At 70.9% G+C, this 55,305-nt stretch carries 60 protein-coding genes and 1 tRNA gene (1 of these 61 running past the window's edge); 37 read left to right on the top strand and 24 right to left on the bottom strand.

The window, feature by feature from the left end; genetic code table 11:
- The 4 genes from AB0L59_RS30350 to AB0L59_RS30335 all read left to right on the top strand — a co-directional run.
- Positions 1 to 399 carry the 3' portion of a type II secretion system F family protein gene (locus AB0L59_RS30350; protein ID WP_365589817.1) on the top strand. 381 nt of this gene lie to the left of the window's left edge, so only the last 399 of its 780 coding nucleotides appear in the window; the start codon falls outside the window, past its left edge; the stop codon is at positions 397 to 399.
- A 71-nt stretch (positions 400 to 470) separates the two neighbouring features.
- Positions 471 to 671 (top strand): DUF4244 domain-containing protein, encoded by a 201-nt coding sequence (locus AB0L59_RS30345; RefSeq protein WP_365589815.1) that lies wholly within the window; start codon positions 471 to 473, stop codon positions 669 to 671.
- Positions 672 to 693: 22 nt separating this feature from the next.
- Positions 694 to 1,032, top strand: coding sequence for a TadE family type IV pilus minor pilin (locus AB0L59_RS30340; RefSeq protein WP_365589813.1), 339 nt, complete (start codon positions 694 to 696; stop codon positions 1,030 to 1,032).
- On the top strand, positions 1,029 to 1,487 hold the full coding sequence (locus AB0L59_RS30335) for an Rv3654c family TadE-like protein (protein WP_365589811.1): 459 nt from the start codon (positions 1,029 to 1,031) through the stop codon (positions 1,485 to 1,487). Before AB0L59_RS30340 ends, AB0L59_RS30335 begins: the two co-directional genes overlap by 4 nt.
- Here AB0L59_RS30335 and AB0L59_RS30330 read toward each other — a convergent pair.
- Positions 1,399 to 3,906 carry a DEAD/DEAH box helicase gene (locus AB0L59_RS30330; protein WP_365589809.1) on the bottom strand — a complete coding sequence of 836 codons (2,508 nt, stop codon included), beginning with the start codon at positions 3,904 to 3,906 and terminating at the stop codon, positions 1,399 to 1,401. The two genes, AB0L59_RS30335 and AB0L59_RS30330, sit on opposite strands and share 89 nt — an antisense overlap.
- An 80-nt stretch (positions 3,907 to 3,986) precedes the next feature.
- On the opposite strand from AB0L59_RS30330, the gene bldG reads away from it, so the two are divergent.
- The 11 genes from bldG (at position 3,987) to AB0L59_RS30275 (ending at position 20,666) form a co-directional block, all read left to right on the top strand.
- Positions 3,987 to 4,328, top strand: a complete 342-nt coding sequence (gene bldG, locus AB0L59_RS30325) for an anti-sigma factor antagonist BldG (protein WP_010986038.1) — start codon at positions 3,987 to 3,989, stop codon at positions 4,326 to 4,328.
- A gap of 202 nt (positions 4,329 to 4,530) precedes the next feature.
- Positions 4,531 to 4,962 carry an ATP-binding protein gene (locus AB0L59_RS30320; RefSeq protein WP_365589807.1) on the top strand — a complete coding sequence of 144 codons (432 nt, stop codon included), beginning with the start codon at positions 4,531 to 4,533 and terminating at the stop codon, positions 4,960 to 4,962.
- A gap of 268 nt (positions 4,963 to 5,230) precedes the next feature.
- Entirely contained in the window at positions 5,231 to 7,633 is a 2,403-nt protein-coding gene (locus tag AB0L59_RS30315; protein ID WP_365589805.1) for a sodium-translocating pyrophosphatase, read from the top strand.
- A gap of 225 nt (positions 7,634 to 7,858) precedes the next feature.
- Positions 7,859 to 8,452, top strand: a complete 594-nt coding sequence (locus AB0L59_RS30310; RefSeq protein WP_365589804.1) for a small secreted protein — start codon at positions 7,859 to 7,861, stop codon at positions 8,450 to 8,452.
- 28 nt (positions 8,453 to 8,480) lie between these two features.
- A complete protein-coding gene (locus tag AB0L59_RS30305; RefSeq protein WP_365589802.1) occupies positions 8,481 to 10,001 on the top strand; it encodes a class I SAM-dependent methyltransferase in 1,521 nt (506 codons plus the stop codon).
- Between the two features lie 369 nt (positions 10,002 to 10,370).
- The gene (locus tag AB0L59_RS30300; protein WP_365589801.1) at positions 10,371 to 10,568 is read left to right on the top strand and encodes a hypothetical protein; all 198 of its coding nucleotides are present in this window, start codon (positions 10,371 to 10,373) and stop codon (positions 10,566 to 10,568) included.
- Positions 10,569 to 10,833: 265 nt separating this feature from the next.
- Positions 10,834 to 13,668, top strand: a complete 2,835-nt coding sequence (gene topA, locus AB0L59_RS30295; protein WP_365589799.1) for a type I DNA topoisomerase — start codon at positions 10,834 to 10,836, stop codon at positions 13,666 to 13,668.
- Between the two features lie 287 nt (positions 13,669 to 13,955).
- A complete protein-coding gene (gene tmk, locus AB0L59_RS30290) occupies positions 13,956 to 17,354 on the top strand; it encodes a dTMP kinase (RefSeq protein ID WP_365589797.1) in 3,399 nt (1,132 codons plus the stop codon).
- 184 nt (positions 17,355 to 17,538) lie between these two features.
- Positions 17,539 to 18,744 carry a DNA polymerase III subunit delta' gene (locus AB0L59_RS30285; protein ID WP_365589795.1) on the top strand — a complete coding sequence of 402 codons (1,206 nt, stop codon included), beginning with the start codon at positions 17,539 to 17,541 and terminating at the stop codon, positions 18,742 to 18,744.
- A gap of 132 nt (positions 18,745 to 18,876) precedes the next feature.
- Positions 18,877 to 20,481, top strand: coding sequence for an alpha/beta hydrolase (locus AB0L59_RS30280; RefSeq protein ID WP_365589793.1), 1,605 nt, complete (start codon positions 18,877 to 18,879; stop codon positions 20,479 to 20,481).
- A gap of 108 nt (positions 20,482 to 20,589) precedes the next feature.
- Positions 20,590 to 20,666 (top strand) — tRNA-Thr (locus AB0L59_RS30275).
- A 105-nt stretch (positions 20,667 to 20,771) separates the two neighbouring features.
- Here the strand turns inward: AB0L59_RS30275 and AB0L59_RS30270 are convergent.
- A complete protein-coding gene (locus AB0L59_RS30270) occupies positions 20,772 to 22,052 on the bottom strand; it encodes a site-specific integrase (RefSeq protein ID WP_365589791.1) in 1,281 nt (426 codons plus the stop codon).
- Between the two features lie 29 nt (positions 22,053 to 22,081).
- Positions 22,082 to 22,735: a hypothetical protein gene (locus AB0L59_RS30265; RefSeq protein ID WP_365589789.1), complete on the bottom strand. Its 654-nt coding sequence runs from the start codon at positions 22,733 to 22,735 to the stop codon at positions 22,082 to 22,084.
- A 154-nt stretch (positions 22,736 to 22,889) separates the two neighbouring features.
- Between AB0L59_RS30265 and AB0L59_RS30260 the strand changes: the two genes are divergently transcribed.
- From AB0L59_RS30260 to AB0L59_RS30185, 16 genes are all read left to right on the top strand, one after another.
- Positions 22,890 to 23,084 carry a helix-turn-helix domain-containing protein gene (locus AB0L59_RS30260; protein ID WP_365589787.1) on the top strand — a complete coding sequence of 65 codons (195 nt, stop codon included), beginning with the start codon at positions 22,890 to 22,892 and terminating at the stop codon, positions 23,082 to 23,084.
- A 135-nt stretch (positions 23,085 to 23,219) separates the two neighbouring features.
- Entirely contained in the window at positions 23,220 to 23,471 is a 252-nt protein-coding gene (locus AB0L59_RS30255) for a hypothetical protein (protein WP_365589785.1), read from the top strand.
- A 158-nt stretch (positions 23,472 to 23,629) separates the two neighbouring features.
- Positions 23,630 to 24,115, top strand: a complete 486-nt coding sequence (locus AB0L59_RS30250; protein WP_365589783.1) for a hypothetical protein — start codon at positions 23,630 to 23,632, stop codon at positions 24,113 to 24,115.
- The gene (locus tag AB0L59_RS30245) at positions 24,112 to 25,287 is read left to right on the top strand and encodes an AAA family ATPase (RefSeq protein WP_365589781.1); all 1,176 of its coding nucleotides are present in this window, start codon (positions 24,112 to 24,114) and stop codon (positions 25,285 to 25,287) included. Before AB0L59_RS30250 ends, AB0L59_RS30245 begins: the two co-directional genes overlap by 4 nt.
- A 185-nt stretch (positions 25,288 to 25,472) precedes the next feature.
- Complete coding sequence (locus AB0L59_RS30240; protein WP_365589779.1) at positions 25,473 to 25,739, top strand: DUF6253 family protein; 267 nt, start codon at positions 25,473 to 25,475, stop codon at positions 25,737 to 25,739.
- Entirely contained in the window at positions 25,736 to 26,104 is a 369-nt protein-coding gene (locus AB0L59_RS30235; protein WP_365589777.1) for a hypothetical protein, read from the top strand. The genes AB0L59_RS30240 and AB0L59_RS30235 overlap by 4 nt, the downstream gene beginning before the upstream one ends.
- Positions 26,105 to 26,115: 11 nt before the next feature.
- Positions 26,116 to 26,280 carry a hypothetical protein gene (locus AB0L59_RS30230; protein WP_365589775.1) on the top strand — a complete coding sequence of 55 codons (165 nt, stop codon included), beginning with the start codon at positions 26,116 to 26,118 and terminating at the stop codon, positions 26,278 to 26,280.
- Between the two features lie 100 nt (positions 26,281 to 26,380).
- Positions 26,381 to 26,620 (top strand): hypothetical protein, encoded by a 240-nt coding sequence (locus tag AB0L59_RS30225; protein ID WP_365589773.1) that lies wholly within the window; start codon positions 26,381 to 26,383, stop codon positions 26,618 to 26,620.
- Complete coding sequence (locus AB0L59_RS30220; RefSeq protein WP_365589771.1) at positions 26,617 to 26,796, top strand: hypothetical protein; 180 nt, start codon at positions 26,617 to 26,619, stop codon at positions 26,794 to 26,796. The genes AB0L59_RS30225 and AB0L59_RS30220 overlap by 4 nt, the downstream gene beginning before the upstream one ends.
- Positions 26,793 to 27,086: a WhiB family transcriptional regulator gene (locus tag AB0L59_RS30215; protein ID WP_365589770.1), complete on the top strand. Its 294-nt coding sequence runs from the start codon at positions 26,793 to 26,795 to the stop codon at positions 27,084 to 27,086. The genes AB0L59_RS30220 and AB0L59_RS30215 overlap by 4 nt, the downstream gene beginning before the upstream one ends.
- 80 nt (positions 27,087 to 27,166) lie before the next feature.
- A complete protein-coding gene (locus tag AB0L59_RS30210; protein ID WP_365589768.1) occupies positions 27,167 to 27,865 on the top strand; it encodes a hypothetical protein in 699 nt (232 codons plus the stop codon).
- A gap of 185 nt (positions 27,866 to 28,050) precedes the next feature.
- A complete protein-coding gene (locus tag AB0L59_RS30205; RefSeq protein WP_365589766.1) occupies positions 28,051 to 28,350 on the top strand; it encodes a hypothetical protein in 300 nt (99 codons plus the stop codon).
- Positions 28,347 to 29,417: a tyrosine-type recombinase/integrase gene (locus tag AB0L59_RS30200; protein WP_365589764.1), complete on the top strand. Its 1,071-nt coding sequence runs from the start codon at positions 28,347 to 28,349 to the stop codon at positions 29,415 to 29,417. The genes AB0L59_RS30205 and AB0L59_RS30200 overlap by 4 nt, the downstream gene beginning before the upstream one ends.
- Positions 29,418 to 29,606: 189 nt before the next feature.
- Positions 29,607 to 29,882 carry a hypothetical protein gene (locus tag AB0L59_RS30195; protein WP_365589763.1) on the top strand — a complete coding sequence of 92 codons (276 nt, stop codon included), beginning with the start codon at positions 29,607 to 29,609 and terminating at the stop codon, positions 29,880 to 29,882.
- A gap of 47 nt (positions 29,883 to 29,929) precedes the next feature.
- Positions 29,930 to 30,382, top strand: coding sequence for a hypothetical protein (locus tag AB0L59_RS30190; RefSeq protein WP_365589761.1), 453 nt, complete (start codon positions 29,930 to 29,932; stop codon positions 30,380 to 30,382).
- Positions 30,383 to 30,385: 3 nt separating this feature from the next.
- Complete coding sequence (locus tag AB0L59_RS30185; protein WP_365589759.1) at positions 30,386 to 34,393, top strand: phage tail tape measure protein; 4,008 nt, start codon at positions 30,386 to 30,388, stop codon at positions 34,391 to 34,393.
- Between the two features lie 245 nt (positions 34,394 to 34,638).
- Here AB0L59_RS30185 and AB0L59_RS30180 read toward each other — a convergent pair whose 3' ends face one another.
- The 5 genes from AB0L59_RS30180 to AB0L59_RS30160 form a co-directional block, all read right to left on the bottom strand.
- Positions 34,639 to 34,791, bottom strand: a complete 153-nt coding sequence (locus AB0L59_RS30180) for a hypothetical protein (protein ID WP_365589757.1) — start codon at positions 34,789 to 34,791, stop codon at positions 34,639 to 34,641.
- Positions 34,788 to 35,126 carry a hypothetical protein gene (locus tag AB0L59_RS30175; RefSeq protein ID WP_365589755.1) on the bottom strand — a complete coding sequence of 113 codons (339 nt, stop codon included), beginning with the start codon at positions 35,124 to 35,126 and terminating at the stop codon, positions 34,788 to 34,790. The genes AB0L59_RS30180 and AB0L59_RS30175 overlap by 4 nt, the downstream gene beginning before the upstream one ends.
- Entirely contained in the window at positions 35,123 to 35,587 is a 465-nt protein-coding gene (locus AB0L59_RS30170) for a hypothetical protein (RefSeq protein ID WP_365589753.1), read from the bottom strand. Before AB0L59_RS30170 ends, AB0L59_RS30175 begins: the two co-directional genes overlap by 4 nt.
- 87 nt (positions 35,588 to 35,674) lie before the next feature.
- Complete coding sequence (locus AB0L59_RS30165) at positions 35,675 to 36,514, bottom strand: helix-turn-helix transcriptional regulator (protein ID WP_365589751.1); 840 nt, start codon at positions 36,512 to 36,514, stop codon at positions 35,675 to 35,677.
- Between the two features lie 9 nt (positions 36,515 to 36,523).
- Positions 36,524 to 37,255, bottom strand: coding sequence for a DUF6879 family protein (locus AB0L59_RS30160; RefSeq protein WP_365589749.1), 732 nt, complete (start codon positions 37,253 to 37,255; stop codon positions 36,524 to 36,526).
- 657 nt (positions 37,256 to 37,912) lie between these two features.
- On the opposite strand from AB0L59_RS30160, the gene AB0L59_RS30155 reads away from it, so the two are divergent.
- The 3 genes from AB0L59_RS30155 to AB0L59_RS30145 all read left to right on the top strand — a co-directional run bounded on the left by AB0L59_RS30155 (position 37,913) and on the right by AB0L59_RS30145 (position 39,257).
- Entirely contained in the window at positions 37,913 to 38,251 is a 339-nt protein-coding gene (locus tag AB0L59_RS30155) for a ClpX C4-type zinc finger protein (RefSeq protein WP_365589747.1), read from the top strand.
- Entirely contained in the window at positions 38,248 to 38,742 is a 495-nt protein-coding gene (locus AB0L59_RS30150) for a DUF3883 domain-containing protein (RefSeq protein WP_365589745.1), read from the top strand. The genes AB0L59_RS30155 and AB0L59_RS30150 overlap by 4 nt, the downstream gene beginning before the upstream one ends.
- Before the next feature lie 185 nt (positions 38,743 to 38,927).
- Positions 38,928 to 39,257 (top strand): DNA-binding protein, encoded by a 330-nt coding sequence (locus AB0L59_RS30145; RefSeq protein WP_365589744.1) that lies wholly within the window; start codon positions 38,928 to 38,930, stop codon positions 39,255 to 39,257.
- A 71-nt stretch (positions 39,258 to 39,328) separates the two neighbouring features.
- On the opposite strand, the gene AB0L59_RS30140 is transcribed toward AB0L59_RS30145, so the two are convergent.
- The 13 genes from AB0L59_RS30140 to AB0L59_RS30080 all read right to left on the bottom strand — a co-directional run bounded on the left by AB0L59_RS30140 (position 39,329) and on the right by AB0L59_RS30080 (position 45,695).
- A complete protein-coding gene (locus tag AB0L59_RS30140; protein WP_365589742.1) occupies positions 39,329 to 39,460 on the bottom strand; it encodes a hypothetical protein in 132 nt (43 codons plus the stop codon).
- A gap of 95 nt (positions 39,461 to 39,555) precedes the next feature.
- A complete protein-coding gene (locus AB0L59_RS30135; protein WP_365589740.1) occupies positions 39,556 to 39,780 on the bottom strand; it encodes a hypothetical protein in 225 nt (74 codons plus the stop codon).
- Between the two features lie 149 nt (positions 39,781 to 39,929).
- Entirely contained in the window at positions 39,930 to 42,020 is a 2,091-nt protein-coding gene (locus AB0L59_RS30130; RefSeq protein ID WP_365589738.1) for a cell division protein FtsK, read from the bottom strand.
- Positions 42,021 to 42,114: 94 nt separating this feature from the next.
- Positions 42,115 to 42,300 (bottom strand): hypothetical protein, encoded by a 186-nt coding sequence (locus AB0L59_RS30125; protein ID WP_365589853.1) that lies wholly within the window; start codon positions 42,298 to 42,300, stop codon positions 42,115 to 42,117.
- Positions 42,301 to 42,302: 2 nt separating this feature from the next.
- Positions 42,303 to 42,512, bottom strand: coding sequence for a hypothetical protein (locus AB0L59_RS30120; protein ID WP_365589737.1), 210 nt, complete (start codon positions 42,510 to 42,512; stop codon positions 42,303 to 42,305).
- 1 nt (position 42,513) lies between these two features.
- Positions 42,514 to 42,819: a hypothetical protein gene (locus AB0L59_RS30115; protein WP_365589736.1), complete on the bottom strand. Its 306-nt coding sequence runs from the start codon at positions 42,817 to 42,819 to the stop codon at positions 42,514 to 42,516.
- Entirely contained in the window at positions 42,816 to 42,989 is a 174-nt protein-coding gene (locus tag AB0L59_RS30110) for a hypothetical protein (protein ID WP_365589734.1), read from the bottom strand. The genes AB0L59_RS30115 and AB0L59_RS30110 overlap by 4 nt, the downstream gene beginning before the upstream one ends.
- A gap of 5 nt (positions 42,990 to 42,994) precedes the next feature.
- Positions 42,995 to 43,942: a hypothetical protein gene (locus AB0L59_RS30105; RefSeq protein WP_365589732.1), complete on the bottom strand. Its 948-nt coding sequence runs from the start codon at positions 43,940 to 43,942 to the stop codon at positions 42,995 to 42,997.
- On the bottom strand, positions 43,939 to 44,109 hold the full coding sequence (locus AB0L59_RS30100) for a hypothetical protein (RefSeq protein WP_365589730.1): 171 nt from the start codon (positions 44,107 to 44,109) through the stop codon (positions 43,939 to 43,941). Before AB0L59_RS30100 ends, AB0L59_RS30105 begins: the two co-directional genes overlap by 4 nt.
- The gene (locus AB0L59_RS30095; protein ID WP_365589728.1) at positions 44,106 to 44,303 is read right to left on the bottom strand and encodes a hypothetical protein; all 198 of its coding nucleotides are present in this window, start codon (positions 44,301 to 44,303) and stop codon (positions 44,106 to 44,108) included. The genes AB0L59_RS30100 and AB0L59_RS30095 overlap by 4 nt, the downstream gene beginning before the upstream one ends.
- Positions 44,300 to 44,659, bottom strand: coding sequence for a hypothetical protein (locus tag AB0L59_RS30090; protein WP_365589726.1), 360 nt, complete (start codon positions 44,657 to 44,659; stop codon positions 44,300 to 44,302). Before AB0L59_RS30090 ends, AB0L59_RS30095 begins: the two co-directional genes overlap by 4 nt.
- Positions 44,656 to 45,303, bottom strand: a complete 648-nt coding sequence (locus tag AB0L59_RS30085) for a hypothetical protein (RefSeq protein ID WP_365589724.1) — start codon at positions 45,301 to 45,303, stop codon at positions 44,656 to 44,658. Before AB0L59_RS30085 ends, AB0L59_RS30090 begins: the two co-directional genes overlap by 4 nt.
- Positions 45,300 to 45,695 (bottom strand): hypothetical protein, encoded by a 396-nt coding sequence (locus tag AB0L59_RS30080; protein WP_365589722.1) that lies wholly within the window; start codon positions 45,693 to 45,695, stop codon positions 45,300 to 45,302. The genes AB0L59_RS30085 and AB0L59_RS30080 overlap by 4 nt, the downstream gene beginning before the upstream one ends.
- Positions 45,696 to 46,469: 774 nt before the next feature.
- Here AB0L59_RS30080 and AB0L59_RS30075 point away from each other — a divergent pair.
- Positions 46,470 to 46,745: a hypothetical protein gene (locus AB0L59_RS30075; protein ID WP_365589720.1), complete on the top strand. Its 276-nt coding sequence runs from the start codon at positions 46,470 to 46,472 to the stop codon at positions 46,743 to 46,745.
- Here AB0L59_RS30075 and AB0L59_RS30070 read toward each other — a convergent pair.
- Positions 46,723 to 46,920 (bottom strand): hypothetical protein, encoded by a 198-nt coding sequence (locus AB0L59_RS30070; RefSeq protein ID WP_365589855.1) that lies wholly within the window; start codon positions 46,918 to 46,920, stop codon positions 46,723 to 46,725. The genes AB0L59_RS30075 and AB0L59_RS30070 overlap by 23 nt on opposite strands.
- Positions 46,921 to 47,248: 328 nt before the next feature.
- Between AB0L59_RS30070 and AB0L59_RS30065 the strand changes: the two genes are divergently transcribed.
- Both AB0L59_RS30065 and AB0L59_RS30060 read left to right on the top strand, forming a co-directional pair.
- Positions 47,249 to 48,142, top strand: a complete 894-nt coding sequence (locus AB0L59_RS30065) for a glycosyltransferase (RefSeq protein ID WP_365589718.1) — start codon at positions 47,249 to 47,251, stop codon at positions 48,140 to 48,142.
- Positions 48,143 to 48,779: 637 nt separating this feature from the next.
- A complete protein-coding gene (locus AB0L59_RS30060; protein WP_365589716.1) occupies positions 48,780 to 52,151 on the top strand; it encodes a BTAD domain-containing putative transcriptional regulator in 3,372 nt (1,123 codons plus the stop codon).
- A 40-nt stretch (positions 52,152 to 52,191) separates the two neighbouring features.
- Here the strand turns inward: AB0L59_RS30060 and AB0L59_RS30055 are convergent, their stop codons facing one another.
- A complete protein-coding gene (locus tag AB0L59_RS30055) occupies positions 52,192 to 53,889 on the bottom strand; it encodes a bifunctional 3'-5' exonuclease/DNA polymerase (protein ID WP_365589714.1) in 1,698 nt (565 codons plus the stop codon).
- A gap of 48 nt (positions 53,890 to 53,937) precedes the next feature.
- Entirely contained in the window at positions 53,938 to 54,702 is a 765-nt protein-coding gene (locus AB0L59_RS30050) for a Clp protease N-terminal domain-containing protein (protein ID WP_365589712.1), read from the bottom strand.
- Between the last annotated feature and the right edge of the window lie 603 nt (positions 54,703 to 55,305).

Raw genomic sequence — 55,305 nt, 5'->3', positions numbered from 1 at the left:
TGCGTCGCGGCCGGCGCCGGCCCCGTGATCGCCGCGCAGGCCGTGGGCGAGGCGCTCGGCGGACCGGTCGGGCAGGCGCTGGCGCGGGGCGCGGCGGAGGTGCGGCTCGGCGGAGAACCGGCGGACGCCTGGCGGCTGCTGACCGGGCTGCCCGGCGCCGGAGCCCTGGCACGACTGCTGGAGCGGGCCGACGAGTCCGGGCTTCCGGCGGCCCGTCCGGCCGCCCGCCTCGCCTCCGACGCACGCGCGCAGTGGGCCCGCACCGCTACGGCCCGGGCCCGGCGGGCGGCCGTGCTGATCTCCGCGCCGGTGGGCCTGTGCTTTCTGCCCGCCTTCATCGCGGTCGGGGTGCTGCCCGTCGTGATCGGACTCGCGGGCGGGATGAGGGGAGGCAGGTGAGGCGTACGAGAACGGGCGGGACCACATAGCCGCGAAGAACCACAAAAACCCAGAGACCTACGGGGGTTGAAATGAACAGCAGGATCAACGACGCGGTGCTTCGGCTGCGGGGGATGGGCCGCAGGGACGCCGGAATGGTGACGTCCGAATACGCGATGGGCATCATCGCGGCCGTCGGGTTCGCGTTGCTGCTCTACGAGGTCGTCACCAGCGGCCAGGTCCGTGCGGAGCTGCAGGACATCGTGAAGAAGGCCCTCAGTGCGCGGATGTGAGCGAGGGGCGGACCGGGGGTTCGTGACCGCGGAGGCGGCCGTGGTGCTGTGCGTACTGGTGGCGTTCACGATGGCGCTGGTCTCGGGGCTGCTCGCGGTGGCCGCACAGATCCAGTGCGTGGACGCCGCCCGCATCGGCGCCCGGGCCGCCGCCCGTCAGGACCCGGAGGGCGCCGTGGTGACCGTGACCCGGGAGGCGGCGCCGCGCGGGGCGCGGGTGACGGTCGCGCGCGAGGGCGACCAGGTCCGGGTGACGGTGGTGGCCAGGCCGCCGGTGCTGAGCGGGCTGCCGTTCGAGGTGCGGGAGGACGCCGTCGCCCCGGCCGAGGAGACGACCGGGGCAGGGGAGGCGGGACCATGAAGGGAGGCTGGAGGCGGGCTCGGCCGCACCGCGACCGGGGATCCGCCACCGTGTGGAGCCTGGGGGCGATCGCCGTGCTCTGTGCCGTCTTCGGCGCCGTCCTCGCGTTAGGGCAGGCCGTCGTGGTGCGGCACCGGGCGGCGGGCGGCGCGGACCTGGCGGCGCTCGCGGCGGCGGCCCACTGGACCGAGGGCGGTGCGGCGGCCTGCGGGCGGGCCGAGCGGGTGGCTGCGACCGAGGGCGTACGGCTGGTGCGGTGCGCCGTCGTCGGCGAGATCTCGGACGTGACGGCCGCCGCGGGGAGAGGACCGTTCGCGGCGGAGGCCAGGGCCAGAGCGGGGCCGGCCGGGCCGGTGCCGGACGCCCTCAGGCGCGGGGCGCCTGCTCCGGAGCCGCCCGCTCCGCCGGCCGTTGAGGCAGTTCCTCCTCCGGCGCCCCCCGCAGCAGCACCGTGAGGAGCCGTACCGCGCCCCTCTTGTGCAGCGGGTCGTTGCCGTTGCCGCACTTGGGGGACTGGATGCAGGACGGGCAGCCGGCCTCGCACTCGCAGGAGGCGATGGCCTCGCGGGTGGCGGTGAGCCAGGCGCGGGCGGTGTGGAAGGCGCGTTCGGCGAAGCCCGCACCGCCCGGGTGGCCGTCGTACACGAAGACCGTCGGCAGCAGGGTGTCCGGGTGCAACGGGACCGACACGCCGCCGATGTCCCAGCGGTCGCAGGTCGCGAAGAGGGGCAGCAGGCCGATGGAGGCGTGTTCGGCGGCGTGCAGGGAGCCGCCGAGGATCTCCGGGGTGATCCGGGCCTCCTCCAGCTGGTCGTCGGTGACCGTCCACCACACCGCGCGGGTGCGCAGCGTACGGGGAGGGAGGTCGAGTTTGGTCTCGCCCAGCACTTCGCCGGTGATCAGGCGTCTGCGGAGGTAGGAGACGACCTGGTTGGTGACCTCGACCGAGCCGTAGCAGAGACGGCCGGCGCCCCAGGGGATCTCGGTGTCGGTCTCCAGGACGGAGATGGAGGTGGTGTCGCGGGCGACCGTGGAGTACGGCGGGTCGGCCTGCTCGACCAGGGCGACGGAGTCCTCCAGGTCGAGGGTGCGCACCAGGTAGGTGCGGCCCTGATGGAGGTGGACCGCGCCCTCGTGGACCGTGGAGTGCGCGGCGCCGGCGTCGACCGTGCCGAGCAGCCGGCCGGTGCCGGTCTCGACGACCTGCACCGGGCGCCCGCCCGCGCCGCGGATGTCGGTCAGGTCGGCGGCCCGCTCCCGGCGCGTCCAGTGCCAGGCCTTCGTCCGCCGCCGGAGCAGTTTCGCGGCCTCCAGCTGCGGCAGCACGTCCGCGCAGGTGGGGCCGAAGAGGTCCAGGTCCTCCTCGGTCAGCGGGATCTCGGCGGCGGCGGCGCACAGGTGCGGGGCGAGGACGTAGGGATTGTCGGGGTCGAGGACCGTCGATTCCACCGGTTGGTCGAACAGGGCCTCGGGATGGTGGACCAGGAACGTGTCCAGCGGGTCGTCGCGGGCCACCAGCACGGCGAGCGCGCCCTGGCCGGAGCGGCCCGCGCGGCCCGCCTGCTGCCACAGGGACGCGCGTGTGCCCGGGTAGCCGGAGATGATCACCGCGTCCAGACCGGAGACGTCCACGCCCAGCTCCAGGGCCGTCGTGGCGGCGAGTCCGAGGAGTTCGCCGGAGTGCAGGGCGCGTTCCAGGGCGCGGCGCTCCTCGGGGAGGTAGCCGCCGCGGTACGCCGCGACTCGCCGGACCAGGGAGCGGTCGACCTCGGCGAGTCTCTCCTGGGCGATCACCGAGATCAGCTCGGCGCCGCGCCGGGACCGTACGAAGGCCACCGAGCGCACGCCCTGCACGGTGAGGTCGGTCAGCAGGTCGGCGGTCTCGGCGGTGGCGGTGCGCCGTACCGGCGCGCCCTTCTCGCCGTGCAGTTCGGTGAGCGGCGGTTCCCAGAGGGCGAAGACGAGCTCGCCGCGCGGGGATGCGTCGTCGGCGACCTCGGTGACCGGCAGGCCGGTCAGCCGGCGGGCGGCGGCGGCGGGCTCGGCGGCGGTCGCCGAGGCCAGCAGGAAGACGGGCGAGGCCCCGTAGCGGGCGCACAGCCGGCGCAGCCGGCGCAGCACCTGGGCGACGTGCGAGCCGAAGACGCCGCGGTAGGTGTGGCACTCGTCGATGACGACGAACTCGAGCGACTTCAGGAAGGAGGCCCAGCGCGGGTGGGACGGGAGTATCCCGCGGTGCAGCATGTCGGGGTTGGTCAGGACGTAGTTGGCGTACTGGCGGATCCACTCCCGCTCCTCGAACGGGGTGTCGCCGTCGTACACGGCCGGGCGCACCGCGGTGCCGAGCGGTTGTGAAAGTTCCTTCACCGACCGGCACTGATCCGCCGCGAGCGCCTTGGTGGGCGCGAGGTACAGGGCGGTGGCACCACGGCCGTTCGGAGCCTCGGAACCATCCAGAAGGGTGGACAGCACGGGCACGAGGTACGCGAGGGACTTGCCGGAGGCGGTGCCGGTGGCGACGACCACCGAGTCGCCGTCCAGGGCGTGCTCGGCGGCGAGCGCCTGGTGCGCCCACGGGTGTTCGATGCCGCACGCCTGGACGGCCGCGATCACCTCGGACCGGATTCGGTCAGGCCAGACGGCATGGCGGCCCGCGCGCGGGGGCAAGTGCTCCGTATGAGTGATGCGCGCAGACCGGCTCGGCCCGGAGGCGAGCCGGTCCAGGACCGTGCCCGGAGACGGGCGCGACGCCGGGTCCGCCGGGGATCTGTCGGATCGGTGATTCTTGGCCATTGGCACCGAGTGTGTCACTGGCGTGACGGACAATGGGGCCAAGGCGTCGTGCACGCCTGCCGGTAAGTGATTGAATGCCATCGCGGCTGGCGAAGTCCCGGGGGCCGCAAGCCCAGGTGTCCCGAGGGGCGACCGCTCGATAGCAAGGTGCTGGAGGATCCGTGGACCTGTCCCTGTCGACCCGTACCGTCGGCGATCGTACGGTCGTCGAGGTCGGTGGCGAAATCGATGTATACACCGCGCCCAAGCTGCGCGAGCAGCTGGTCGAGCTGGTGAACGACGGGAATTTCCACCTCGTCGTCGACATGGAGGGCGTGGACTTCCTCGACTCCACCGGGCTCGGCGTGCTGGTCGGCGGCCTGAAGCGGGTGCGTGCCCACGAGGGCTCGCTGCGCCTGGTCTGCAACCAGGAGCGCATTCTCAAGATCTTCCGCATCACCGGCCTCACCAAGGTGTTCCCGATCCACACCTCGGTCGAGGAAGCGGTGGCGGCCACCGACTGACCCTCGACCGGTCAGCGGCGGCCGGGCTCCAGGAGCCCGGCCGCCGGCCGGTCTCGTCCGTCTCGCTGCGTTCGCGGGCGGCGACGGACCGGTTTCCGTCCCGGGCCCTGAAGCGGCCCGGGGCACAGAAGCACAGCAGGGGGTGGGGGCGCTCGGCGCGGCCCCACCCCCGACCGCACGCCCGTAGTCGCGAGGGGGATGCATGGCCACCGTCGAACTCCGCTTCAGCGCGCTGCCCGAGCACGTCCGGACCGCCCGGTTGGTGGCGGCCGCGGTGGCACGCAGGGCCGGAGTGGACGAGGCCGTCCTCGACGAGGTCCGGCTGGCCGTCGGCGAGGCCTGCTCCCGGGCCGTCGGACTGCACCAGAACAGCGGTATCAGCGCGCCGGTGAAGGTGGCGCTGATCGAAGAGGAGAAACAGTTCTCCATCGAGGTCGGCGACGAGGCGCCGCACGCCGTCCCGGGCGACACGCCCGGGACCGCGCAGGACGGCGACGCGGAGGTCGAGGAGGACGAGATGGGCCTCGCGGTCATCAGCGGCCTCGTCGACGACGTCCAGGTGACCACCGGCCACGACGGCGGGCTGATCCGTATGACCTGGCCGACGACACCCCCCGCCGCGACGCTGGTCTGAGCGCCGCACAGCAGTTCACGAGGGCCCTGCCGAGCAGGGCCCTCGGTGTTTTTCCGGCACGATCGGGCAGGTCCCCGAATTCGTGAAGGAATTCACGATCATTGACAATGCCCTGGGGGCATTACTCCATTCGGGTTGTCCAGCAAGATCTCGATCGTTTGCCGAGAGTCGCTGTGGGCCAATTCCGTTTGCCGCGCTCTGTTTAGATCACACTGAGGTACCTAGAATCCCCACATCTTGAGCTCAGCCCAAACGTCAAGGAGGACGAATGGCGGGGCTTTTCATCCCTCAGTCGGGTCATCCCACATCCCTCGCAGCCGCTGTCCTGACCGACAACAACCGGATCATGGTGGCCGTCATCGCCGCGGTCGCCCTGGCCGCACTGGTGGTCGCGGGGATCCTGGTGCGCCAGGTGCTGGCAGCGGGCGAGGGCACCGACAGCATGAAACGGATCGCCGAGGCGGTCCAGGAAGGCGCGAAGGCGTATCTCGCCCGGCAGCTGCGCACGCTCGGCGTATTCGCAGTCGTCGTCTTCTTCCTGCTCATGCTGCTGCCCGCGGACGACTGGAATCAGCGTGCCGGACGATCGGTGTTCTTCCTGATCGGCGCGGCGTTCTCGGCGGCCACCGGCTATATCGGCATGTGGCTGGCGGTGCGCAGCAATGTGCGGGTCGCCGCGGCGGCCCGGGAGGCCACACCGGCACCAGGCGAACCGGAAAAGGATCTCACCACCGTCTCGCACACCGCGATGAAGATCGCATTTCGCACGGGCGGCGTCGTCGGCATGTTCACGGTGGGGCTCGGCCTGCTGGGCGCCTCCTGCGTGGTGCTGGTGTACGCGGCCGACGCGCCGAAGGTGCTGGAGGGCTTCGGCCTCGGTGCCGCCCTGATCGCGATGTTCATGCGGGTGGGCGGCGGCATCTTCACCAAGGCCGCCGACGTCGGCGCCGACCTGGTCGGCAAGGTTGAACAGGGCATTCCGGAGGACGACCCGCGCAATGCCGCGACCATCGCCGACAACGTGGGCGACAACGTCGGCGACTGCGCGGGCATGGCGGCCGACCTCTTCGAGTCGTACGCCGTGACCCTGGTCGCCGCGCTGATCCTCGGCAAGGCCGCCTTCGGCAACTCCGGACTGGCGTTCCCGCTGCTGGTGCCCGCGATCGGTGTCGTCACGGCGATGATCGGCATCTTCGCGGTCGCGCCACGCCGCGCCGACCGCAGCGGTATGACCGCGATCAACCGCGGCTTCTTCATCTCCGCGGTGATCTCGCTCGCGCTGGTCGCGATCGCGGTCTTCGTCTATCTGCCGTCGAAGTACTCGGCTCTCCACGGCGTGACGGACGCGGCGATCAGGGGCAAGGACGGCGACCCGCGGATCCTCGCCCTGGTCGCGGTGGCGATCGGCATCCTGCTCGCCGCCGTCATCCAGCAGCTGACCGGCTACTTCACCGAGACCAGCCGCCGCCCGGTCAGGGACATCGGAAAGACGTCCCTGACGGGCCCGGCCACCGTCGTCCTGTCCGGCATCTCGCTGGGCCTGGAGTCGGCCGTCTACACCGCGCTGCTCATCGGGCTCGGCGTGTACGGCGCGTTCCTGCTCGGCGGTACGTCGATCATGCTGGCGCTGTTCGCGGTCGCGCTGGCCGGCACCGGTCTGCTCACCACGGTCGGCGTGATCGTCGCCATGGACACCTTCGGCCCGGTCTCCGACAACGCCCAGGGCATCGCCGAGATGTCCGGCGAGGTCGAGGGCGCGGGCGCCCAGGTGCTCACCAACCTGGACGCGGTCGGCAACACCACCAAGGCCATCACCAAGGGCATCGCCATCGCCACCGCCGTCCTCGCCGCATCGGCGCTGTTCGGGTCGTACCGCGACGCGATCACCACCAATGTGCAGGACGTCGGGGCGAAGCTCACCGGGCCGGGCGCGCCGCTGAGCCTGTCCCTGGACATCTCGCAGCCCAACAACCTCGTCGGCCTCATCGCGGGCGCGGCTGTCGTCTTCCTCTTCTCCGGACTCGCCATCAACGCCGTGTCGCGCTCGGCCGGTTCGGTGGTCTTCGAGGTGCGGCGGCAGTTCCGGGAGAAGCCGGGGATCATGGACTTCACCGAGAAGCCCGAGTACGGCAAGGTCGTCGACATCTGCACCAAGGACGCCCTCCGGGAGCTGGCCACGCCGGGTCTGCTCGCCGTGATGGCGCCGATCTTCATCGGTTTCACGCTCGGCGTCGGCTCGCTCGGCTCCTACCTCGCCGGCGCGATCGGCGCGGGCACCCTGATGGCGGTCTTCCTCGCCAACTCCGGTGGCGCCTGGGACAACGCCAAAAAGCTGGTGGAGGACGGTCACCACGGCGGCAAGGGCAGCGAGGCCCACGCGGCCACGGTGATCGGCGACACCGTCGGCGACCCCTTCAAGGACACCGCGGGACCGGCGATCAACCCGCTTCTGAAGGTCATGAATCTGGTCTCGCTGCTCATCGCACCCGCGGTGATCAAGTTCTCCTACGGCAACGACAAGAACCTGGGCGTACGGATCGTGATCGCGGTCCTCTCGCTCGCCGTGATCGTCGTCGCCGTGTACGTCTCCAAGCGGCGCGGAATCGCCGTCGGCGACGACGAGAGCGCCGAGCGGGTCCCCAACTCACAGAACACGGCGGTGGTTTCGTAGCCGTATTCCCGGTCTGACGGAGAGGCCCTGCTCAACGGGTGGGCGGGCGGCGCGTGCTGACGCGCCGCCCGCCCGCTGTCGTCTGCGGGCTCGCCCACGTGGTGAGTCTTCTCTCTCATGGTGCAATGAGTCACAAAGGGCGCTTTGGGGGGCGTACGGGGTGCTGGTGGTGTGCGCCCGCCGTGTAGGGTCCGTGGGCCGAGAGCCATGGAAGGGACCAATCCGGTGAACAAGAAGCTCGCGGCCGCACTGTCCGGCGGTGCGGTACTGGTGGTGGCGCTGTCGGGATGCACCAGCAGCGGCGGCGACAAGGGGCCCGACCCCAAGCTCGTGGCCTGGGCCAAGACGGTGTGCGACCCGCTGCCCGCGCAGCAGGCGAAGATCTCGGGCGCCTTCGACGCGCTGGCCAAGGTCGCCAAGGACGGCCCGCCGAAGGACGTCCAGAAGACCGACTCCCAGGCCTTCCAGGACCTGGCCGACGGCTTCAAGGCGCGGGCGACCAGCCTTTCCGACGCGGGAGCGCCTCCCGGCGTGACCGGCGGCGCGGCGACGCAGCAGGACGCCGTGAAGAAGCTCACGGCCCTGTCCGCGGCGTATGCCGATCTGAAGAAGCGCGTGGACGGGCTCGACACCAAGGACCAGACGAAGTTCGCCTCCGGCCTGGGCGACCTCTCGGAGCGGATGAAGGCGGTGTCGGCGCAGTACGACGGCGCGATCACCGCCCTGCAGAACCTCGAGAAGGGTGACGTCAACCAGGCGGTGACCAAGCAGACGGGGTGCACGAAGGTCTCCGCGTCGCCGTCGCCCGCCACCGGCTGAGTCGCCCGCCACGGGCCACAATGGGTGCGTGAGTGACACCACCGCCTCCCGCCTGCCCTCCACCTACCGACTCGATGTCGCCGCCCGGCTGCGGGACGCCCTGCTCGGGGCGTCCTTCACCGCCGACGGGCTGCTCGACCTGCTCGGCGCCCCCGCGTACGCGGCACTGGCGCGCAGCGAGACCGTGCCCGCCCTCCGGGCGACCCGTGGCGACACGCCGCTGGAGACGCTCGTACGGCTGTTCCTGCTCCAGCAACCGGTGCCGCACGCGCGCGTGGCGGCCGTTCTGCCGGTCGAGGGGGCGCTGGAGGCCGGGTGGCTCACGCCCGTCGGCGGCGACGAGGTGGCCGCCACCGTGGACGTACGGCCCTACGGCGGCCCCGGCGGCGAGGACTGGTTCATCGTCTCCGACCTGGGCTGCGCGGTCGGCGGCGCCGGTGGCATCGGGCAGCGCGACGAGGGGGTGGTGCTGGGCGTCGGCGGCGCTTCGACGACCCTCGCCGGCATCACCGTCCGTACGCCGGTCGCGGCCGCCCTGGACCTGGGCACCGGCTCCGGCATCCAGGCGCTGCACGCCGCCCGGCACGCCACGCGCGTGACGGCGACCGACCTCAACCCACGCGCGCTGCACATCACCGCGCTCACGCTCGCGCTGTCCGGCGCACCCGCCGCAGACCTGCGCGAGGGTTCACTGTTCGAACCGGTCCGGGGCGACGAGACGTTCGACCTGATCGTGTCCAACCCGCCCTTCGTCATCTCGCCCGGTGCCCGCCTCACGTACCGGGACGGCGGCATGGGCGGGGACGATCTGTGCCGCTCGCTCGTTCAGCAGGCGGGGGAACGGCTGAACGAGGGCGGGTTCGCGCAGTTCCTCGCCAACTGGCAGCACGTGGCAGGGGAGGACTGGCAGGACAGACTCAGGTCGTGGGTGCCGCGCGGGTGCGATGCCTGGATCGTGCAGCGCGAGGTACAGGACGTCACGCAGTACGCCGAGCTGTGGCTGAGGGACGCCGGTGACCACCGCGGGGATCCGGCGGACTACCAGGCGCGGTACGACGCCTGGCTCGACGAGTTCGAGGCGCGCAAGGTCAAGGCGGTCGGCTTCGGCTGGATCACCCTGCGCAGGACGGCTTCCGCCGAGCCCGTCGTCACCGTGGAGGAGTGGCCGCACCCGGTCGAACAGCCTCTCGGGGACACGATCCGGGCGCACTTCGAGCGGCTCGACTATCTCCGTGGGCACGACGACGCGGCGCTGCTCCACAGCCACTTCAGGCTCGCCGCCGAGGTGGTCCAGGAGCAGGTCGGGCTGCCGGGCGCCGAGGACCCGGAGCACGTCGTGCTGCGCCAGCACCGCGGGATGCGCCGGGCCACGAAGGTGGACACGGTCGGCGCCGGTTTCGCGGGCGTGTGCGACGGCACGCTGAGCGCGGGGCGCATCCTGGACGCCATCGCCCAGCTCATGAACGAGGACCCGGTGGTGCTCCGCGACCGGACCCCCGCGCAGATCCGGCTCCTGGTGGAGCAGGGTTTCCTGGAGCCGGCGAACTGAGCGGGCGGGCCGGGGGCAGGGCTGCGCCGGCCGGTCGGCGTGCGGCCGGCCAGGGCGGCTGGGTCGCCTGAGGTAGGCCGGGTACGCGTGCGGTCGTAGCCGGCTCCGGAGGCCCCGGTGGCCGCGCCCGGCTCACCGCCGTATGCCGGTGGCACGGGCCGGATCGGGGCGGCGGCCGAGGCGGTGACGCGCCGGTGCCGGGAAAACGGCCGGAAAAATACCGAAGCCGTTCTCCTCTCGATGTGATTCGCTGATGTGTTCGATATCACGGAGGCTCTCCGTTCACCCCGCTGTCGCCCGCCCGTCTCCCGTGCGTGCCAGTCTCCCGGCGCGGGAAGGGCCGGGCGGCACGGGAGAGGTGGGCGGGGGATGGAGAGCGGGCCGGCGATCTTCGCGGGAGTGGTGTTCGCCCTGTTCGGAGGCGCCCTGCTGGCCTGGACCGGCACCCGCCTCAGGCGCCGCGAGCCGGTCGCCCACGGTGTGAACCAGGTCGCATCGGCGGCCCTCGCGAGCGCGGCCGGGACGGTCGCACTGGCCCTCGGCGTGTACTGCCTGACCCGCCTCTGACGTCGGCGGGCCGCGGCGGCAAGGGTGCCGCGGGAGTAAGAGGAGCATCACGCTCCGGACATGCCTCGGGTGGGTACCCGGTACTCCGGGCGGCAGGAATGGCGGTAGTCGGGTTACCGTTCGAGTGGCCGTTGTGGGCTTTTCCCGTTTGACACGGGGGCGGGATGTACCGTCACACTCCGCAGCGTCACACGTGCCAGCACGCCGCGACCCCGGGAGGAAGCCCCTGGGGAGGCCCCAGCGTCGACCGGAGAGAAGAGCGAAGTTGTCCCCGACCAGCGAGACCGCACAGGGCGGCCGCCGACTCGTCATCGTCGAGTCGCCTGCCAAGGCGAAGACGATCAAGGGCTACCTCGGCCCCGGCTACGTCGTCGAAGCGAGCGTCGGGCACATCCGCGACCTCCCCAACGGCGCCGCGGAGGTGCCCGAGAAGTACACGGGCGAGGTCCGCCGGCTCGGTGTGGACGTCGACCATGACTTCCAGCCGATCTATGTGATCAACGCCGACAAGAAGGCCCAGGTCAAGAAGCTCAAGGATCTGCTGAAGGACTCCGACGAGCTGTTCCTCGCCACCGATGAGGACCGGGAGGGCGAGGCGATCGCCTGGCACCTCCAGGAGGTCCTCAAGCCGAAGATCCCGGTCAAGCGGATGGTGTTCCACGAGATCACCAAGGACGCGATCCGCGAGGCCGTCGCCAACCCGCGCCAGCTCAACCAGAAGCTGGTCGACGCCCAGGAGACCCGCCGCATCCTCGACCGCCTCTACGGCTACGAGGTCTCGCCGGTCCTGTGGAAGAAGGTCATGCCGCGTCTGTCGGCCGGCCGTGTCCAGTCCGTCGCCACGCGTCTCGTCGTGGAGCGGGAACGCGAGCGCATCGCGTTCCGTTCCGCCGAGTACTGGGACCTGACGGGCACCTTCGCGACCGGCCGAGCGGGAGACCCGTCGGACCCGTCGTCGCTGGTCGCCCGCCTGCAGACCGTCGACGGCAGGCGCGTCGCGCAGGGCCGCGACTTCGACTCCCTGGGACGGATCAAGAGCGAGAACACCCTCCACCTCGACGAGGCGACCGCCCGCGCCCTGGCCGCCGCGCTGGAGGACACCCGCTTCTCCGTGCGCTCCGTCGAGTCCAAGCCGTACCGCCGCTCGCCGTACGCCCCGTTCCGTACGACGACGCTGCAGCAGGAGGCCAGTCGCAAGCTCGGCTTCGGCGCGAAGGCGACCATGCAGGTCGCGCAGAAGCTGTACGAGAACGGCTTCATCACGTACATGCGTACGGACTCCACGACGCTGAGCGACACCGCGATCGCGGCCGCCCGCGCCCAGGTCACACAGTTGTACGGCGCCGACTACCTGCCGCCGCAGCCGCGCACCTACGCCGCCAAGGTCAAGAACGCGCAGGAGGCGCACGAGGCGATCCGTCCCTCGGGTGATCGTTTCCGCACGCCCGCAGAGACCGGCCTGACCGGCGACCAGTTCAAGCTCTACGAGCTGATCTGGAAGCGGACCGTCGCCTCCCAGATGAAGGACGCGACCGGCAACAGCGTGACCGTGCGGATCGGCGGCACCGCTTCCGACGGCCGGGACGTCGAATTCAGCGCCTCCGGCAAGACGATCACCTTCCACGGCTTCCTGAAGGCCTACGTCGAGGGTGCCGACGACCCGAACGCCGAGCTCGACGACCGCGAGCGCCGGCTGCCGCAGGTCGCCGAGGGCGACGCGCTGTCCGCCGAGGAGATCACGGTCGACGGCCACGCCACCAAGCCCCCGGCCCGCTACACCGAGGCCTCCCTGGTCAAGGAGCTGGAAGAGCGCGAGATCGGCCGCCCGTCGACGTACGCGTCGATCATCGGCACGATCCTCGACCGTGGCTACGTGTTCAAGAAGGGCACGGCACTCGTCCCGTCCTTCCTGTCCTTTGCCGTGGTCAACCTCCTGGAGAAGCACTTCGGGCGGCTCGTCGACTACGACTTCACCGCCAAGATGGAGGACGACCTCGACCGCATCGCGGCCGGCGAGGCCAAGGCCGTGCCGTGGCTGAAGCGCTTCTACTTCGGTGAGGGCAACGTCGCCGGCGCCGCGGCCGACGCCGGCAACGGCGACGGGGACCACCTCGGCGGCCTCAAGGAGCTGGTGACCGACCTGGGTGCGATCGACGCGCGTGAGGTGTCGTCGTTCCCGGTGGGCAACGACATCGTTCTCCGTGTCGGTCGTTACGGCCCTTACATCGAGCGGGGCGAAAAGGACACCGAGCAGCACCAGCGCGCCGACATCCCGGACGACCTGGCGCCGGACGAGCTGAGCGTCGAGCTGGCCGAGGAGCTGCTGGCCAAGCCCAGCGGCGACTTCGAGCTGGGCACGGACCCGGCCACCGGCCACGAGATCGTCGCCAAGGCCGGCCGCTACGGCCCGTACGTCACCGAGGTGCTCCCCGAGGGCACCCCGAAGACCGGCAAGAACGCGGTCAAGCCCCGCACGGCGTCGCTGTTCAAGTCGATGTCGCTGGACACGGTGACGCTCGACGACGCGCTGAAGCTGATGTCGCTGCCGCGCATCGTCGGCACCGACGCCGACGGCCAGGAGATCACCGCGCAGAACGGCCGCTACGGCCCGTATCTGAAGAAGGGCACGGACTCGCGTTCGCTGCAGACCGAGGACCAGCTCTTCACGATCACGCTGGAGGAGGCCCAGGCGATCTACGCCCAGCCCAAGCAGCGCGGTCGGGCCGCCGCCAAGCCGCCGCTGAAGGAGCTGGGCGAGGACCCGGTCTCCGGCAAGCCGGTCGTGGTCAAGGACGGCCGCTTCGGGCCGTATGTCACCGACGGCGAGACCAACGCGACCCTGCGCTCCGGCGACAGCGTGGAGGCGATCACCCCGGAGCGCGGCTTCGAGCTGCTCGCCGAGAAGCGCGCGAAGGGCCCCGCCAAGAAGACCGCGAAGAAGGCCGTGGCCAAGAAGACGGCCCCGGCGAAGAAGACGGCTGCCAAGAAGACGGCGGCGAAGAAGACGACGGCCGCCGCCGCGAAGAAGACCACGGCGAAGAAGACGACCGCCAAGAAGGCCGCGGCCGCCAAGGCGACGGCTTCCGGCTCGGAGGACTGACACCTCCGCCGGACGGCTGACCGGGTCCTCGGCCTGGAGGTCCGACAGCACCGGTGGATCGCTGTCAGGGAGCCGCCGTCAGGCGTCCGGTACGGAAGCCGTCCGGCTGCTGTCATGGGCCCCGGCTTCCGGTGCGGGCCCCGGCTTCCGGCACGGAGAGGCCGCGGCGGTGTTCGTCGCTTCCTCGGCTTCGCGATGTGAACGTCCCGGCATCACTTTGGTGTCGGGACGTGCGCATGCCAGGAGAGGCGACGTGTGGTGTCGGTGGCTGCGGATAGGCTGAACGCATGACGCGAGCCGAGCAGCCAACGGCCCCCACCACAGCCCCGGACGACGCCCTGGTCGCGGACTCCCGCGAGCGCGCCGTCCGTTCCCTCCTGCGCCGACCGCAGCTGCGGCGCCTGTGGAGCGCGCAGCTGGTGAGTGGTGTCGGCGACAGCCTCGCACTCCTCGTCCTGGTCGTCCTCGCTCTGCAGGCGGCGATTTCGCAGGGCGCGTTCGGCGGTGGATACCGGGGAGTGGCGTTCGCAGTGGCGGCGGCCTTCGCGGCCCGCGTCCTCGCCACGCTGCTGTTCGGTGCGGTCCTCCTCGGCCCGCTGACCACCCTCACCGCCCAGGACGGCCCGCTCGACCGCCGCTGGACCATGGTCGGCGCCGACGGCGTGCGCGCCGCGCTGCTGATCGTCGCACCCCTGTGGATCGACTGGACCCCGGACAACGCGCTGGCCGTGCTGCTGGTCACCGCCTTCGTCACCGGCGTCGCCGAGCGGCTGTGGACGGTGTGCCGGGAGAGCGCCGCCCCGGCCCTGCTGCCCGGCCCGCCCCCGGAGGGCGCCACCGTACGGCCGCTGCCGGACCACATGGACGCCCTGCGCCGTCTGTCGCTGCGCACGAACTTCCTGGCCGTCCCGCTGGCGGCCGCCGCGCTGGTCGTGGCCGCCCTGCTCAACAACCTGCTGGGTACCGGCGTGGCCTGGTTCGACCAGCACCAGGGGGCCCTCGCCTCCTACGTGGCGGCCGGTCTGTTCGCCGCCTCCCTGTCCCTGCTGACCTTCCTGGAGCTGCCCGAGGTGCGCACCCCGCGCGCCCGGTCCCCGCTGGAGGGGCTGCGCCGCCCGCGCACCGGCAACGGCGTCGACAAGGGCCGCACAGGAGCGATCCCGCTGCTCGTCCCGGCCTGCGCAGCGGTCGCCGGAGCCATCGCCGCGGCCGTCTCGGTGTGCGTGCTGCACGCCACCGACCTGGGCGGCGGCCCGGTCCTGTACGGCCTGCTGGTGCTGGGCCTGACCGGCGGTGTCGCCGTCGGCATCCGTACGGCCCCCTCGCTGCTGCCCTCGCTCTCGCGCCGCCGGCTGCTCGCCCTCGCGATCGCCTTCACCGGTATCGCCCTGCTGGCCGCAGGGCTGGTCCCGGACGTCACCACGGTGCTGCTGATCGTCACGCTGGCCGGCGTCACCGCGGGCGTCGCCGCGAACACCGGGCACGCCCTGCTCGACCAGGAGACCGAGGACTACCGCCGGGCGCGCGTCACCGAGCACCTGCACGCGGTCGTCCGGGTCTTCATAGCGCTCTGCGTGCTGATCGCGCCCGTGGTCGCCGGGCTCATCGGCCGGCACCGGCTGGAGAACGGCAAGTTCGTCTTCGCGCACGGCGGCGCCTCCTTCACGCTGATGCTGGTCGGCGCGCTGCTGCTGCCGGTGGCTGCGCTGGTGCTCGCCAAGGTCGACGACCGCTCCGGCATCCCGCTGCGCCAGGACCTCAGGGACGCGCTGCTGGGCGGCGACGACCCGGTCGAGACGCCCGCGGCAAACGGTTTCTTCATCGCCCTGGAGGGCGGCGACGGGGCCGGCAAGTCCACCCAGGCCGAGGCCCTCGCCGAGTGGATCCGCGCCAAGGGCCACGAGGTCGTGCTCACCCGCGAGCCGGGGGCCACGCCCGTCGGCAAGCGGCTGCGCTCGATCCTGCTGGACGTCTCCTCGGCGGGCCTGTCCCACCGCGCGGAGGCGCTGCTCTACGCCGCCGACCGGGCGGAGCACGTCGACACCGTCGTACGCCCCGCCCTGGAGCGCGGCGCGGTGGTCATCTCCGACCGCTACATCGACTCGTCCGTCGCCTACCAAGGCGCCGGCCGCGATCTGTCCCCGACCGAGATCGCCCGCATCAACCGCTGGGCGACCAACGGGCTCGTGCCGCACCTGACCGTCCTGCTGGACGTCTCCCCGGAGACCGCCCGCGAGAGGTTCACCGAGGCACCGGACCGGCTGGAGTCGGAACCCGCGGAGTTCCACGCGCGCGTGCGGTCCGGTTTCCTCACGCTGGCCGCCGCCGACCCCGGCCGCTACCTGGTCGTGGACGCGGGCCAGGAGTCCGAGGCCGTCACCGCCGTCATCCGGCACCGGCTCGACACCGTGCTGCCGCTCTCCGACGCCGAGATCAAGGCCCAGGCGGAGGCGCGGAAGAAGGCGGAGGAGGAGGCCCGCCGCAGGGCCGAGGAAGAAGCCGCGCGCAAGGCCGAGGAAGAGCGCCTGGAGCGTGAGCGCCAGGAGGAGCTGGCCCGGTTGCGCGCCGAGGAAGAGGAGCGCAAGCGCCGCGAGCTGGAGGAGGCGCAGCGCCGCGAGGCCGAACGGCAGGCCGAGGAGGCCCGGCAGCGGGCGGCGGAATCGGCCCGGCGTGCGGAGGAGGAGCGGCAGCGCCTCCTCGCGGAGGAGAAGGCACGCGCCGAGGAGGAGGCCCGCCGCAGGGCCGAGGAGGAGCGGCGCCGCAAGCAGGCCGAGGAGGAGGCCCGGCTGCGCGCCGAGGAAGAGGCCCGGCAGGCCCGGTTGCGAGCCGAGCAGGACGCTCGGCGCCTGGAGAAGCAGCGCAAGGCCGAGGAGGCGTTGCTGCGCGCCGAGGAGGCCCGGAGGCAGGCGGCCGAGGCGGCCGCGGCGGCCGACACGGCGGCGCGGCGTCCCGGCACGCCCCTGCCGACCGCGCCGGGCGTGGTTGCGGACGCGGCGACGGTTCCCACTCCGGTGGTGTCGCCGGACGCACGCGGTACCGAGGAGACGGTCCCGACGCCGGTCGTCCCGCCCGGAGCGGGCGAGCCGGGCACGCGCGGGGCGGGCACGGACGAGACGACGGTGCTGCGTCCTGTGCGCGACGAGGCCGGGGCGGCGGGGGCGAAGGCCGCGCGGGACGACCGTGCCGCGCGGACGGCCCGGCCCGACACGGACGCCGAGGTGACGGCCGAGCTGCCACAGCCGCCGGCTCCGGGCGCTGCGGCCGATGAGACCGCGGTGCTGCCCCGGGTTCCGGGTGCGGCGGATGAGACGGCGGTACTGCCGCCGGTGGCTCCGGGTGCGGCGGATGAGACCGCGGTGCTGCCCCGGGTTCCGGGTGCGGCGGATGAGACCGCCGTACTGCCGCCCGTGCAGGGTGACGCCCCGGCGGACCGGGTGCCGCCCGGTTTCTTCCGGGACGAGCGGCCCGCCGCCGGTCCCGACGGCTCCGAGGACCGCACGCGTGAGATGCCCCAGGTCGACGCCGACGGCACGCCTCGGCGCCGGCCGCGGCCCGACTGGGCCGAGGAGACCCCGCTCGACGACCTGCCGTCCCTGGCGGACGAGCTGCTGGGGTCGTACGACGAGCGGGAGTACGGCGACCGCGACGAGGAGCAGGGCCGCAGGGGCCGGGGCCGGCGCGGCTGACGCTCCCCGTGGACCAGGCGCCGGGCGGCGCCGATCGGAGCATGGTCGGCGCCGCCCTCGCCTTTCCGTACCGTCGCCGAGGTCCGGCCGGGAGCGGCGAAACGCCGGCCGGACCCCGTTGTCAGTGCCCGCCCGCACAATGGATGCAAGCAACGCGGAGTGTGACGGAAGGGCGGCGTGACCCATGACCGTGTGGGACGACCTCGTCGGGCAGGAGAAGCTGAGCGCGGTGCTCGACGCGGCCGCGCGGGACGCCGACGCCCTCGTCACGGCCGCCGCGGCCGACGAGCCGCTGCCCGAGGCCTCGAAGATGACGCACGCCTGGCTGTTCACGGGCCCGCCCGGCGCGGGCCGGAACCAGGCGGCCAGGGCCTTCGCCGCGGCCCTGCAGTGCGTGAGCCCCGACCGTGCCCTGGGCGGGTCCCCCGGCTGCGGCTTCTGCGACGGCTGCCACACCGCGCTGCTCGGTACGCACGCGGACGTCACCTCGGTGGCGGCCGTGGGCTCCGAGATCCTGGTGAGGGACATGCGGGACACGGTCCGCAAGTCGTTCACCTCCCCGGCGAACGGCCGCTGGCAGATCATCCTGGTCGAGGACGCCGAGCGGTTGAACGAGAAGTCGGCCAACGCGGTCCTCAAGGCCGTCGAGGAGCCGGCCCCCCGCACGGTCTGGCTGCTGTGCGCGCCCTCCGTCGAGGACGTCCTGCCGACGATCCGCTCCCGCTGCCGCCACCTGAACCTGCGCACACCGTCCGTGGACGCGGTCGCCGACATGCTCGTCCGGCGCGACGGCATCGCACCCGAGGTCGCGGTGGCCGCCGCGCGCGCCACCCAGGGGCACGTCGACCGGGCACGGCGCCTGGCCACCGATCCGGCGGCCCGGGAGCGGCGCGCGGCCGTGCTCAAGCTCCCGCTGCGGCTGGACGAGGTCGGCGCCTGCCTCAAGGCCGCCCAGGAACTGGTCGACGCGGCGGCCGAGGACTCCAGACAGCTCGCCGAGGAGATGGACGGCAAGGAGGCCGAGGAGCTGAAGGCGGCGCTGGGCGCGGCCCAGGGCGGCCGGCTGCCGCGCGGCACGGCGGGCGTGATGAAGGACCTCGAGGACATGCAGAAGCGCCGCAGAACCCGAACGCAGCGTGACAGCTTGGACATCGCTCTGGGCGACCTCACCGCTTTCTACCGCGACGTCCTCGCCCTCCAGCTCGGCTCCCGCGTGGCGATCGCCAACGCCGATGCCGAGGACGCCCTGGAGCGGCTGGCGCGTGGCAGCACCCCGGAATCCACGCTCCGCCGCATCGAGGCGATCGCCGGGTGCCGCGAGGCCCTCGACCGCAACGTGGCTCCGCTGCTGGCGGTGGAGGCGATGACGATGGCGCTGCGGGCGGGCTGACTCTCACCCCGAGGGCCGCCGCCTGTCCCCCCGACTGTCCTCCAGCACTCCTCGGAGGCACATATGTCCCTCGTACGAGCCATAATCCACACCCTCCGCGCCGGAGTCATCGCACAGCGTTACGCTCGCTGGATGCACACCAGGCCATCCCTCCGCCGGAACCAGAACGCCCGCACCCGGACGACGGCGCGCCTCACGGCCGCCCTTGTCGCGGCCGCCGCTCTGCTCGTGTCCGCCTGCTCCCCGGGGAGCTCGAGCACATCGGCGGGCGGTGCGGCGGACGCGGTGCTGGCCGCGCTGCCGCGAGCGACGCCGTCGGCGCTGTCGTCGTACTACACGCAGGAGCTGCACTGGCGCAGCTGCGGTGTGGCCGGTTTCCAGTGCGCGACGATCAAGGTTCCACTGGACTACGCCAAGCCGGGCTCGGGCGACGTCCGGCTCGCCGTCGCCCGCAAGAAGGCCACCGGCAAGGGCAGGCCGCTCGGTTCGCTGCTGGTCAACCCGGGCGGCCCCGGAGGCTCGGCGGTGGCCTACCTCCAGCAGTACGCGGGCGTCGGCTACCCGGCCGAGGTCCGCGCCCGCTACGACATGGTCGCGGTGGATCCGCGGGGCGTGGGCCGCAGTGAGCCCATCGAGTGCCTGGACGGCCGCGAGATGGACGCGTTCACGGAGACGGACCTGACGCCGGACAACCAGAGGGAGCGGGACGCGCTGGCCGCGGCGGACCGGAAGTTCGACGAGAGCTGCGGGGCGCACTCGGCGCGGCTGCTGCGGCACGTCTCCACCGTCGAGGCTGCGCGGGACATGGACATCGTGCGGGCGGTGCTGGGTGATCCGAAACTGAACTACCTGGGGGCCTCGTACGGCACGTTTCTGGGGGCGACGTACGCCGGCCTGTTTCCCGACCGGGTCGGCCGAATGGTCCTGGACGGCGCGATGGACCCCTCCCTGGACTCCCTGAAGTTGAACCTGGGCCAGACGGCCGGCTTCGAGACGGCGTTCCAGGCGTTCGCGAAGGACTGTGTACAGCACTCCGACTGCCCGCTCGGCGGCAGGGGCACGACACCGGCGCAGGTCGGCGACCACCTCCAGGCGTTTTTCCGGAAGCTGGACGCGCACTCCATCCCGACGGGCGACGCGGACGGCCGCAAGCTCGGTGAGTCGCTGGCCACGACCGGGGTGATCGCGGCGATGTACGACCAGAGCACGTGGGAGCAGCTGCGCGAGGCGCTGACCTCGGCGATGAAGAAGAACGACGGCGCGGGTCTGCTCGCACTGTCCGACACCTACTACGAGCGGGACGCGAACGGCCACTACAGCAACCTGATGATGGCCAACGCCGCCGTGAACTGCCTGGACCTGCCCTCGGCCTTCACCGGCCCCGACCAGGTGGAGAAGGAGCTGCCCGCCTTCGAGAAGGCTTCCCCGGTGTTCGGTGCGGTGCTGGCCTGGTCCTCGCTGAACTGCGCGTACTGGCCGGTGAAGGCCACGGGTAAGCCGCACCGCATCCAGGCCGAGGGTGCGGCGCCGATCGTGGTGGTCGGCACCACACGTGACCCGGCGACCCCCTACCGCTGGGCGCAGTCCCTGGCCCACCAGCTCTCCTCGGGGCACCTGCTGACGTACGTTGGCGACGGCCACACCGCCTACGGCCGCGGCAGCACCTGCATCGACACGGCGATCAACGACTACCTGCTCCGCGGCACCCCGCCGAGCGAGGGAAAGCGCTGCTCATAGCCCCTGCCGGCCGCCCCGGAGCCCTCGCTTCCGGGGCATGGTCTGAGCACTCCCCGAAACTGTGTAGACTTACCGACGTTGCCGATCGCACCATAGTGCGGACGGCGCGCCGCCTTAGCTCAGATGGCCAGAGCAACGCACTCGTAATGCGTAGGTCTCGGGTTCGAATCCCGAAGGCGGCTCCATCTCTGACCAGCGGTTTCCCTTGGGAAGCCGCTGTTCTGTTTCTGGCCTAGTTGCAACGCAAGTTGCGGTTACCGATCCGTGTCGTACATGCGATCGAATCCCGATCACCCCCACAGCGCATCCCCCATCCGCTTCGCCGCATCGTTCGCGAGGACCGAGGCCACGTGCGTGTACCGGGTCATCATCCGCATGGAGCTGTGCCCGAGGATCTCCATCACGACGCGAGGGGAGACGCCCGCCTCGATCAGCAGCGTCCCCGCGGTGTGCCGGTTGTCGTGCACCCGCGCGTCTCGCAGGCCCGCGGCTTCGAGGATGTCCTTGAACTCCTCCCAGTCCATGCGCGGGTCAATCGGCTTTCCGTTGGGCTGGCAGAACACGAGGTCGTTCTCCTCCCAGAGCTCGCCAGCCGCCAGACGCTCGCGCAACTGCTCCTTGCGGTGCGCCTTCAGGAGTGGGACCAGCGGCGGCGGAATGGGGGCTAGCCGCTTGTTCTTGCCCTTCGGTTCCCGGAAGACCAGGCCGCCGCCCGTGCGCTGCGGGCATGCCTTCGCGTGGTCCCTGCAGCCCTTCGGGCACGGCTTCGGGCACCCGCGCTTGTAGTGCTTGTGAGTGGTGCAGTTCTTCCGGCACGCCTTTCGGTGGTGGGCTGCACCGCAGGCGTGCGGATCCTCGCAGCCGTGCTGCCACGTCAGCCGCTGTAGCTGCCACCAGATCTTCGCGACCCCGTTCTCAAGGTCGATGTACTTCCAGCGCAGCCCCAACGCCTCACCCTGCCGCAGTCCGAGCGCGAGGGCAACGGACCAACGGGCGCCGTTGCGGCGCTCGGCAGCCTCGGCGAGGAGGGCGCGGGCCTCCGCCTGATTGAAGGGCTCGATCTCCTCTTCGGCGGCCTGCGGCGGTTCGACGAGGGTAGCGACGTTCCGCGCCACGATGTCCCGCTGCATGGCCACCTTCAGCGCGCGAGCGATGATCCGGTGCGTCTTCAGCACAGTGCCGGACGACAACCCCTGCTTGATCATGCGGAGGTACAGAGCGTCGAGGTGCTCGGCGGCGAGCTTGTCGACGCGGTGCTTCCCAATCCCGGGGAACAAGTACAGCCGGCACTTCGAGCGGTAGTCGTCGAGGGTCCGCGGGCTCATGGTCCCGTCGGCCACCTTGCGGGCGCAGGCCGTGTCCATCCAGGTGGTCAGCCACTGCTCGACGGTCGGCGGGCGACCAGCCTTCTTCGTTCTGCCCGCGTCCCGTTCGCGCTCCAGCTGGCGCACCTTTGCGCGTACTACATCCTCATCCGAACCCATCCGGTGCCGGCGGTCTGGGGCACCGTTCGGCTTCACGCCGACCGTTACCCAGCCGTGCCACTTACCGTCAGCCTCGGAGAAGTACACGGAGGACTCGCCGTTGGCCCGACGGCCGCTCACCCGGCGCGCCCCGGCCGCGCAGGCGGAAGGATGCCCCGCTTACGGGCCTCGTAGATCCACCGGTGAACCGTTCGCACCGGCGCCCCGGAGAGCTCGGCAATCGCTGGCGCAGGCGGCTTGCTCATGTCAGTGAGTTTGCGGTAGGCGTCTGCGACGTCCTGAAGGAACTCATCGCTGATTCGTCCCTGTGGCGGCTTGATCTCCGGCAGTCGCCCCTCATCAGTGACCAGCATCCCGCTGCTTTGCGGACTCATGTGGATCGGCGTCAGCTCAGCGGTGGCGTCGAAGAAGTCCTCCAACGTGTCGAGGGAGGGCGGCGCGGCTTCTGGGGTACCGCCGAAGAACACGGTGCGGGCCTGCTGGAAGCTGCGTTGCATCGACTCGGGCAGGCCTGCCTGAGGGCTGAGGAGGCTGAAGGTCAGGAAACGCTCGACCTCGGAGAAGGGGATGCGACGCCATACGCGTCCGCTGAGTGCTTCGTTCTCGCCCGAGCGCATCACTACGGCTTGTAGGTCGAGACGCTCCTGCCCTTCTTGGCCTGCGCTTTCGTAGTGCAGGTAGACCGTCGGCCCCTCGCCCGAAGACTCGCGAAGTCGTAGCCAACCCCACGGGGCCACGTCGATGGCCCATTGGTCGATGTGGAAGTCCATGCGCGGAGCATGGCACCTCCGCCACGCGGTGAGCAAGTGGAGCCACGCGCGTGAGTAGGTGGCTACGCGTACTTGCGCGACCGTCAGCGACTCTCTACTGTGTGAGTGAGCAAGCGGCGACAAGTACTCGCCGCCACCTACTCGGGAGTCTTGCATGACCCGGATCCTGTACCCCACTGACGAGGTCGCCGAGCAGCTCGGCGTGGGTCTCACCACGGCCAAGGCGCTCATCAAGAGCGGCGAGCTGCGCAGCGTGAAGATCGGCCGCGCTCGACGAGTTCCCGCGGACGCCCTGCGCGAGTACGTGCAGCGGCTCGACCGCGAGCAGAACGGCGAGAGCGCCGCATGAAAGCGGCCCTCACGTAGGCGCCGGTGTTACGAGCACCGACGAAGCGTGAGGGCCAGACGCCCCACACGACGAAGCCCCCGGCTCACCTCCTACAGCGACCGAGGGCTCCTCACTCACAACGAAGGAGAGGACGTCATGTCCAAGGTTACGCACACCCCGGCCCTCGACACCACACCGACCCGTCGCGCGCTGCCGTACATCCCCGAGCAGCCCGGCCCGGTCGACACCTTCGACGCCGGGGAGATCATCGCCGTCCTGCCTGGCGCGGTCGACGAGGCCATGCGGAAGACGCTGCCCGGCTATTACACGCCGGAGAAGGCCGCGCAGATCGCCGCCGGCGCCATCGCGTGGGTGCGCGCGGAGTTCAGCTACCCGGCCCGCGCGTGACCCACTGCTCCGGTCCCCGTCGACTCTGCTCGGCCTCTGTGGTCGGGCGGGGTCCGGGCCCGTGAGCCTCGGGCGGTTCCGCCACCCACCGCCCCGCAGCAGCTTCCCCCAGTCCACAGGCCGTCCGCCCAACGGCCGCCCCTCGGCAAGGACACGAAGTGAACGAACCCCGCCCCGCCCCCTCGCGTGGCGAAACCCTGGACGCGGTGGCGCTATGGGCCTCCGCCCGCGTCACGGAACTGCTCGGTGAGGACGAGACCCCCACGCCGGCATACGGCTCGCCGAAGTGGCAGCAACTGCCCGGGGCTGACCCGCACAAGGCGGCGGCGATGATCACGGCCGCTGAACTGTGGCGCCGCCACGGTCACGACGACATGTCGGTGATCGAGGCGGCCGACTTGTGGCGCAAGTACTGCAGCGACGAGCTGCTGACCTGGTTCAGGGAGGCATCAGCTACTCACGCGCCGCTCGCGAGCAGGAAGACGATCGCCGAGTTGGACGCCCTGGCCAAGCCGAAACCGGCGCACCCGGTACAGGCGACCGCAGGGTGGCCGCCGGTCGCGATCCCGGGCCGGCCGGGCTGGTACCGCCACCTCGTCAACGGCCGCCAGGTCGACGTTCAGCGGGCGGAGGCGGCGGCGTGACCGAGACCTTCGAGCTGATGGCGCACCTCACGGGCGACCGGCCTCGCTGCGAAAGGCACGCTCAGTTCATGCCGTGCCAGCACGTTGAGTGTCAGCCGGGTGCTGGCCAGCCCTCGTGGGCTGCGGACGTGCGGGCTGTCTCGGACGCGCACGCGGTAGCGGAGAACGCGCCGGAGCAGGATGCGCTGCCGAAGGCCTTCAAGCCTGGGGGTTCGTTCTTCCTGCAGGCTCTGGAAACGCCCCCCGCGGTCTGGGGCAATGGCTCCGAGGTGCTGTGGGCCGAGGGTGAGGCGCTGGTCCTCGCGGGCCCGCAGGGCGTGGGGAAGACCACGATCGCATCGCAGCTCGTCCGGGCTCGACTTGGCCTACAGGACACGGTTCTCGGCCTTCCAGTACAGCCGGGGAAGAAGTGCCTGATCCTCGCCATGGACCGGCCCGCCCAGTTCCGCCGGGCTGGCCGACGCATCTTCGGCGCCGACGACGAGGAGTACCTCAACGAACACCTCGTCGTGTGGGAAGGCCCGCCCCCATACGACTTGGCGAAGCGAACCGACATTCTCGCAGCCATGTGCGACAAGGCAGGGGCCGACACCGTCCTCGTCGACTCCATCAAAGACGGCGCCCTCGGTATCTCCGACGACCAGGTGGGCGCCGGCTACAACCGCGCACGGCAGAAGGCGCTCTCCGAAGGCATTCAGGTGCTGGAGAACCACCACGTGAAGAAGGCCGGCGCGAACGGCGGCGAGCCCAACACCATCAACGACGTCTACGGATCCGTCTGGATCACTGCGGGCGCCGGGTCCGTCGTCCTGCTGTGGGGCGAGCCTGGTGATCCAGTCGTCTCGTTCCGGCACTTGAAGCAGCCGATGGATGAGGTCGGCCCCCTGCAACTCATCCATGACCACCAGAGCGGCGTCACCACCGTGCGGCACAGCGCCGACCTGGTGGAGATGGCGCGCATCGGTGGCGTGCACGGGCTTACCGCGGCTGCCGCTGCCGAAGCCCTGTTCGAGACGAAGAAGCCGACCCCGGCTCAGCGGGAGAAGGCCCGACGGAAGCTGGACAAGCTCGTCTCTCAGAAGCTGCTCGTCAAGGTCAACTCGACCACCCCGAACGATCCGGCGCGCTGGTATCCGGCAGCAGCTGAGGGGTCTCGCGGAGCCTCACGGTGACCCTCACGCACCCCCCTCAGGAGCAGACCCTCACGCACCCCTCACGGACCCTCACGCAGAAACCAAACCCGCAGGTCACAGCTTCACGCCGTACCTCACAGACCCTCACGGCCAGGGCCCCTCACGTTCCCCCCTCCTCTTAGAGGAGGGGAACCGTGAGGCCCGAGAGCAACAGGAGGACCCAAATGCCCGATCTCATCTCCGCTGCCGGCCACGTTGCCGTGTTCACCGGAATCGCCGAGGACGGCACCACCCGATTCCACGCACGGCCGCTGCTCGCTTGGACCGTGGGCGACGACGGCCGCCTCGTCGGCCACTACATCAACGCCAACGGGCAGACCGCCGTCGCCAGCGGCGTTCCGAACTTCTACCGGTACATGACTGACAACGAGTGGGAGCCCTTCTTCCTCCGTCAGCTCTCTCTTGCCAGCCCTCGCAAGGCGGCGCCGTGAACGTCGAGGACGTCATACGCGAGCGCATTGCCGCAGCTGCGGCTCGCGACGCTGCGAACAAGCGGCGCCGGCAGGAGCTCGCCGAGGCCCGGCAGCACGGCCTCGCCGCCCGGCATGCGCAGCGCCTCGCCAACCAGGCCCGGCACCCACTCACCGACGAGGAGAAGGCGGGCCCGGTCGGCTACATCGCGGCCTGCCTCGCCGTCCTCCGCACCGGCCGCACCCTCGACGGCGCCAGCGTCGTACTCGCCGCGGTGCGCCCCTCCCCGGACGACATCGCCGAGGCACGCCGCATAACCGAGGGCCTCGCCGCCCTCACCCCCGAAACACCGGCCGTCGACCGGCGGCCGGCCAACCCGAGCTAGGAGCAACCCCGATGAACCTTCACCTCGCGCAGCTGGCACTGCAGGGCGCATCGGCCGCGGCATGGCTGGCCTACCTCATCCAGGGCCGCCCGAACCGGTACGCGGCGCGCCGGCGGCAGCGGGTTGCCCGGCGGCCCCGGTACGCGGCGGGGGCGGTGGACACTGGAGCGGCGTGAGTCAGTTGGGCTTTCAAACGGTCTCTGGTGTGGCGGGTTGTGTTGATGGGGCGGTGCGTTGGTCAGGCGGTGCGCTGGTGAGTTCGGAAGGAAGGGTTCGATGAACGGTTACGGGTTGGTGGCGGTGGTCGTCGCGTCGGTCGCTGTCGTGGCGGTCGCCGTGCTCTGGGCGGTCGTGAAGCTGGCTCAGCACCAGCAGTCGGCGGCGGGCGGGGCTGGCATGGAGCTGGTGGACGGCGAGGCGTTGACGGCATCGCAGGCCGGGCGTGGCGGGTCGGATGTGCGGAGACGGGTCGCGGAGGCGGCGGAGCGTTCCCGGCGTGGGCAGGACTGCGAGTGACGCGCGGGCGGCAGCTGCTGCGGTTGGTGGGTGGGGTGCGGTCGCACCTGTTCGACGCTGCGGGCCTGGGGTTGCTGGCTGTGTCGGCGTTCACCTGGTGCTCGACGGCCGGCTTCGCGGCGGCGGGTGTGGCGGTGCTGGTGCTGAACTTCCGCGTGAATGAGGGCGGCGAGTGAGCGGGCAGCAGCGCGTGTTCTCGGGCCCGTTGGTGGCGCTCGGCATCCCGGAGTTCGTGTGGGACGCGCGCGAGCGGCTGCAGTGCCGGGATGACCCGGAGGCGTTCTTCGCGGAAGGGCTGCGGCCGAGGCAGGCGCGGGTGTTGTGCGCGGGCTGCGTGTATGTGGACCCGTGTGCGCTGTTCGCGCTCGAGCGGCCTGAGTTGGTGGGCGTCTGGGGTGGGACGACGACGCGGGAGCGGCAGTCTCTGCGGCGTCGGTCGGGGGAGGGGTTGGCGGCGGCCTCGTAGGCGCGGCCTCGAGGAGCGATTGACCTGGGTGGACGTCTGTCCATTCGGTTACCGGTAGAGCGGATCAAGGAGTAACGGTCATGGTAGAGATCACGGCGGAGATGGTGGCGGCGGCTGAGGCCGAGGTGACCGAGGCGCAGCGCGGCCGGACTGAGGCGGAGGCGGCGCTGATGGAGTCGCCGACCAGCACGGTGAAGGCGACGGAGCTGACGGCGGCGCTGCGGCGGGTGGCGCAGACTCGGGCGAACGCGGCTGAGCTCCGGCAGGCGCATGCGGAGCAGGTCGCGGCGGAGCGTGCGGCGGCCTCGCGAGAGGAGCTGGAGAAGGTGGCCGGGAAGGACATCGCGGCGGCCGGGAAAGAGCTGAAGGCGGCGCGTGTCCAGCTGGAGGCGGCAGCGGAGGCGGCGCAGCGGGCGCTCGTCGACCTCATGCGGCAGGCGGAGGCGTATGACGTGCTGGTGGAGCGGCACGCGGACGTGTTGGTCGGGCGGGGGCTGGACCTGAACGGCGAGTCGGGTGGCGGGCAGTCGTTCTCAGGGGCGGCGGTGAAGGTGCGCGGGCAGCTGTTCCAGTCGGCTGGGTCTGGTGCGGTGCTGGCGTGCCTGGCGCATCGGGTGGCGGAGGCGCGACTGCCGCAGCCGAACTACATGGTGGGGGTGCTGGAGTACAACTGCGGCCGTGTGGTGCCGGAGGACCGGGAGGACGGGCTGCTGTCGGGGCTGCCGACCGTCGAGCGGGTGGAGTTCCCGGCGCTGCCTCCGTTGAGGTCTGCGGTGTAGCGGTGTGCTGGTTGCGAGGGCGCCCGGTTCTTCCTGCGGGGAGGGCTGGGCGTCTCGCGTTTCGGTGCTGTGTTGGGTGCACGCGCCGCGGGCGGGGTGGCGTGCCGAGTTGTTGCAGCGATGAACTGACAGACACGGCAGCCATATTGGATAATCTCGGTTATCCACTACTTTGGGGGTTGAGTATGACCGAGCCGACTCCGGCCGAAGACACTGCCACCGTTGAGCGACTCCTCGACTACTGGCTCGAAGACCTCGGCGAGCGCGAAGGCCGTCCGGCCACTCGCACGAACGCCATCGAGGCGCGCTGGAAGGGCGGCGTGCGGAAGCTGACCGCCGACGAGGCGAACGACTTCGACGAGTGGGTGCGCACGCGCGCCAACGTCATCCTTCTCAACCCCGATTCGCCGGAAGGTGTCCGCTACAAGGCGCGGCAGGATCAGCAGGCCGTGGCCCGCTGGCTGAAGGCGGAGGGCTACCGGTGACCGAACTGCAGGTACAGCCCCCGGCGAGTGACGTCGTTCCCTTCCGGCACGACCCCCGCGACGACTGGCCCGACGAGGCCCGAGCCTTCCGTGACGAGTTGGCCGGCATCTACGGCGACGACCCGTTGCCCGACCTGGCGGGGGCGTGGGTTGCTCGGCAGCGGTCCGCGAACACTCGGAGGGCGTATGTCCGCCGGTTCCGCGGCTGGGAGGCGTACGCCCGATCTGCTGGTGTCCACCCCCTCAAGGCGACGCTGCCGCTCGCTGACGCCTACTCCCGGCACCTCGAGACCGCGCCAACCTTGGTGCGGGTAAAGGGCGGCCGGCGCGGCGAGACCGCGCCGGTGGGCAAGCCGCTGTCTCCCTCGGGCAGGGCTCAGGCTCTCTCGGCCGCTGGGAGCTTCTACACGTACGCCGCACGTCTCGGTGCCGTGCCTGCCGACCCATTCGCGGCCGTGGCCCGCCCGGACATCGACCCGGACCACTCCAGCACTCAGGGGCTCACCCCGGACGAGACGGCCCGGCTGCTCGAGGCCGCGCGTGAACACGCCCCCCGCTCGTATGCGTTGGTCGCGCTGCTGTATCTCCTCGGGCCACGCGTCGACGAGGTGCTCGCCCTGGACGTCGAACAGCTCGGCTACGACCGCGGACACAGAACACTGCCGCTGCGCCGCAAGGGCGGCCGGGTGCAGGCGGTTCCCGTGCCTCCGCTCGCCCTGGACGCGCTGCTCACCTACCTCGACGGCCGGACCAAGGGACCGCTGTTCGTCACCAGCAGCGGGCGTCGCTGGTCAGAGCCGGAGGTATGGAAGCATTTGCGGGTGCTGGCGCGCCGGGCGGATCTGCCGCAGGCGGACAGCATCAAACCGCACGCTCTGCGGCACGGGTTCATCACTGACGCCTTGGACAACGGTGTGCCGCTGCACGAGGTGCAGGACGCTGCCGGGCACCGGGATCCGAGGACGACGCAGCGCTACAACCGGCGTCGTGGGCGTCTGGACGGGCATCCGGCGTACAAGGTGGCGGCGGCGATGGCTGAGCGTCTGGCGGACCGCACCGACGCGTGAGGTGCCGCGTTCCTGATCGGCGGGCAAGGGCCCCTGGCTTCGGCTGGGGGCCTTGTTGTATTCCCACAGGTGGCGAGTCATGCGTGCATTTCCGGCGCTACCCCACCAGTGCGTGCACTTCGTCCGGCGTGCACGACCTTCGACAGGAGGAATCACGGTCAGAGTTGCGTTGACCAGTAAAATCTGTATATGGGAAACGTGAACGCGCACGCTGATGCGCCGCTTGTTCTGCCTCTGTCCCCGAAGGTGTCGCGCAAAGAGCGGGCCGCGGTCCTGCTCGCACTTGGTAGCTCTTCCACAATCGCGGGCCGTGCCCTGGACGTCGACCCGTCCACGGTGCGCCGCTGGCGCCAGACTCCCGGGTTCAAGGCCACGGTCAGCGACCTGCGGCTGCGGCTGATAGGTCACGACTCCGTGGGCGTTCTCGCCGCTGTGACGGCCTCGGAGAACGGCGACGCCCGGTGAGGCGCCGCGTGGGCCGTCTGCGGCCTGGGAGGGCGTCAGCGGCCCGCATGGATGCCAGGCGTCGCCTGGTCGACAGCTTCGCCCGTACCGCCCCTGACGGCGTGAAGGCTCTAGTCGTCACCGACTACACCGCCGGCGACTCGCCATGGGTCGATGGTCTGGCCGAGCGGCTGGCGACTGGCGACGTGACCCGCTGCAAGCACCTCGTACACGGGTCCGGCAGCGGCTTTTTGTACGCCTCCGAGGGCTATGGCCGCTGCCTGGACTGCCACGTGACCGATGCTGCGGGCGAGATCGCGCAGGGGCGGGCAGCGGGCGGCATGGGGGCGGCTTGCCAGCGTTGCCGGGCGGCTGTCGAGCCGACGCTGCTGCGGCCGGTGGCGGTCGAGCTGGCGCCGTGGGTGGTCCTGTCGGCTCTGTGCCCGCTCTGTGCGGCGGTTCTGCTCCATGAAGGGCAGCGGGGCCAGGGGCTGGCGGCTGTGGCCGGCGGGGTGGGGTGAGCCGTGTCCGCGAACGTCGTTGAAATCCTCGTCTCCGCGAAGGATCTCGCATCACCCACGATGGCGCGCCTGAATGCGCAGGTGGAAGGCTCCAGCAAGGCAATGGCGGCCTTCCACAAGACGGCGATGATCGGCGCAGCCGGGCTGGTGGCCATCGGTGCCGAGAGCGTGAAGATGGCGTCGAAGTTCGACGCGAGCATGGCCCTGCTGCACACGCAGGCAGGCGTGTCACAGGACAAGATCGCCGGGTTGAAGAAGGGCGTCCTGGCCCTCGCCGGGAAAGTCGGCCAGGCCCCCGACAGCCTCGCCGAGTCGCTGTACCACGTGGAGTCCAACTTCGAGTCGACGGGTATCTCCGGGGCGAAGGCTTTGAAGCTGGTGGAGACCGCGGCGAAGGGCGCCACCGTCGGTCACGCCGACCTCGTCGACGTCACCAACGCGTTGACGGCCGCCGTCGCGTCCGGAATTCCCGGCGTCGAAAATATGGACAAGGCGATGGGCGCGCTCAACGCCACCGTCGGCTCCGGTGATATGAAGATGCAGGACCTTGCCGACGCGTTCGGCACGGGCATGCTGGCCACTGTGAAGGGCTTCGGCCTCAGCATCACCGACGTCGGCGCAGCCCTCGCGGTGTTCGGTGACAACAACATCCGCGGCGCGAAGGCGGGCACCGAGCTCCGGATGATGGTGCAAGGCCTCGCCCACCCGGTGGCCACGGCCAAAGATGAGCTGTCCAAGCTCGGGCTCGCTCAGGACGACCTCGCGCAGGACATGCAGAAGGGCGGCTTGAACGCTGCTCTGAAGGATTTGGTGGGCCGGATGAGGGCCGCCGGTGTGACGAGCAAGGAAGAGGGACAGGTCATCACTGACCTGTTCGGTAAGAAGGCTGGCCAGGGCATCAACATGCTGGTCAGCGAGTTCGAGAAGGTGGAGTCGAAGTATCCCGCCGTGATCCGCGGCGCGAAGAACGCCGGCCAAGCGTTCGCGGATACGCAGAAGACGTTCGCAGCCAAGATGAAAGATCTGCAGTCCAGCTTCGACGCCCTGATGATCAGCATGGGTGAGAAGTTGATCCCGCCCCTGCAAAGCTTCGTGTCCCTGCTCCTCGCCCACAAGAGCGCTGCCGTGGCCGCGGCGGCTGGCCTGGCTGGGCTGCTCGCCGCGACGGTCGCGGTGTCCGCCGCGATGAAGGTTGCTGCCGCCGCGACGCTCGTATGGAACGGCGCAGTCAAGGGCGTCGCCGCCATTCAGGGTGTGTTCGAGACGGTCGCACTACGCGCAATGCTCATGAAGGACGCGTTCCTTGCGGCCGGTAAGGGCGTGGCTGGCCTCAGAGCGGCGTTTGCGGAGATGGGCGCGGTCGGCAAAGCCAGCGTGATCGTGACGGGGCTCGCGCTGCTCGCTCTCGGCGTTTACAAGCTGTCCAGCAGCAGTAAAGAGGCGAGGGTCAGCATCGACGACCTGGCGCGGTCGATCGAGACGGGCCTCGACAAGGGCCGCGTCAACAGTTCTGTCATCGATGACCTGCGGAAGGCGCAGCAGGGCCTCGTCAAGGACACTGACGACACGGCGTCGGCGTGGGACAAGTTCAAGTACACGTTCTCGCACCCTGGTGCGACGTGGTCCTCGTCGGCGTCGTCGGCGAAGGCTGCGGCGAACGACTACCGGGATCTTGGGAAGGCGATCGGGCAGATCGCGCAGTCCAAGGGCGTGGACACCGCGACGCAGGCGTTGGCGATGCTGGCGAAGCAGGGCGTCCACATCCCGACGAAGTACCTGAAGGACTTCACCAACGCGTCGAAGGACAGCGCGGTCGAGTCGAAGCTGACCGCGGCCAGCATGGGCCTGTTCGGTGACGCCGCCGTGTCGACGCAGAAGGCGCTCAATGGGGAGGCGCAGTCCGCGAAGGGCCTCGAACAGTCCATCATGGCGCTCAACCAGGTCCATCGGGCGGCGTATGACGCCGACACGGCGTTCTACCAGGCCATGTCTGACGCGTCGAAGGCCGTGAAGGAGAACGGGAAGACCCTCGACATCACCACCGATGCAGGCCGGAAAAACCGGTCGGTGCTGTCTGATCTCGCAGCGAAGACCGAAGACTACGTCGACAAGATGAGCAAGCAGCACTTTGCTGCGGACCAGATCGACAAGGTCTATCAGCAGGGTCGGAAGAGCCTCATCGACAACGCCCGAGCCATGGGCGACAACGCGACTCAGGCGAAGAAGCTTGCTGATCAGCTGCTGAACTTCCCGGCTGCGAAGAAGTTGCAGCTACAGATCAGCGACCAGCAAGCCGTGAAGGATCTGGACTCGTTCAACGCGGCGGTGAAGCGGAGTCCGAAGGCCAAGTCGGTGACGCTGACGACGCTGTCGAAGTCCGCCGAGACCGTGCTGGAGAACTTCGGGTTCAAGGTCACGCATTTGAAGAACGGCAGCGTGAAGGTCACGGCTGTCACCGGGGCTGCCCTGTCGGCGATCAGAAACGTCCAGGGCGCCGTCGACGCACTGCATGACAAGACCATCGGTATCGGTGTCTACACGACCCACTACTACAAGACGGTGCAGCAGGGCGGAGCCCATTCCGGACCGCAGCTCCCCGGCATGCCGGGTGCTGCGCACGGTGGTCTCATGCCTCGCTACGCCGACGGTGGAGACGTTCAGTACGCCCCGAACGGTCTTGTCCGCGGGCCGGGTACGGGCACGTCGGACGACATCTTGGCGTTCTTCGAGTCCGGCGCCCGAGGCATGATCAGCGACACGGAGTTCGTGGTCAACGCGCGGTCGACCCGGAAGTACCTGCCGCTGCTACAGCTGATCAACAAGGACAAGCTGGGTCACTTTGCACGGGGCGGCCTGACGCAGGCCGAGAAAGACGCCCGCAACCAGCTGAACAGCGACTTCGGCATCAGTTCCTTCGGTCATATCGCCGGGTACAAGAGGACCCCGTTCGAGCGCAATCTTGGCGCGCCGGACGACATCAACGCGCTGGTCTCCAGCCTGAACGACGCGGCGGGCAAGATCCGGGCCGCTTTCTCCGGGAAGACCGAGTCGAGCCTGCTGAAGCACCTCAACAGCGTCGGCAAGTCCCTGATCAACTACGAGAAGCAGCTGACCAAGGTCACCGCATCACTGTCCTCAGCGAAGGACAAACTCAACAGCCTGAAGGACGCCGCGTCGCAGCTGTCCGACAACGTGAAGTCCAGCCTCATCAGCTCGGCGAACATCACCAAGGCCGCGGGCGGCACCGACGGCGGCACGCTCACGCTGAACGCGGTCAAGACCCAGATGACGATGAGCCGCGACAAGGTGATCGCGTTCGCCAACGCATTGAAGCAGCTCAAGGCGAAGGGGTTCTCCGCCAGCATCATCCAGCAGGTCGCCGAAGCCGGCATCGACGGCGGCGGCTTGGAGACTGCGGGCGCGCTGCTGCAAGCCAGTTCGTCCGAGGTGTCCACGATCAACGCGACGCAGTCGCAGATCGAGTCCGCTGCCGGATCGGCAGGCAAGACCACGGCGTCCGCGGTGTACGACAAGGCGATCCAGGCGCAGGAGCGGTACGTCAAGACGCTCACCGACCAGCAGAAAAAGCTCGAAACCGCCATGGCCAACCTGGCCAAGAGCATGGAGAAGCTGCTTCAGCGGGCCCTCGGCCACAAGGCCACGGGCGGCATCGTCGGCATGGCCGCGGCGGGTGGCCTCCGCTCCTCACTCACGTGGGTCGGCGAGCAAGGCCCCGAACTCCTGGACCTGCCCGCCGGGTCGCGGGTGTGGAGCAACCCCGACAGTCAGCGGATGGTACAGACGCCGTGGGCGTCGATGCTCACCACCCAGCGAACCGCCCACACCGCCGCCGCGGCGAGCCCGCCGGCGCAGCAGAAGCAGGTACTCGTTCTGGAGATCAGGGCGGGTGACAGCAGCGAGTACACCCAGTTCCTTGTTGCTCAGCTGCGAAAGGCGGTCCGGGCTACCGGATCTGTTGAGGCAACGTTCGCGCCGCCACGCGGAAGGTAGGCGCAGCCTGAAGGCCCCCGCGGTGACAGGACGCCGCGGGGGCCTTGCTACACCCGCGGCGTCCTCTCGTCCCGGGGGACGGGGGTGCTGAGGACGGACGGGCGTTCATGGTGCGGGATCGCCCCTGACAGGGGCGCAGGGACGATCCCGCGTCTCCAGCGCCCTGACCCTCGTCTTCGCCGTCAGATAGGTCCCGCTGGAGTCTGGCCCGCACCCGGCACGTCGGCATGCCAGGCACGGGAGTATCAGCGGCGCGTCGGCGCCGTCTGCTGGAGAGCGCGCTGGCACGCGTAGGCGTGGACGACGATGACGGCACCGCCCGCGGTCGCGCCGTCAATGTAGATCTCTCGGCGCGTCTCGCCGGGCCGGAACGGCACGTTGCACCGGGCGCAGTTCATCGGCGGAGCTCCAACACGAGGGCGTGCAAGGCGCGGCGGGTCTCGCAGAGGGTGGCGTCGTCCGCGCACTGCTCGCACCGGCCGGGGTGGTCGTTGCGCGCGGCCAGGACGGCACGCCGTGTGCAGGGCCGGCAGGCCCGGGGGAACCAGTGGCCCCCGTCGGTCTCGCGCTCGCCGAGGTCAATGGCCGTCGCGGTGGACAACGGTTCGCCGCCCCACACGCACTCGGCGCCGCGCGCCCTGGCGTCCGGCAGGACTTCCAGGGGTGGCAGGGGGATGAGCGGCAGGAGTTCGGTGGGGATGTCGACTAGGGCGCGGGTCTCGGCGGTCGTCATGCGAGGGCCTCCGCTTCGGTGCGGTAGGTGCCGGGGCCGAAGGCGGCGGCGATGAGTGCGGGGTCGTTGAGGTGGCCCGTACCGTCGGGGCGCCACAGCCAGAACCGGCCTTCCACCTGCCAGCCCGTCGGCGGGCACAGCAGCAGCCAGCCCTCGGGATGCACAGTCAGGTGCCGGACGTCGGCGAGTTCCTCGGCCGCGTTCGGCGCGATCAGCCAGTGCATCCGGTTGGCGTCGGGGTCGGCGAGTACGGGGCCGTGTGGTGAGTTCCGGATCCTCGAGGCCGCCGGCCAACCTCGCGTAAGGCTGGACTCGGCGACAAGCCAGTGAGCGCCGGAGGCGATGGGGGCGAGTGTCTCCTGATCCCATGCTGTGTGGACGGCGAGGGGGGCGTCGCTGCACTCAGCAAGCCAGGTGTCCCCGGCCTCGTACTGTGCAGCGAAGCGCGTCGGGTGGGCCATGACCAGGACGTTAGGGACAGCCGCGAATCACGGCACGGTGTGATTCGCGAATATTCGCCTAGTGGCTGGCGTGATTCGCCGTGATGCTCACGCGAGGTCGGAGGCCTGGGCGCGGGCCCGCGCGAGCAGCCGGCGCGCCTGCGTCCCGTACACGGCCGCCGCGGCGAGCGCGTCCCACACACGGCGGTACAGGCTGACGGTGTCGGCGTCGTCTAGCCACAGTTCGGCGTGCCAGTCCTCGACGATGGCGAGGCGGTCGTCGTACAGCCAGAACCCGTTGGCCGGCGGGATGGCGAGCTGCGCACCAAAGGGCACGATGCCGAGCTGCACGGTGTCCAGGCCGATGACGGAGGCGAGTCGGTCCATCTGCCCGGCGAGGACGTCCCGAGGCGCCACAGCGGCGTACAGGGCCGCTTCCCACAGCAGGACGTGGAAGACCCGGCCCGGCTCGTACAGCAGCGCCTGGCGGCCGATGCGGGCCCGCACGGCGTCCTCTACGTCGCGGGGCGACTGTTGCAGTTCGGCGTAGCGCGTGAAGACGTGCCGGGCGTAGTCCGCGGTCTGCAGCATGCCGACCACCATTGCTCCCTCCCATGCCCGTAGCCGGGTGGAGCGTTCGTATTCGACGGTGAGGACGTCCTGCACGGGCCGGTGCCCGGCGCGCAGTTGGCGGCGCCACGACCGTGTGTGAGTCTCCAGGCCCTGCAGACGGGCGGCGAGCTCCTCGGCCGCGGCTGGGTGGCCGGTGGCCGTAGCCCAGGCGCTCAGGTCTTCCGCGGTGGCGGTTTGCCGGCCGGTCTCCAGCTTGGACACCTTGGCCTGCGGCCAGCCGAGCAGGCCCGCCAGGTCACGCTGGGTGCGCTGGCCGCGCAGCTCGCGGAGCCGGCGGCCGAGCGCCTCGCGGGCCTGCTGGAAGTCCGTGCTCACACCGGCAAGTTACCCGCGGTGGTGGTCGTAGGGCACGGCACGGTGCCATGCAGCCTCGCGGGCCTGGGCGTAGCGGAGCACCTCGACCGGGTTCGTGATGAGCTCCACGCCGGTCATCTCGTCGGCGTCGTCGAAGTGGAGCAGGGCGACCACGCGCGCGTCGAACAGCCAGAAGTCCGCGTTCGGCAGTTGCAGCTCGGCGGCCTTGCTTCGGGTGAGGACGCGGATGGTCTCGCCGGCGGCCGTGTTCCGTCGGGCGTTGTCGAGTAGGTACCGCTGGCCTTCGGTGGGCGGCTCGTCGAGGATCCGCACCCGATCGAACCGCTTGCCGAGGGCGGTCTGCTCGCGGCGTTCGAGGCACCACGGGTCGTCGAGGTCCCAGCCGACGCGGCCGGCGGCGAGGAACTGCCGGTAGGTGTCCTGCTGCTCGTCCCAGGCGTAGCGGCGGCGCGTCTCCAGCCGCCACGCTGAGTGGCGGAGCGTGGTGAACATGCCGTCGAACTCTTCGAAGCTGATCATCTGAGGCACGTGGACAGCCTCGCGGGGACCGAAGTTCGCGAGCAACTCCCGCGGGACGACGACCGCCCCCTCATGCGTGGTCAGGTTCTCGAGCTGGCCGAGTTCCTCGGGGTCGATGACGCGGTCGCCCTGAACGACGTAGTCACCGGACGGCGTGGTGTACAGCGTGGGGCAACCGTTGTTGCCGCTGTTGGTGCCGACTTTCCACAGCCTGCGGGTCATGCGATCCCCCTTGGGATAGACGGTGGCCGCACGGTAGTCCGGGCAAGCAGTGAGGGAACAGTGGGCCGTCGGGCGGTGCAGTGAAGGCGGGGTAACCCCTCGGGACTGATGGGACGGGGTTACAGTCCGGCAACAGGCACCCCCCGACTGCCATCAACCGCCACTGTTGGTGCAGGTTCGCACAGCTGAGAAAGAGGGGGCCTCGTGCGCCGCTTCCTGCCCATCGCCGCCATCCTGCTGACCGCTGCCTGCAGCAGCGGATCACCGAACGCCGCACCGACGCCGGCGCACGCCACATCCCGGACGCCGGCAGCAGGTGCTCATGCTGCGGCTGCGCCCACCCGCAGCGCGGCTAAGCCGAAGCCCTCGGCCTCTGCGAAGGGCTGCCCGACTGTGGGGGACGTCATCTTGTGGATGAGAGTGGCCGGTGTTCCCGACCAGGCTCAGAGGTTGGGTGGTAACGGCTACCCGAACTGCGAGTCCACTTTTGACATGGTGCGGAAGACTTCGCCGACCGTCCCTGGGGCGTGCACAGAAGCAGCGTGGGCGAGCGATAACCCCGGCTATGACGCTGATGCCACCCCGGCAAAGCGTCTCAAGAAGGTACAGGTGTCGGTCGGCCCTGCCTGCTGAGATCGAAGGTGTAGGAACCGGGTTATGACGACTGAGGTACTGCCGTTCTGTGGCTGCCGCCACTCCGTGACTGGTCAGACGATCTGGCCAGAAACAAAACGGTGCACCCGTCAACGCACGAACGGGGTGCAGTGCAAAGCGAAGAGGACGATCTGGCCTACTGCCCACGTCGAGGCGCCCGATCCTGAGTCTTGCTGGAAGCACATGAGCCAGGAGGAGCAGCGGGAGTGCAACCGCGGCCGTGCGCGGTGCCTTGAGACAGAACCGCAATGCGCCGTCTGCCACAAGGGCTGGGAGCAGGTGGCACGGCTGATCGCGGCGAACGGTGGCATTTTCATCTGCGATGACTGCCTTAAACCGTGAACCCGATTGAGCGGACGGCCGTTGAGTTGGCGGTCGGCTACGAGCGATCACAAGGCCGCACCGTGACCTACGTTGGCAATGGTTGGCCTGTGGGACTCCGCGGGGAGGTTCGAGAGTGGGCCCAAAAGCGACATCCTGGCGCCCGAAGCCTCACATGCGACTTGGTGTCGCGTGAACGGGATGGCAGCTTCGCCCGCTTGATCGAGGTGAAGGGCAAGGGCGGACGCGGTTCCTCGGTTCCGATCATTGACCGGCAGCGTGAGGCGATGCTCGAACTTGGACCAGATTGGTGGCTGTACGTCGTGCTGGACTGCAAGACGGCTCCGGTCCTGGTCGTCGTCGAGGACCCGAGTCGGCTGCCCTGGCAGCTGATCACTCCCGCTCGGGTGCTCCCAGAAGGCCAATACCGACGAGTGGGCGACGAAGGCCGATGGCACACTGCGCCTACGGACGTCCTCGCCGGTGGAGAGCAGGTCGATGTCAGCTTGTGACTCCGCGGTTGCCCTTCAACCGCGTCAGGATGCGGTGCGCTGGAGGTGACCTGAGCGGACAGCTAAGGTCGCCCACCGTTGCCTTGCCGCCGGGCAGCGTGCTGACGGACACGATGATTCATCCAAAGATTTGGTTTGTGCCATAGGTCCGCTTCGTCCAGCAGGACGCTGGAGAGCATTCCGGTGTGAGTGAAGATCACGCCTGCGTCAAGCGCTACCACCACCCCGTGGCACCCGAGTACCCGGACCAGGAGTACATGACTGTCCAGGAGACGGCGCACGTTCTGCGCTGCTCGGTCTCCTGGCTCCGCCGCTTTTTAAAAGCGCATCGCCACCTTCACGGCTACAGCGGCCGCCGCATCATCACCAACCGCGAAGACCGCGCCGCCATCTACGAGGCGCTCCGCGCCGGCGACCCCCGCAAGGGCCGCACGATCCCCCGTCGGCGCCGCCACTCAGCCAGCTGGGTAGGCCCAGTGCCCCGGGAAGCCGAGCGGGCGGCGGCCGGCTGGTAGACGCACGACGACCCCCGTCCTCGGCGAACGAGGCGGGGGCCGAAGTGCTCGCGCGGAGCGGCGGTGACGGGTTAGCGGTCGAGCGGGCAGGGCGCCGGCTGGTGGTCGGCGTTGCGGTGCTCGCGCTGGGGCTCAGCACCGGGGCGCGTAGGGGTGACGATGATCGTGCCGCCGCAGGGGCACGCCTCGTAGGTCTGGCTCACGGATACCTCCATACGGGTGAGTTGTTTCGTGCCTTAGGTTCCGGCACTGGCCTGGGACAGCGAGGACTCCAACATTCCTCGGTGTGTCGCGCTCCTCAGTGCGTGCCAGCCTGGTGGGTGCGGCGCCAGTAGTTGTGCAGGCGGCGGCCGACGCGCAGCCGGAGCAGCTGGCCGTGGCAGCGCGGGCACATCCGGAGCTTGCCGAGCCGCTCGATCTGGCCGAGGCCGCGGCACTTCCGGCATGGGGCGAACGGCTTCGCCCAGCACAACACGGCGTAACCACCGGCCCATAGCAGCGTCGCGGCCATCGCAGTCAGCATGAGGTCTGTCCCCCTTCAATCCGGGCCTTTCCCGGGGTTTCAGTGATGCCCCCGCTAGGCGCTAGTTGCCAGCTCAGGGGCCTGATTCGGTGCTAGCGGGGCTGCTAGGCCTAGCAGGGGTGTCTGCTAGGCCTAGCAGCGTTTCGAGGTCAGCCGGCGAGCCTGTCGGCCTCACGGCGGGTGACGGCGGCGACCACGTCGGCGCGGCGGAAGCCGCGGCGGGTGGCCTTCTCTCCGTCGTCGGTCTCGCCCCACACGTCGCGGATGGTGACGCCCCATGGCTTCAGCGCGGTCGTCACGTTGGCGGCCGTCCAGCCGTCGTACACGTCGGGGCGGAGCTCGGCGAGGCGGCTGGCGACGCGCTCGTTCCACACCTGCTCTTCGCGGGCGGCGACCACCTTCAGGACGTCGCCGAGGACGTCCATGCCGACCGTGGCGGCCGGGCCCTCGCCGAGGGCGTGGCCGGTGATGTTGCCGTACTCCTCGCGCATCTTCCGGGCGCGGGCGACGACCAGCTCGGCCTTGGGCGCGTCGACGAACGCCGAGGCGACGATGCGCGGGTCGTCTCCCTCGCCGGACATCCAGCAGATGCCGAGGTCGCGGCGGCTGAACATGGTCGCCCGGATGCCCGACTTGTACATGCCGGTGCCCAACACCATGTCGTTGGCCTGGTGGTTCATCACCTTCAGGCAGAACCGCAGGACAGCGTTGGCGGAGATACCCGGCGGCAGGGACTTGGCGTCCGGGCGCTGCGTGGCGAACATGCCGATGATGCCCAGCGCCGGGCCGCGCTTGGTGATGTCCGTGCAGATGGACTCGATCTCAGCGCCGCACTTCTCGTGCTCGAAGACGACCTGGCACTCGTCGATGCCGATGGCGATGGGGTGCAGGCCGAGGCTCTTGTCGCTGGCCAGCTCGGGCGTCACCTTCGATTCCGGGCAGCGGGACCGCGGCAGACTCTTGATGACCTTCGCCCGGCGCCGCAACTCCTCCTTGATCTCCCGCAGCGCGTGCAGGATGTACTCGACATCCTCGTCTTCCTCGCCGGCCCGGTAGCGGTGGCAGATGGACTCCAGGGCGCCGAGGTCGCCGGTGCCCTTCAGGTCGAAGGCGAACAGCCAGGCTCGCGGGTCCAGGGCGCAGATGAGCAGCAGCAGGCGGAGCAGGAACGTCTTGCCCATGCGGGGCACGGAGCCGATGACGATGGCGGCGAACATCAGGGTGACCTCGACCCAGCGCATCCGCTGGTCGTTGCCGAACACGATCGGCTTGAACAGGTCGACGCGGCCGTCCTTCAGCAGCGGCCACGCGGGCTTCGTCGTCTCGTTCATGGGCCGGTCGCCGACCCACAGCACCAGGCGGCCCTCATGTTCGTCGGGGTCGCCGGACGGCCAGACGCAGCCGACCTTTCGGCGCAGGCCGGAGGCGAGGGCCTCGCGCTTTTCCATGATGTCGTCGGGCGTGACGCCGTAGGGCAGGTCGAGGTCGGCGCGGTAGCCGGGCCCGTCGCGGACGATTTCGCTGGTGAAGCGCATACCGTCCATATCCCCGCCCTTCTTGATGGCGGCGGAGATACGCGGGTTGCCAATGCTGTCGAGGCCGCGCAGCACGATCGTGCCGGTGAGCTTCTGCAGCTCGGTACGCATCACGGCCGGGCCGATGACCGGGGCGTCGGGCTGCTGGCCGAAGTAGCCGAGGGTCAGCACCCCGCCGGCCGCGAACACCCACAGGTACGCCGGGGCCATGACGTACAGCCACAGGGCGAAGCCGATGCCGAACACACAGGCCACGACCGTGATCAGGCCGCGCAGGCGGACGCGGTTGCCGCGGAGCCGGGCCAGGTGCATGTACTCCTCGGCGTCCTCGGTGCGTACCGCGTGGTCGCGGAGCGGGGCGGCCTCGCGGTCCCACACCCACCGGTTGGTCGAGGTGATGAACCGGCAGGCGCCGCGCGGGGACATCATCGCCAGTTGCAGGCCGTACCAGGGCAGGCGGACGCCGTGGTACATCGACGCGTACCCGAGCCGGCTGGCCGTGTGCCTGGCGGCCGTGCAGAACTCGGTGCTGTCCTTCAGCCAGGCTGGCAGGATCGGCTTCCGCTTCTCGTCCGTGACGCCGGGAGCGGGCAGCTTCGGGTTGTCGACGGGTACGCGCGCGTCTGGCTGCTCGGGGGCGAACTTCAGCAGGGACACTTCAGGCTTGACGTGCCCGTTTACCTGCTCCGGGACGGTGTCGGTCATGATGACCTCTCCGATTTCGTTTCGTATTGCGTTACGGGATTGGGCCCGGGGGCGGCCCCTGCTTGGTCGTGGTGCGGCCACCCCCGGGGCGTAGCTACTTCTTGCGGCCCTTGCCGCGCTGGTCCTCGCGCTCCTGCGCCTTTTCCCGGATCCGGTCGACGCGCTTCTCCAGGGCCTTCGTCGGCTGGCCCTTCTCCTGCCGGCGGGTGATGCGGTAGCCGAGGACGACGGTCGCGGCCAGCTCGCGCAGGTTGTGCGGGTCCTTGTCGGTGAGCGCCATGGTCACGCCTCCGGCTTCTCGTCGACGGCCAGCTCGGCGGCAATGCCGATGTACGCCTGCGCGGCGTCCGACCAGGCGCGGCTGGCCGTGGCGTACAGCGCAGTCCTGGCAGTGCTCTCACGCCCGTAGGCGGCGTCCTTGGCCTTGCCCGCAAGGGCCCTGGCCTCGTTGGCGGCATCAACGGCCCGACTCAGGGCCTGTTCACGGGTCATGTCACTTCCCCTTCTGATAGTCGCGGTACAGGGAACGGAGGATCAGCAGGCAGGCCGTCGCGCAGGTCGCGCCGATCGCGATGGCCACGGCGAACAAAGCGGCGACCATGCCGACGGAGACAACCACGCCCCCGATGACCAGCCACTTCTTCGCGTCGAACGGCTGAGCCGGTGCGGCCGGCGCCTGCGGCTGCTGCTGGTTGAGGAGCTGCTGCGCGGCGAGGATCGCCGCGATCTGCCGGGTCAGCTCCGTGTTGTCGGCGGCCTCGACCGCGTCACGGGCGGCCTTCTCGATGGCGTCGCTCACCGCGCCCACCCCCTCAACCGAGGCAGGTACGGACGGGCGGCCAGGCCGAGGACGAACGCAACCGTGACCGGCTGAACCACCACCGGGACGACGGCGGTCACGGGGGCCGCCGGCAGCCCGAAGATGGCCCACAGAATGCCGAGCAGAGCGCCGAACAGGAGCGGACGCATCCCCATCACTCCCCACCCTCGGCAGGGCTGGCAAGCGCCTTCTCCCGGTCGTACAGAGCGTCGATGGTGTCCCACGACCCGGTGAGACCGCGGGCGTTCATCGCCGCGCGCATCGCCGTCCGGAACTTGCGCTTCGAGGGCGGCGGAGCGGCGGCGTACAGCTGCGCGGCGAGCAGCGCGACGGCCTTCTCGTTGGCTGCCTTGGCCTCGTCCAGAGAGGGCGTTCCGGGGGGCGTGCCGGGCTCGGTGCTGGAGGAGCCGAAACCCCCCGTGCCAAGTGCGGGAACGCCGTCCGGCACACCCCCGGACAGAAGGGCGTCCAAGTCGGTGTCAGAGATGAGCCCCGGAAGCTCCCCGATCGGCTCCGGCAGGGGGTGCCGGTCGATGACGTTTGCGTACTGCTCGTAGGCGTCGTGGGTGACCGTGACGGCGTCCGCCTCGGCCTCGCGGGTTGCCTTCAGGATGTCCGCCGCGGCCTTCGTTTCGTCCGCGCGGGCGGCGGCCACGGCACGGGACACGGCGATGCGGTCACGGGTTGCGGCACGGGTCCGGTCGATGGCGGCCTGGGCGCGGGCACTAATCCGGGTGCGGTCCCGGTCGATGGCCATGACCAGAGTCATCTTCGCGAGGACGGGGATCAGTGCGCCGACCGCAGCGGCGAGGACGTCGCCGGCCATCAGGCCGCGCGCGGCGAGAATCGCCACAGTGAGCGGCAGGAAGGTCCAGCCGATCGCCTCGGGCAGCCTCGCACTGGACCCCTGCCGACGGTGCGCGGTCTCCTGCGCGAGGGCGTACAGCCAGACGGCGTCATAGAGGACGGCGACGCTGTACGCGAACGGGGCCGCAGCCTGGTGGGCGAGGATGCCGCCGATCGCGTCGATGGCCCACGCCACAGCGATGGTGGTGAGGATGGCAGGCAGCACCCAGGGTGTCGCCTTCTTGAGGTTGCTCACGACGTCTCCTTCACGTGCAGCTGGGCGCAGCGGTCGCGCCAGTTCAGGTGTTCGGGGCAGGTGCGCCGCTCGGCGAACGGCACGTTCCAGACGGCCTCGGCGTGCAGCTTCCGCAGCAGCTCGTCCGAGGCGTCCGCGGGGATACGGGGCAGGGTCGCGGTGCTCATTCGCCCAACTCCTTCGGGGCAGCAGCGCGCACCACACGGTGCGACGCGAGACAGACGCCCTCGCGGTCCTGGCGGTCGACGGCGTCGACCAGGGCGGCCATCAGGGCAGGAACGGACGGAAGGGGCCGGGTGGACCGGCACACCGCACGGAGGGCGGCGTGCTCGGTCGGCCGACGGATGTAGCTGCTCTTCACTGGTCGCTCCCGTCCTGCAGGGCTTCCAGGTCGCGGGCGAGGCGGCGCAGGTAGCCGGCGTGCGCCTGCTCGGCGTCCGCCAGCTCGCGCAGCCCGGCCGGGTCGAGGGTGGCGGTGTAGCCGGTCTGCTCGACGTAGACGCTGGGGAGCGGCGAGGGGGAATACGGGGCCTGCGCGAGCATCGCCGTCCACAGATGCTCGCCGCGGAAGTGCAGCCGCAGCTCCGGGCCGTAGTGGGTGAGGTCGGCGCGGTCGACGTCCTGCTCGTGCCGGCCGGTGCACCAGGCGGGTTCGGGCACCGTCACGTTCCCGTGGTCGAGGGTGTGCACGGTGACGGTGCGGGGTTCGGTGCTCACCGGCCTTCACCCCTCGCGTGGTTCTCGGCGTCGCTGAGCTGCTCGAAGCGGGTACGCGGCGCGTCGGTCAGCCACGGGAAGGGGCGGGTACGGCCAGCGGTGCGGAAGACCTGTAGGGCGATCCCGTCGGGGGCGTCCGGCTTGGCCACCGGCTGGCCTCCGGTGAGGGAGGCCAGCAGCCGGACGGCGTGGTGCGCGCAGCCGTCCGCGCCCGCGTTCTCCCGGTCGAGGACGGTGACGACGACGGGGCCGACGCACGGCGTCGGGTCCTCGGAGTGCGCGGCCGGGCAGCGGGGTTCGGGCTCGATGGGCAGGGTGACGGCCTCGGACCAGGACTTGCCTTCGGCCATCGCCGCGTGCGCCTGTTCGGTGGTGACGTAGCCCTGCACCGGGTGCTGGGCCAGCTTCTCCCGCAGGTAGTTGGCGTCCCAGTCCAGGCCGAGCGAGTTGCCGTCGAGGACGCTGCGCAGCGCCAGTTTGGCGTGCATGACCCGCTCGTTGAGGATCCGGTCGTGTGCCTCCTGCCATCCCATGCTCGCGGGGTAGGGGAGGTCGATGGCTTCGAGGACGGCAGTGAGCAGGTTGGTGGCGGCCGGGGGCAGGGCGCCCACCCGGATGGTGGGCGCCGTGGTGACGTCGGTCATCGGGCACCGCCGGCGAAGGCGGCGATCAGAGCGACGGCGGCGATGTACTCGGCCTTGCGCGGCCGGTACGCAGCGGTGAGGCGGGCGACCTGGCCGAGGGTGTAGCGGCCAACACGGTGGGTGCGGTGGGCGCGGCCACCGGCGACGGTGCGGCGGGTCCGGGCGGTGGCGGCCGGGGTGACGCCGAGGCGCTTGGCCACGGTGCGGAGGCTGTTCGCGCAGCCGGTCGCGGTGGTCTTCTCGACGCCGGCGGCGATGGCGACGGTGGCGAGGGAGCGGGGGCGGCGGTGGCAGCTGGAGGCGAGGCGGTTGTGGGTGGTGCGGCGGCGGAGCTCGGCGCGGAGAGAGCGGCGATTGGCGCGGCGCTCTCGGCGGATGGAAGGATGCGTCACAGCGGACTCCTGGTGATGTCAGGTGTTTCCGTGAGGCCCCCGCTCGGTGTTGGCGCACCGGCGGGGGCCGCTTGCGTAAGCGGCGTCGCTTACTCGTAGATTAGTGGGTCGCTGACGGTCGCGCAAGTACGTGGACCCACCTGCTCAGGACGTGGCGGGTCGGCTGCCGCTCACGTGGTGCGCGTGGAGCCGCTGCAGTTGCATTGCTAGTTGCGGTTCGCCCGCGGTCGGAGTTGGTCGCGGACGCAGAAAAGCCGCTCTGACCAGCGATTACGACCGACGGCGCATTGCGGCGACCGGTCATCACGGAAACTCGTAATGCGTAGGTCTCGGGTTCGAATCCCGAAGGCGGCTCCACTGGAACCCCAGGACGGATCGCCTCCGACCTGGGGTTTTGTCGTTCAGCGGATACAGCGACGGCGGCGGCGCGCGCTCCGCTCGGCTGCCCAGGGTCTCAGTTCTGGTCTCAGTCGCCGACTCCAGACGGGGCGTGAAGTGATCGCCCACTCGGCGCATCGCGTCTTTCGACAGGTGTGAGCACTCGCCGGATGGTGCTCGCTCGGGTCATGCTGAGGCCTCCGGTTCGATGTGAGCGTGCCGGGTGACAAGGGCGGCCCCAGTTCTCTGGCGAGACGCGGGGGCCGCCCTTGGCGTAGCTCGGACCGTCCGGCAGATCGGGAGAGTCGTGAGCTACGAAGTGCGTGGACGAGGCGTGCGGCGGCTGTCATGATCTCGGCGGCGTCGGTGTGGGGCCGAGGCGTAGGGGGAGGGGCCATGGAGCTCTATTTCGCAGTACCTCTCGTTCTGGTGGCGTTGCTCGTAGCGGCGTCGGGCATAGCCGCGATCGCCAGTGGCTGGGTGCTCCCCATGCGCTGGAACCGGCATCAGATTCGCCGCGTTCGCCTCCACGGTTACGGCCAGCTGACGGTTGCCTTCGCTCTGTGCTGGCAGGTGGTGGTCTCCTCGACGGCGCTGAGCGACTCCGGGTGGGCAGACGATGTCAGCCTCGCATCTGTGCTGACCGGCATCATCCTGATGGCGGTGAGCTAGCACCCAGGTCGTAAACGGCAGGGCAGTCCTCACCGTGCAAGTGGTTGCGCTTGAAGACGGCTTTGCGAATGTTGACCGTGGTTCCGCCGCTGTGGCGGTTGGTGCTGAACACCTGCACGGCGCGATCCATCCGCTGAAGATGACGGCGGCTCTCACCGCTGCCGCTGTCGCTCATGGCGTCGTCCGTGCCCCCTGTGTCCCCTCCGTCGGTTCGCCGACCTGGCGACGTTAATGTGATCAAGGCCGGCGCGGTAGCGGGCACCCGGACGGGGGCTACCGGACGGGGCTAGACCCGGTCGAGGGTGCCGGAGCGGGTGGTCCGGCACGGGGTGGCCGGGGCGGCGCGGAGGGCGAGAGGGAATTCGCCGACAAAAGCGGAGCGAAGGGGCCGCAAAGTGAATCGGGGTCGGGTGAACCCGCGGACCTGAGGCAACATCTTGGTGAACGGCGGGCACCGCGCGGTCAGGGCGTGGTGCCGCCGTCGGCCGGATGGGGTGAGGGACGTGGTGGAGCCGAGGATCGCCGTCGCCGTGGTGACCATGGGCAACCGGCCCGCCGAGGTCGACGCCCTGCTGGAGTCCGTGGCCAAGCAGGACCTGGCCCCCGCCCGCATCGTGATCGTCGGCAACGGCTGCCGGCTGCCCGAGTTCGCCCGCCGGCTCTCCCTGCCCGGCGAGGTCACCACGATCGACGTGGAGGAGAACCTCGGCTGCCCGGGCGGCCGGAACGTCGCCCTCGCTCGGCTGCGGGAGTACGACGACGTCGACGTGGTCGTGGAGCTGGACGACGACGGGCTGCTCGTCGACGCCGACGTACTGCGGCGCGTACGGGACCTGTACGCCGCCGACCCGCGCCTCGGCATCGTCGGCTTCCGCATCGCCGACGAGCACGGCGAGACCCAGCAGCGGCACGTGCCCCGCGTGGGCAAGTCGGATCCGCTGCGCGGGGGTTACGTCACCGGCTTCCTCGGTGGCGCGCACGCCCTGCGCATGGCGATGCTGGCCGAGACGGGGGACTGGCCCGCCGAGTTCTTCTTCGCGCACGAGGAGACCGACCTCGCCTGGCGCGCCGCCGACGCCGGCTGGAAGATCCTGTACGCCCCCGAACTGCTGCTCCAGCACCCCAAGACCTCCCCGGCCCGGCACGCCATCTACTACCGCGTCAACGCCCGCAACCGTGTCTGGCTCGTCCGGCGTCGGCTGCCGCTTCCGCTCGTCCCGGTGCACCTCGGGGTGTGGACGCTGCTCACCCTCGCCCGCACCCGCTCCCCGGCTGGGCTGAAGGCGTGGCTCGGCGGGTTCGTGGAGGGGCTGCGGAAACCGGCCGGCGACCGCCGCCCCATGCGCTGGCGAACGGTGTGGCGCCTCACCCGGCTGGGGCGTCCGCCGGTGATCTGAGGGGCGAGGTCTCGTCGGTGAGGCGGGGACCGGAGGGGCGTCGGTGACCTGAAGGCTGGTGGTTCTACGGTGATATGGGGCTCGGCCCCACCGTCGGAAGACCGTGGCCCCTGTGCCGGTGCCGGTGCCGGTGCCGGCTGCCGACGTCGGCGCGGGGCATCCCGATGTCGATTCGGTGGCCGGGCCGCGATGGCCGGGGACTTCACCGGTGTGCTGAGCCCTGTACCGACGACGGCGGGTGGAGAAGAGAACGGGACGGGGCCCCGGGCGTTCACCTCCGCCGACCGGGGCCCCTTGCGTCCCCGGACCCAGCCGGCGGCGACACTCCCCCGAGTTACGCGACATACGCGCGCACCGTCGGGCCGGATCCGATGGAAATGATCACATCAGGATGCGCCAACGGATCGCTAACATGTGGCCAACGGTTCGTCGGCAGGTCGCGGAGCCGTTGGCCGGAACACGCCGACGGTTTTCCGAAGCAGTCCGTCCAACAGGCCGATCCGGGGCCGGACCGGTCGGCGGAAGGTGGCGGGAAACCGTTGTGGACAGGGCGGAATTCCGCCAGGGAACGGCGGGCACACGCTCGCCGCGGAGCACGGTCGGCCCCGACCGGGCGGGAAGGCAGTGGAGCGGCGTGATGCGCCGGTGCGAGTTGCGGTTCGGACTGCTGGGGCCACCGGTCCTGTACGACCGACCGCCATCCGGGATCTCGTACGAGCCCCTCGGCACTCTTCCCGGCACCCCCGACGCCGACGGCATCCACCGCGAAACGTCGGCCGCGACCGACTCCCGTCCCCCCAAGTCCGCCTCCGGCGACCCCGTTTACCGCGATCCCACCCACAGGCCCACCCGCGACGGCACCCCCGACAACGGCGTTCGGGCCATCGGCAGTCCCAAGGTGCGCGCCCTGCTCGCCGCGCTGCTGCTGGAACCGGGCCGGGTCGTGTCGGTGGAGTCGCTGAAGGACGCCCTGTGGGGCGGGGCGCCGCCGGTCTCCGCGCAGGCATCGCTGCACAACCACGTCACCCGGCTGCGCCGGCTCCTGGACGACCCCGAGCGGCTCAGGGCCGTACCCCCGGGATACGTACTGCGTGTCGATCACGGCGAGTTGGACGTGCACGTCTTCGACGCCCGGGTCGCCGAGGCGCGTGCCGCGCACGCCTGGCGGGACTGGCCGGCTGTCCTACGGGCCTGCACGGCCGGACTCGCGCTCTGGCGCGGCACGCCACTCAGCGGACTGCCCGCCGACCTCGGCGGATACGCGCTGGTGCAGCGTCTGGAGGAGGCCCGGCTGCTCCTGCTGGAATGGCGTTACGACGCCGAACTCGCCCTGGGCGGCGGACGGCTGTCCGCAATCGTCCCGGAGCTCGCGGCGCTGGTCGCCGAGTATCCGCTGCGCGAGGCGTACCACCGCCAGCTCATGCTCGCCCTGCACCGCACCGGCCGTCAGGCCGAGGCCCTCGCCGTCCACCGTGATCTGCGCGCCCGCCTGGTCGAGGAACTCGGCATCGAACCCGGTCCGGCGGTCCGCGAGGCGCATGTCGAGGTGCTGCGGGGGAGCGACGAGGAGCGGTGGCCGGACGGGGAGCGCGGTGGCCGGCGCCGGGCCGCCGAGGAGGCCGCCCGCCAACGGCCGCGGGACCCCGGTCACTTGCCGGACACCGCCAAGGAGGAGGGTGCTGCGCCGGTCCCGCACGAGGGCACCATCGCACCCGACGGCCGGCAGGCCCCGCGACCGGCACAACTCCCGCCGCCACCGGCCCATTTCACCGGGCGCGCGGACGTGCGTCGCGCGCTGTGGCACGCGCTCACCGAGCCGCCCGCCCCGGCCCCCGCCATCGCCGTGATCAGCGGCATGGCGGGTGTCGGGAAGAGCGCGCTCGCCCTGGATGTGGCGCACGAACTGCGGGAACGATTCGTCGATGGCCAGCTGTACGTCGACCTGCACGGCGCCACGCCCGGCATGACCCCGCTCACCTCCGCCCAGGCACTCGCCGCGCTGCTCCGGGACCTGGGCACCGAGCCTTGCAGCATTCCCGAACACCCGGACGCGGCGGCCGCGTTGCTCCGCTCGCTGCTCGCACCGGCCCGCATCCTCCTGGTACTGGACGACGCGGCGAACGCCGCACAGGTGCGGCCCCTGCTGCCGGCCGGGCCCGGCTGCGCGGTGATCGTCACCAGCCGCTCGCCGCTGACCGCCCTCGACGGAGCCCGGCGCTTCCCACTCGCCCCGCTCACCGGCGAGGACAGCGCGGCACTGCTGCGCGCGGTGAGTGGACGCGAGGGACTGGACGCCGGGCACGCGCTGGTCGAGCTGACCGGCCGGCTCCCGCTCGCGCTGCGGGTCGTGGCCGCCCGGCTCGCCGCCCGCCACGCCCTCACCCCCGACGTGCTGGCCCGTCAACTCGCCGAGACCGGTGGCCGATTGCGCCACCTGGAATACGACGACCTGAGCGTCCGGCGCTCCCTGGCCGTCGCCCACGACGCGCTCGACGCCGCCGATCGCGAGGCTGACCGGGACGCGGCCCGCGCGCTGCGCCGCATCGGCGCGCTCGACCTGCCGACCTACGGCGCCCCGCTGATCGCCCGCCTCACCGGCACCGACGAGCGCCGCGCCGAGGCCGCCCTCGACCGCCTCGTCGACGTCGCCCTGCTGGGGGAGACCACCTACGGCCGTTACGCCCCGCACGACCTGGTCCGCGACTTCGCCCGCGAACTGGCGGACACGGAGCGGACCACGGACGGCGGGGAGCCGAGCGGCCGGGGAGCCGGTGCCGGGGCTCGGGGCGCCCGCTCGGACACCGGGGCGGGGGCCGGCGCGAAGCCCTCGGCCTTCCGTCAGGCGGACTCCGCCGGCACCCCGCACCCCGATCTGACCGCCCTCCGCTGGTATGCCGCCGTCGCCGAGCGGGTGTTGGGGGCGATCGTGGAGCCCGGGATCGACCAGGACGACCGACGCCGCCCGACCTCCGCGCAGCCGCCGGAGCACGCGGCGGACGTGGCCCGGCTGTCGTCCTTCGAGTCCGCCGAAGAGGCCTTCGCCTGGGGCGAGATGGAGCTGGAGAACGTCGTCGCCCTGGTGTCACGCAATGCCGGCACGTCCGACCCGCGCCGGGCCGCCTCTCTCTCGGCGCTCGTGCGGCTGCTCTTCCCCTATGTCCAGCGCGGTGGACACGTCGCCGAGATGGAGGTGCTGGGGCGGGCCGCGCTCGGGGCGGCGCGGCGGCTCGAGGACGCGGCGGCCGAGGCGTACGCGCTCGGCGACCTCGCGGGCCTGCACTTCCTGACCGGCCGGCACAAGGACGCCCTCGCCCTCACCGACCAGGCCCTGGAGATCTGGCGTCGGCTCGGCGTCGCGTCCCGGATCCGGCGCTGCCTGAACAACCGCGGGCTGCTGCTGGAGGGGCTCGGGAGGTTCACGGAGTCCGGGGAGGCGCTGCGGCAGAGCCTCGCCTACTCGCGGCAGCTGAACGACCCCTACGGGGAAGCCGTCACCCACAGCCACCTCGGCAACCTCTACGAGCACACCGACCCGCGTGCCGCCATCGAGCAGCACCGGCGCTCGCTGGCGATCGGCGACGCGATCGGCGCGGTCATCGTGCAGCACTCGGCGCACTGCAACATCGGTTACGCCCATCTCGCCCTGCGCGAACCGGCCGCCGCCGCCGGGCACTTCGAGGAGAGCCTGCGCATCCTCGGTGGCCACGGTGACTGGCACGGCGAGTCCCAGACCCGGCTCGGTCTGGTCCGCGCCCTGCGGCAACTGGGGGAGACCGAGCGGGCGGCCCAGGAGTGCGCCGAGCTGCTCAGCCGGGCCGACACCCGCGCCGACCGCTACATGGGCGGACTGGCCCGGCACCAGCACGGGCTGCTGCTGCGCGCGCGGGGGCGGCGGGGGGAGGCGTACGGCGTCTGGCGCGCGGCGCTCGCGGCGCTCGACGGAACCGACGAGCGGGCGGTCGTGGCGGAGCTGCGGGAGCTTCTCGCGGAGTGCGCGACGGGCCCGTGAACGGCCCACGGAGAGGAACCGCAGGGCGCCTGGACGGCCCTCACTTGGCGTCGGCATAGCACTCCACCACCGCCGTCGTGAACGGGAACCGCACCGGTGTCTCGCCGAAGGTCAGCCGGCCGGCGAGGTCGGCGGAGGTGCGGATGGCCCCGACGACCGTGTCGGCCTCCTCGGCGGGGCAGTGCACGATCACCTCGTCGTGCTGGAAGAAGACCAGCTCGGCCTTGAGGTCCGCGCAGGCCCGGCGGAGCCCGGCGAGCATCAGCAGGGCCCAGTCGGCGGCGCTGCCCTGGACGACGAAGTTGCGCGCGAAGCGGCCGCGCGCCCGGGAGTTGGTGGAGGCGTACCCCGGCACCCAGGCGGCCTGGCCGTCGGCCTGCGTCTCGGTGTCGTCCGCGCCGACGGGGATGCCGGCCTCCTCCGCCGCGTCGCCGGACCCGGCGGCCGGCGGGCAGGTCCGGCCGAGCCAGGTACGCACCAGCCGGCCCTCCTCGCCCGCGCGGGCGGCCTCGTCGACGTATGCGACGGCCTTCGGGAAGCGGCGGCGCAGCGCGGCCAGGTTCTTCAGACCGTCGCCGGAGGTCTGGCCGTAGACGGCGCCGAGTACGGCGAGCTTCGCCTGGTCGCGATCGCCGGAGAAGGCGCGGTCGGACACGGACTGGTACAGGTCGCTCTCGCGGCCGGCGACCTCCATCAGACCGGGGTCGCGGGAGATCGCGGCGAGCACGCGCGGTTCCATCTGGTCGGCGTCGGCGACCACCAGCCGCCAGCCCGGGTCGGCGACCACGGCCCGGCGGATCACCTTGGGGATCTGCAGTGCGCCTCCGCCGTTGGTCACCCAGCGTCCGGTGACGGTGCCGCCGGCGTGGAACTCGGGGCGGAAGCGGCCGTCGCGGACCCAGTCCTGCAGCCAGGACCAGCCGTGTGCCACCCAGATGCGGTACAGCTTCTTGTACTCCAGGAGGGGGGCGACGGCCGGGTGGTCGACGGACTGGATCTCCCAGCGGCGGGTCGAGCGCACCTTGATCCCGGCCTGGGAGAAGGCCTTGACCACATCGGCGGGCAGGTCGGGCCGGACGCGGCGGCCGAAGGCGGCCGACACCTCGTCGGCCAGCTCGGCGAGGCGACGCGGCTCGCCGCCGCCCGCGTACCGCTCGCCCAGCAGGTCGTGCAGCAGGCCGCGGTGGACCTCGGCGCTCCACGGCAGGCCCGCGTGGTTCATCTCGGCGGCCACCAGCATTCCGGCCGACTCGGCGGCCGTCAGCAGCCGCATCCGGTCGGGGTGGGCGGTCCGCTCGTGCCGCCGCAGCTGGTCGGTGTAGACCGCGAGGAGGTCGGTCAGGCTCAGGCGGGTGCCGGTGGGCTCGAACAGCGGTGACTGGGCGCCCGGTTCGGCCGAGCGCTGGGGTGGATCCGGCGGTACGGGGCCGCCCCGGAGGCGGGCCAGGGCGGCGGCGGCCGAGCGTGGCTCGCCGTACCGGCCCTCGTGGCCCAGCAGGAGTGTTTCGGCGTCCTCGATGTCGTAACACCGTTCCACTCGCACCCCCGTGGCGAGCAGACGTGGGTAGACCTCGGGGGTGGACCGCCACACCCAGCGCGTCACCTCCGGGCGGCTCCGCACCGCCCCGGCGAGATCGCTCTCCCGCCGCACCGGCCCCGCGGGCAGCCCGTCCCGGCCGAGGGGGGCGACGTCCACGCCTCCGTCCTCGGCCGGTGCGAGTGCCCACCGGTCGGTCATGACAGCGAGTGTGGCAGGCGGGTCTGACAATCGCTCTGACCTGCGGTTTCAGTCCTCCGATGCGGTTGATTCGTCCGCGCCGGCGGCCAGCGGGTTCTTCTGCTCCGCCAGCAGCGACAGCACCTTGGCGAGGTACGCCTCGGTCGCGGCCTTGGTGATGCCGAGGCCGCTGAGGACTCCCTGGCCGTTCTCCTGTTCCAGCAGCGCCAGCAGGATGTGCTCGGTGCCGATGTAGTTGTGGCCGAGCCGGAGGGCCTCGCGGAAGGTGAGTTCCAGGGCCTTTTTGGCATCGGGGCCGTAGGGGATGAGGTCCGGGACGTTCTCGGCGGCGGCCGGGAGCGCGGCGGTCGCCGCCTGTCGTACGGAATCCAGCAGGACGCCCTGCTCGGTGATGGCCTTCGCGCCGATGCCCTCGGGCTCGGTCAGCAGCCCGAGGACCAGGTGCTCGGGACGGCCCTCGGGGTTGCGGGCGGCCACCGCCTCGCTGTGCGCGGCGATGACCACGTTCCGCGCGCGGGGGGTGTAGCGGCTGAAGTCGCCGGCATCGAGGTCGGCGGACTCCTTCGACACGAACCGCTTCTGCGCCGCCTGCCGGGTCACGCCCATGCTCCGGCCGATCTCGGTCCAGGACGCGCCGGAGCGCCGGGCCTGGTCGACGAAGTGACCGATCAGGTGGTCGGCCACGTCACCGAGGTGATCGGCGGTGATCACCGCGTCCTGAAGCTGCTCGAGCGGTTCGTTGTGGGCCTTCTTGATGGCCTCGATGAGGTCGTCGAGGCGTACGGATGCCGTGATGTTCGGGTTGGTCGCCATGTGTCAACCGTAGGTTGCGCTCCCTCGACTGTCAACCGATGGTTGACACCCTGGTGTTTCCTGTGGCCTGGACCGGCTGTTACAGCGGAGAACACCGTCCCGCGAAGCCCAGTTACGGGGAACTGCTCGCGCACATGTCCCAGGTCCGGGCTCACGAACTGCGGCAGGAAGGAGACGTCGAAGAGGATCACCCTCGGGTCGAGGAGGTCGGTGACGGCACCTCACCAGAACGCCCGCCCGTGCTCCCGGGTCCGGCCGCCCAGCAGGGCCCACTTGCGGTCCGGACCTCCGGCAGCGGTGCTCCCCGGCCTGGCCGTGCGGCGGTCGTGCATCCGTGTCCGGCGGTGCGGCAGTCGTGCTCCCCGGCCCGGCCGTGCGGCAGTCCCGCTCGCGGTCCGGACCTCCGGTAGCGGTGTTCCCCGGCCTGGCCGTGCGGCAGGCACGCTCGCGGTCCGGTCCTCCGGTAGCGGTGCTCCTCGGCGCTGGCCGTCCGGCAGTGGTGCTCCTCGGCCTGGCCGTGCGGCAGGCACGCTCGCGGTCCGGTCCTCCGGTAGCGGTGCTCCTCGGCGCTGGCCGTCCGGCAGTGGTGCTCCTCGGCCTGGC

The sequence above is a fragment of the Streptomyces sp. NPDC052109 genome, from assembly GCF_040680195.1.
In the GTDB taxonomy this organism is placed as follows: Bacteria; Actinomycetota; Actinomycetes; order Streptomycetales; family Streptomycetaceae; genus Streptomyces.
Note: the sequence above shows the minus strand (reverse complement) of the source record. Positions and strands in the feature narration are given on the sequence as shown.

What these genes read in the sequence shown, in the direction of transcription:
- AB0L59_RS30155 (WP_365589747.1), top strand. Translation starts at nt 37,913, where the DNA reads ATGACGACTGAGGTACTGCCGTTCTGTGGCTGCCGCCACTCCGTGACT.
- AB0L59_RS30285 (WP_365589795.1), top strand. Translation starts at nt 17,539, where the DNA reads ATGACCGTGTGGGACGACCTCGTCGGGCAGGAGAAGCTGAGCGCGGTG.
- AB0L59_RS30300 (WP_365589801.1), top strand. Translation starts at nt 10,371, where the DNA reads ATGGAGAGCGGGCCGGCGATCTTCGCGGGAGTGGTGTTCGCCCTGTTC.
- AB0L59_RS30320 (WP_365589807.1), top strand. Translation starts at nt 4,531, where the DNA reads ATGGCCACCGTCGAACTCCGCTTCAGCGCGCTGCCCGAGCACGTCCGG.
- AB0L59_RS30260 (WP_365589787.1), top strand. Translation starts at nt 22,890, where the DNA reads ATGACCCGGATCCTGTACCCCACTGACGAGGTCGCCGAGCAGCTCGGC.
- AB0L59_RS30210 (WP_365589768.1), top strand. Translation starts at nt 27,167, where the DNA reads ATGGTAGAGATCACGGCGGAGATGGTGGCGGCGGCTGAGGCCGAGGTG.
- AB0L59_RS30130 (WP_365589738.1), bottom strand. Translation starts at nt 42,020, where the DNA reads ATGACCGACACCGTCCCGGAGCAGGTAAACGGGCACGTCAAGCCTGAA.
- AB0L59_RS30280 (WP_365589793.1), top strand. Translation starts at nt 18,877, where the DNA reads ATGCACACCAGGCCATCCCTCCGCCGGAACCAGAACGCCCGCACCCGG.
- AB0L59_RS30125 (WP_365589853.1), bottom strand. Translation starts at nt 42,300, where the DNA reads ATGGCGCTCACCGACAAGGACCCGCACAACCTGCGCGAGCTGGCCGCG.
- AB0L59_RS30175 (WP_365589755.1), bottom strand. Translation starts at nt 35,126, where the DNA reads ATGACGACCGCCGAGACCCGCGCCCTAGTCGACATCCCCACCGAACTC.
- AB0L59_RS30070 (WP_365589855.1), bottom strand. Translation starts at nt 46,920, where the DNA reads ATGAGCGACAGCGGCAGCGGTGAGAGCCGCCGTCATCTTCAGCGGATG.
- AB0L59_RS30205 (WP_365589766.1), top strand. Translation starts at nt 28,051, where the DNA reads ATGACCGAGCCGACTCCGGCCGAAGACACTGCCACCGTTGAGCGACTC.
- AB0L59_RS30195 (WP_365589763.1), top strand. Translation starts at nt 29,607, where the DNA reads ATGGGAAACGTGAACGCGCACGCTGATGCGCCGCTTGTTCTGCCTCTG.
- AB0L59_RS30160 (WP_365589749.1), bottom strand. Translation starts at nt 37,255, where the DNA reads ATGACCCGCAGGCTGTGGAAAGTCGGCACCAACAGCGGCAACAACGGT.
- AB0L59_RS30110 (WP_365589734.1), bottom strand. Translation starts at nt 42,989, where the DNA reads ATGCGTCCGCTCCTGTTCGGCGCTCTGCTCGGCATTCTGTGGGCCATC.
- AB0L59_RS30315 (WP_365589805.1), top strand. Translation starts at nt 5,231, where the DNA reads ATGGCGGGGCTTTTCATCCCTCAGTCGGGTCATCCCACATCCCTCGCA.
- AB0L59_RS30170 (WP_365589753.1), bottom strand. Translation starts at nt 35,587, where the DNA reads ATGGCCCACCCGACGCGCTTCGCTGCACAGTACGAGGCCGGGGACACC.
- AB0L59_RS30330 (WP_365589809.1), bottom strand. Translation starts at nt 3,906, where the DNA reads ATGGCATTCAATCACTTACCGGCAGGCGTGCACGACGCCTTGGCCCCA.
- tmk (WP_365589797.1), top strand. Translation starts at nt 13,956, where the DNA reads ATGACGCGAGCCGAGCAGCCAACGGCCCCCACCACAGCCCCGGACGAC.
- AB0L59_RS30335 (WP_365589811.1), top strand. Translation starts at nt 1,029, where the DNA reads ATGAAGGGAGGCTGGAGGCGGGCTCGGCCGCACCGCGACCGGGGATCC.
- AB0L59_RS30050 (WP_365589712.1), bottom strand. Translation starts at nt 54,702, where the DNA reads ATGGCGACCAACCCGAACATCACGGCATCCGTACGCCTCGACGACCTC.
- AB0L59_RS30255 (WP_365589785.1), top strand. Translation starts at nt 23,220, where the DNA reads ATGTCCAAGGTTACGCACACCCCGGCCCTCGACACCACACCGACCCGT.
- AB0L59_RS30120 (WP_365589737.1), bottom strand. Translation starts at nt 42,512, where the DNA reads ATGACCCGTGAACAGGCCCTGAGTCGGGCCGTTGATGCCGCCAACGAG.
- AB0L59_RS30240 (WP_365589779.1), top strand. Translation starts at nt 25,473, where the DNA reads ATGCCCGATCTCATCTCCGCTGCCGGCCACGTTGCCGTGTTCACCGGA.
- AB0L59_RS30135 (WP_365589740.1), bottom strand. Translation starts at nt 39,780, where the DNA reads ATGCTGACTGCGATGGCCGCGACGCTGCTATGGGCCGGTGGTTACGCC.
- AB0L59_RS30060 (WP_365589716.1), top strand. Translation starts at nt 48,780, where the DNA reads ATGCGCCGGTGCGAGTTGCGGTTCGGACTGCTGGGGCCACCGGTCCTG.
- AB0L59_RS30190 (WP_365589761.1), top strand. Translation starts at nt 29,930, where the DNA reads ATGGATGCCAGGCGTCGCCTGGTCGACAGCTTCGCCCGTACCGCCCCT.
- AB0L59_RS30075 (WP_365589720.1), top strand. Translation starts at nt 46,470, where the DNA reads ATGGAGCTCTATTTCGCAGTACCTCTCGTTCTGGTGGCGTTGCTCGTA.
- AB0L59_RS30055 (WP_365589714.1), bottom strand. Translation starts at nt 53,889, where the DNA reads ATGACCGACCGGTGGGCACTCGCACCGGCCGAGGACGGAGGCGTGGAC.
- AB0L59_RS30085 (WP_365589724.1), bottom strand. Translation starts at nt 45,303, where the DNA reads ATGACCGACGTCACCACGGCGCCCACCATCCGGGTGGGCGCCCTGCCC.
- AB0L59_RS30265 (WP_365589789.1), bottom strand. Translation starts at nt 22,735, where the DNA reads ATGGACTTCCACATCGACCAATGGGCCATCGACGTGGCCCCGTGGGGT.
- AB0L59_RS30180 (WP_365589757.1), bottom strand. Translation starts at nt 34,791, where the DNA reads ATGAACTGCGCCCGGTGCAACGTGCCGTTCCGGCCCGGCGAGACGCGC.
- AB0L59_RS30225 (WP_365589773.1), top strand. Translation starts at nt 26,381, where the DNA reads ATGAACGGTTACGGGTTGGTGGCGGTGGTCGTCGCGTCGGTCGCTGTC.
- AB0L59_RS30100 (WP_365589730.1), bottom strand. Translation starts at nt 44,109, where the DNA reads ATGAGCACCGCGACCCTGCCCCGTATCCCCGCGGACGCCTCGGACGAG.
- AB0L59_RS30345 (WP_365589815.1), top strand. Translation starts at nt 471, where the DNA reads ATGAACAGCAGGATCAACGACGCGGTGCTTCGGCTGCGGGGGATGGGC.
- AB0L59_RS30230 (WP_365589775.1), top strand. Translation starts at nt 26,116, where the DNA reads ATGAACCTTCACCTCGCGCAGCTGGCACTGCAGGGCGCATCGGCCGCG.